We start from the raw sequence: 56,725 nt of genomic DNA, 5'->3' as shown, positions 1-56,725 counted from the left end.
GAAGTTGAAGAGGTCACGGTCGATCAGCATCACCGGCTTGACCACGTGGCCGATCGGGCAGACGCCGCCGATGGCATAGCCGGTGGTGTCGCGCACGAACCTGGCATCAGCCTTGCCCAGCGGGCCGGTCAATGCGGTGACCTTGGCTTCGTCCACGCGGTTGGCACCGCTGGCGATGACCAGCACCGGCGCATCGTCGGCCACGCGGCGGAAGATGATGGACTTGGCGATCTCGGCCACGCTGCAACCCACGGCGGCAGCGGCTTCGGCGGAGGTGCGGCCGGTCGAGGGCAGCATCACGACCGGTTTGTCATGACCCATCGCGGCCAGCAGGTCGGCAACGCGTTGGGCGGAAGAGGGCAGGGCGGCAGCGGTATCGTTCATGGTGATCAGAAATTAGGCACAAGGCCGGCAACAGGACAGGCCGGAAATGATAACAGCACCCTCGCCCCTTCTGCCGCCTCTGCCGTGTCAGCGCGCATTCAGCGGTCCAGCAGAAAGGTGCCGTCGCTGATGGCGGCGCCCGCCTTCACCAGTTGCGCTACGCACCAGTCGGCCAGTGCCGTGTCGTCCATCTGCAGGAAGCGCGCATTGGTGATGCGCAACAGGGGAATCTCCCGCATCATCGCCGGCAAGTCCGCCAGCGCAATGCGGCCGCGCTCCAGCAGCAGAAACTTCACCAATACCTTGATGCCATTGTGCGCATTGCGCAGCGGGTCGGCCTGCAGATAATCCAGCCGCGAGAAGGCCCTCTCCAGCGCATCATCGACTTCGGTGAAGGGCGCGCCGTGGCCGGGAATGACGGTGCGCACCTCAAGACTGCGGATCAGCTCCAGCGTGGCACGCGCTTCGTCGAAACCGGATTGGCCGTCCAGCTCCGGGAAGATGATCCCGAAGCCATTGCGCCACAAGGCATCGGCCGAGATCAGCACGCCTTCCTGTGCGCAATACAGCAGCAGCGCATGCGGATCATGGCCGGGGGCGGCCAGCGCGGTCCAGTCGAGATCACCCAGGCGCAGCACATCGCCGCTGCGGATCAACTGGTCATGCGCAAAGCGCGGGCAGCGCTGGCCGGTGGCGCGGTAGCTCAGGGCTGCTTCGTCCCAGCGGCGCACCTTGTCATCCTCGGCGGCGGGGATGGCGATGCGGCAGCCGTACGCGGCCTGCAGTGCGGCATTGCCGCCGCAGTGGTCCGAATGCAGATGGGTATTGAGCAGCACATCGAGACGCTCACGTCCGCGCTGGTGCAGCACGTGGCGCACCAGCGTCTGCGTCTGTTCGGCATGCGCAACGTAGCCGCTGTCGATCAGGGCGACTTCATCGCGGCCGAACAGCAGCACGTTGTTGGACGATAGCCACCCTCGCTCCAGCACATGCAGCGAGGGTGGCAGGCGCAGTGCGGAAGTGTTCACGGCGCGCTGGTCATGCGGCCTTGAAGTCCAGCAGCTGCGCGCCTTCGGCCACCTGGTCGCCGACGGCATAGCGCAGCGCTTCGACGGTGCCGGCCGCAGGGGCGGCGATGGTGTGTTCCATCTTCATGGCTTCCATGATGAGCAGCGGCGTGCCTTGCGTGACGGTGGCGCCCTGGTCCACCAGCAGTGCCACGATCTTGCCGGGCATGGGCGCGGTCAGACGTCCGCCCTCGGCCTCGGCATGACCGGCGTGGGCCATCGGGTCGAGATAGCGCAGGGTGTGCTGGCTGCGGCCATCGAAGAGGTGCAGCCATTGGCCGTCACGCGCGATGTCGGCGCGCAGGGTGCGGCCATCCAGATTGATGAGCAGGCGCTCTGCGCTGCCCTCGTGCAATGCGAGCGTGTGCGTGCGGCCCTCGATCTGCAATTGCCAGTGCCGGCCATCTCCGCCGTATTCGACCAGCACGCTGCTGTGGCCCGAGTCATCCTCGAAAGACAGCATGCGCCGCAGCGGCATATTGAGGCGCCAGCCATGAGTCCGCGCCCAGGGATCGCCGTTGGACTGGCTGCGCTGCTCCTGTTGCAGCAGGGCGGCGACGGCAAGCGCCAGCGTATCCGGCGCGGGCCTGAGGGGCGCAGGGAAGAGCGCCTCGCGGTGACGTTCGATCAGGCCGGTATCGAGATCGGCCGTGGCAAAGGCTTCGCCTGCGATCAGCCGCTGCAGGAAGCCGATGTTGGTCGCCAGCCCCACCACCTGATACTGCGCCAGCGCCCGCGCCATGTTGCGCAGTGCCGCGTCGCGGTCGGCGCCCCAGACGATGAGCTTGGCGATCATCGGATCATAGAAGGGCGAGATGGCATCGCCCTCGCGCACGCCCGCGTCGATGCGCACGGCGGCCGGTTGAGTGGCACCGGATGCGGCCAGCGTGAATTCCACCGCAGGGGCGCTGCGCATGCGGGTGAGCGTGCCGATGGAGGGGAGGAAGCCTTTCTCGGGATTCTCTGCATAGATGCGTGCCTCGATGGCATGGCCGTGGATGCGCAACTGCTCTTGCCGCAGCGGCAGCGCTTCGCCCGCTGCCACGCGCAATTGCCACTCCACCAGATCGAGTCCGGTAATCATTTCCGTGACGGGGTGCTCGACCTGCAGGCGCGTGTTCATCTCCATGAAATAGAAGCTGCCATCCTGATTGGCGATGAACTCCACCGTGCCCGCGCCCACATAGCCGACCGCGCGCGCGGCGGCGACGGCGGCCTGGCCCATGGCGGCGCGGCGGTCCTCGCCCATGCCGGGCGCGGGGGCTTCTTCCAGCACCTTCTGATGGCGGCGCTGTACCGAGCAGTCACGTTCAAAGAGATAGACGCAATGGCCGTGGCCATCGGCGAAGACCTGGATTTCGATATGGCGCGGACGGGTGAGGTATTTCTCCACCAGCACACGGTCATCGCCGAAACTGGAGATGGCCTCGCGCTTGCAGGAGGCCAGTGCCGCTTCAAAATCTTCACTGCGCCCGACCACGCGCATGCCCTTGCCACCGCCACCGGCACTGGCCTTGAGCAGGACCGGATAGCCGATGCGGTCGGCCTCTGCGCGCAGGAAATCGCTCTCCTGACGCTCACCGTGATAGCCCGGTACCAGCGGAACGGCAGCTTTTTCCATGAGCGCCTTGGCGGCGGATTTCGAGCCCATCGCATCGATGGCCGAGGCCGGCGGGCCGATGAAGACCAGACCCGCATCGGCGCAGGCCCGGGCGAATCCGGCGTTCTCCGACAGGAAGCCATAGCCGGGATGGATCGCCTGCGCGCCGGTGGCGAGTGCGGCGGCGATGATCTTGTCGGCGCAGAGATAGCTTTCCTTGGCGGGCGCCGGGCCGATATGCACGCTCTCGTCGCAGGCGGCCACATGTTTGGCGTGCGCGTCGGCATCGGAATACACGGCCACGGTGGCCATACCCAGGCGGCGTGCGGTGGCGGCCACGCGGCAGGCGATTTCGCCGCGATTGGCGATCAGGATCTTGGTGAACATGGTCTCTCCTCGGTGGCGCGCTTCAGATGCGGAAGACGCCGAAGCGGGTCTCTTCGATGGGGGCGTTCAGGGCGGCGGACAATCCCAGCGCCAGCACCTGACGCGTATCGGCAGGATCGATCACGCCGTCATCCCACAGGCGCGCCGAGGCGTAATACGGATGGCCCTGTGTTTCATATTGGGCGCGGATGGGCTCCTTGAAGGCGGCCTCCTCTTCTGCACTCCAGCTGCCGCCGCGTGTTTCGATGCCATCGCGCCTGACGGTGGCCAGCACGCTCGCGGCCTGTTCGCCGCCCATCACCGAGATGCGCGCATTGGGCCACATCCACAGGAAGCGCGGCGAGAAGGCGCGGCCGCACATGCCATAGTTGCCCGCACCGAAACTGCCACCGATGATGACGGTGAGCTTGGGCACTCTGGCGGTGGAGACGGCCGTGACCATTTTTGCACCATGACGCGCAATGCCTTCGTTCTCGGCCTTCTTGCCGACCATGAAGCCGGTGATGTTCTGCAGGAAGATCAGCGGGATCTTGCGCTGGCAGCACAGTTCGATGAAGTGCGTGCCCTTCTCGGCCGCTTCCGAAAACAGGATGCCGTTGTTGGCGATGATGCCCACGGGCATGCCGTGCAGGTGCGCGAAACCGCACACCAGCGTGGTGCCGTAGCGCGCCTTGAATTCATCGAACGCGCTGGCATCGACGATGCGGGCGATGACCTCGCGCACATCGAAGGGCTTGCGCGTATCGGTGGGGATGACGCCATACAGTTCCTGCGCCGGATAGTTCGGTTCCACGCTCTCGCGCAGGGCCAGCTGCTGCGGCTTGCGGCGGTTGAGGTGGCTGACGATGTTGCGGGCGATGGCCAGCGCATGGGTGTCGTCCCGCGCCAGATGATCGGCCACGCCGGAGAGCCGCGTATGGACGTCGCCGCCGCCCAGCTCTTCGGCCGTCACCACTTCACCGGTGGCCGCTTTGACCAGCGGCGGTCCGGCCAGGAAGATGGTGGCCTGTTCCTTGACGATGATGGATTCATCGCTCATGGCCGGCACATACGCACCGCCTGCGGTGCAGGAGCCCATCACCACGGCGATCTGCGGGATGCCCCTGGCCGACAGGTTGGCCTGGTTGTAGAAGATGCGGCCGAAGTGGTCGCGGTCGGGGAAGACCTCATCCTGGTTGGGCAGGTTGGCGCCGCCGCTGTCGACCAGGTAGATGCAGGGCAGGTGATTGCATTCGGCGATCTCCTGTGCGCGCAGGTGCTTCTTGACCGTCATCGGGTAATAGGTGCCGCCCTTGACGGTGGCGTCGTTGCAGACGATCACGCATTCCTGCCCGGCCACGCGGCCGATGCCGGTGATGATGCCGGCCGAGGGCGCGGCGTCCTTGAGATTGCCGTCGCGGTCCTTTTCGCGATACATGCCGTAGGCTGCCAGCTGCGAGAATTCGAGGAAGGGCGTGCCGGGGTCCAGCAGCATCTGCACGCGCTCGCGCGGCAGCAGCTTGCCGCGTGCCACGTGCTTCTCGCGTGCGGCCGCGCCGCCGCCTTCGGCGATGGCGGCCACCTTCTCGCGCAGGTCGTCGACGATGCGCTGCATGGCATCGCGGTTGTGCTGGAATTCCTCGCTGCGCGGGTTGAGCTTGCTTTCAATCTGCGGCATGGTCTGGTCTCTCTGTTCAGTTTCTTGTTGTGCTGTGAGGCGCGCCGGTGCTGGCTTGGCGGGGCATGGTGCAGAAAACGTCAGTCCTCCGGGAAGCGCCCATCCACGTAATACCAGCGGGCCTGTCCGCTTTCATCGGGCTGGCGCACGAAGTTGCTGATCTCATGCAGGCGGTGCGCTTTTCCGCCGACCTTGAAGCGCGCCACGAATTCGACGGTCGCTTCATCGCTGCCGCTGGCGTGCTGGTGTTTCCTGATGTCCAGGCCGATCCACTTGACGTCGGTTTCGCTGGTCAGTTCTTCTTCCGGCAAGGTGTCGGGGAACCAGGTCGCGCGCAGATAGGCTTCGTCGCGCAGGGCGAAGGCGGTATAGCGCGAGCGCATCAGCAGTTCGGCCGTGGCCGGTATCTCGCCGCCGCTGAGGAAGCGGCCGCAGCATTTCTCGAAGCTGGGCTGGCCGCAGGGGCAGGGGCCGGACTTGTCTTTCTTGTTGCTCATCAGATCTTTCCGTTCTTGAGGAAGGCTTCCAGCTGGGTGAAGCGGTCGAAGCCCCAGAATGGTTCGCCATCGACGATCATGAAGGGCGAGCCGAACACACCGGCCTTGCCGGCCGCCTCGGTGGTGGCGCGCAGCTGGTCCTTCAGTTCGGGCGTGCCCAGCGCCGCTTCCAGTGCGGCGCGGTCGATGCCGTTGTCGGCGGCGATGCGCAACACGTGTTCGGGCACGCTGATGTCGATGTCTTCGGTGAAGTAGGCGCTGTACAAGGTCTTGATCAGGTCCACTGCCTTTGCCGGCTGGGTCTGCTGCACCCACAGCGTGGCGCGTGCCGCGACCTGCGTGCCGATGGGGAAGTTGCTGGGTGCCTTGTAGAAGATGTTATGAAAGCGCGCGGTGCGCTCCATATCGTGACGCGAATACTCGCCCTTGACCGGGATGTTGACCAGCGAATTGGTGCCCAGTGCCTTGAAGATCGGGCCCAGCAGGATAGGGTGCCAGTTGACGCTGCGGCCGTATTTCGCGGCCAGCTTGTCGATTTCGACGGCGGCGAAATAACCATAGGGCGAGCTGAAGTCGAAGTAGAAATCGATGGGGTTGCTCATGATGTCCTGTGTGATTGAAAAAGGGACGTGTGTTCAGAGGGTATCGGCAAACAGTTCGCGGCCGATCAGCATGCGGCGGATTTCGCTGGTGCCGGCGCCGATCTCGTAGAGCTTGGCGTCGCGCCACAGTCGGCCCACGGGATATTCGTTGATGTAGCCATTGCCGCCCAGCGACTGGATCGCTTCGCCGGCCATCCAGGTGGCCTTCTCGGCCGAGTAGAGAATGGCACCGGCGGCATCCTTGCGCAGGGCGCGCACCTTGTCGGCGCTGTCGGCCCGGTCACAGGCCTGGCCGACCGCATAGACGTAGGCCTTGCAGGCCATCATGGTGGAATACATGTCGGCCAGCTTGCCCTGCATGAGCTGGAATTCGCCGATGGCCTGGCCGAACTGCTTGCGGTCATGCACGTAGGGCACGACCACATCCATGCAGGCCTGCATGATGCCCAGCGGACCGCCGGAGAGCACGCTGCGCTCGAAGTCCAGACCCGACATCAGCACGTTGACGCCACGGCCGATGCCGCCCAATACGTTTTCTTCCGGCACCTCACAATCCTGGAACACCAGCTCGCCGGTGTGGGAGCCGCGCATGCCGAGCTTGTCCAGTTTCTGCGCGACGGAAAATCCTTTATATCCTTTCTCTACCAGGAATGCCGTCATGCCGCGCGCACCGGCTTCCAGATCGGTCTTGGCATAGACCACCAGCACGTCGGCGTCGGGGCCGTTGGTGATCCACATCTTGCTGCCGTTGAGCACATAGCGGTCGCCCTTCTTGTCGGCGCGCAGTTTCATGCTCACCACATCCGACCCGGCATTGGGTTCGGACATGGCCAGCGCGCCGATGAAGTCGCCCGCGATCAGCCTGGGCAGGTATTTGCGCTTCTGCTCTTCGTTGCCGTTGCGCTTGATCTGGTTCACGCACAGGTTGGAATGCGCACCGTAGGACAGGCCCACCGAGGCCGAGGCGCGCGAGATTTCTTCCATCGCGATGATGTGGGCCAGATAGCCCAGTCCGGCGCCGCCGTATTCCTCGCCCACGGTGATGCCCAGCACGCCCAGGTCGCCCAGTTTTTTCCACAGGTCCATGGGGAACTGGTCGCTGCGGTCGATCTCGGCTGCGCGCGGGGCGATCTCCGTTTGGGCGAAGGCGGCGACCGCTTCGCGCAGGGCGGCGATGTCGTCGCCGTGGTCGAAAGTGAGGCCGGGCAGGTGGGTCATGGGTGTCTCCTCGTTGAGTAATTGCGGAATTCTTGTTATGGGGTGGAGCGATTGCTGTTGCTTGACGTTAACGTCAATGGAGCGGGTATGCGCGGCGGCAGATGCCGTTTGCGTCAGGCCGCCACGGCCTTGCGTTTGTTCTTCGGTTTGGCATCGGCCAGCAGTTGCCGGCATTGCTCTTCGTGGGCGGCGATTTCGGAGAGGGTCAGTTCCAGGTCTTCGCGCTGCTGTTCCAGTTTTTCGCGATGCTGTTGCAACAGGCCCAGGAAGCGCTGCAGTTGCGGCTGCGTATCCTTGGGCGACTCGTACATGTCGATCAGGTCCTTGATCTCGGCCAGCGTGAAACCCAGGCGCTTGCCGCGCAGCGTGAGCTTCAGGCGCGTGCGTTCGCGCGCCGGATAGACGCGCTGTCGTCCGCCCACGCCTTCGCGCTTGGGATTGAGGATGCCGTGGTCTTCGTAGAACCGGATCGCGCGCGGCGTGATCGCGAATTCTTCCGCCAGTTCGGTGATGGTGTAGGTGGGCATGGGACGGATGGATTGGGTTGGTCTGGCACTTTACGTTAACGTAAAGTATATTGTGCCCTGTCGTCCAGCAAAAAATGCAGGGCTGGCACGGCACCTTACGACTCCCCTCCCGATGATCGCCAGGCTTACTGATGAATGCACTTGAATCCCAGCTCGACTACGCCTTCGGCGACACCCTGCCCGACACCGGCCACACCATGCAAGTGGCACCGGGCGTGCGCTGGCTGCGCATGGGGCTGCCCTTTGCCCTGAATCACATCAATCTCTGGCTGCTGGAAGACGAGGTGGAAACATCGCAAGGCCGCCAGCGCGGCTGGACCGTGGTCGATTGCGGCATCGCCACCGACGATACGCGCACGGCCTGGGAGCGCATCTTCACCGAAGAACTCGATGGCCTGCCCATCGTGCGCGTGCTGGTCACGCATTGCCATCCGGATCACGTCGGTCTTGCCGACTGGCTGTGCCAGCGCTGGCAGGCGCCGCTGTGGATGAGTACCGGTGATTACGCCTTTGCGCGCGTGATGTCGGCGGCCTTGCCGGGGGCCGAGGGCACGGCGGCTACGCCCCATTTCCAGCGCCACGGGCTGGCCGATCCCGGGACGATCGCCACGCTGCAGGGGCGCAATACGTATTACCAGGACCTGGTGCCGGCGGTGCCGCGCGCGTATCACCGCATGCAGGACGGTCACGCGGTGCGCATCGGCGGGCGGGACTGGGAGATCATCACCGGGTTCGGGCATTCGCCGGAGCACGTCTCGCTGTATTGCGCGGCGCTGAACGTGCTCATTTCGGGGGATATGGTGTTGCCGCGCATCTCCACCAATGTGTCGGTGTTTGCCATCGAGCCGGAGAGCAATCCGGTGCAGCAGTATCTGGATTCGCTGGCGAAATATGCGCACCTGCCGGACGATGTGCTGGTGCTGCCTTCGCATGGCAAGCCCTTCCGTGGCTTGCATACGCGCATCCGGCAGCTGAACGATCATCACCGCGAGCGTCTGGCCGAAGTGCTGGAGGCCTGCGCCACGCCGCAGACGGGCGTGGATATCCTGCCGGTGATGTTCAAGCGGCCGCTGGATACGCACCAGTTGTCCTTCGCGCTGGGGGAGGCGGTGGCGCACCTGCACAAGCTCTGGTATGACGGCGCGGTGAAGCGCTTGCTGGGAGAGGACGGGGTGTATCGCTTTGTGGCGATGTAAGCCTTCCTGCATCAATTCATCGCATTGATGCAGATGACGCATCAATGAAAAACGCCGGCGGGGATGACCCGGCCGGCGTTATTTTTTATCTCACGTTCTGGAAGGCGCTTCAGCCCGCCTTCTTCTTCATCTCGCGTTCTTCCTTCTGCAGCTTGGTCTTGATGCGGTTACGCTTCAACGGCGAGAGGTATTCGACGAAGACCTTGCCCTTCAGGTGATCCATCTCATGCTGGATGCACACGGCCAGCAGCTCATCGGCTTCGACCTCGAAGGCCTTGCCGTCGGCATCGAAGGCGCGCACCTTCACGCGGGCCGGGCGTTCCACGCCGTCGTAGATGCCGGGCACCGACAGGCAGCCTTCGTCGTAGACGCGCTTTTCTTCGCTGGCCCAGGTGATCTCGGGGTTGATGAAGACCTGCAGGTTCTTGCTGTCCTCGGAAACGTCGATCACCACCACCTGTTCATGCACGTCCACCTGGGTGGCGGCCAGGCCCACGCCGGGGGCGGCGTACATAGTCTCGGCCATGTCGGCCACCAGCTTCTTGATGCGCTCGTCGAAGACGGTCACGGGGGCGGCGATCTTGTGCAGGCGCGGATCGGGATAACGGAGGATGTTCAGCAGGGCCATACGTGTGTTCTCGGTAAGCTTGGGGTTCGGTCTCGGTGGACCTGGTTCGGGCCGGATCTCGTCATTTTGCGAGCGTGCGGGAAATTCATTTCGGGATTTGTCATGTAAATGCGGCCGAAGCGCGACGCTTCAAGCACGGCCACCGCACAATGCCGGTCCTGGCAGGCCTGTGCGGCGTGGCGCGGCGGCCAGGAGATTCCCGTTTTTCGGAAAAGTGTATCACAGCCCGCCACAGCCCCGCCCGGAGAGCCGCGCCGCACGGCCTTGAGCGGGCGGCAGATGCATAAAACTTCATTTCCCCTCATGCAAGATCATTTCCATCAAGACTGCGCCGATCTGGCGCACTGGCTGCGCCTGGCGATGACCGATGGCATCGGTCCGGTGCTGGCGCGCAGGCTCTTGTCGGTGTTCGGCCTGCCGGGCAATCTCTGGCAGGCCGATGCCCAGGCGCTGCGCGAGGTGGTGCCGGCGCCGGTGGCGGGCAGCTTGTTGCGCGCACCCACGGCGCAGCAATGCGAGCGCATCGCGGCCACGCTGGCGTGGGCGCTGGAGCCGGGGCACCGTGTCGTCACGCTGGCCGATGCGGCCTATCCGCCCGGCCTGCTGCAGATTGCCGATCCGCCCTTGCTGCTGTACCTGCGCGGCAATCCGGAACTGCTCGCGGGCAACGCCCTGGCCGTGGTCGGCAGCCGCAATGCCACTACCCAGGGCGTGATGCACGCGGCGCGCTTTTCGGAAGAGTTGAGCCGCGCCGGCATCACCATCGTCTCCGGACTGGCACTGGGCATCGATGCGGCGGCCCACGCGGGCGGGCTCAGCGGGGCCGGCTCGACGGTGGCGGTCATCGGTACCGGCATCGATCTGGATTATCCCCGGCGCAACCGCGCACTGGCACAACGCATCGCCGAGGAGGGCTGCATCGTCAGCGAATATGCGCTGGGCACGCCGCCGCTGGCGGCCAACTTTCCGCGCCGCAACCGGATCATCTCGGGCCTGTCGCGCGCGGTACTGGTGGTGGAGGCGGCTGCGCAATCGGGTTCGCTGATCACCGCGAGGATGGCGGCCGAGCAGGGCCGCGATGTGTTTGCCATTCCCGGCTCGATTCATGCGCCGCTCTCCAAGGGCTGCCATCAGCTGATCCGCCAGGGCGCCAAGCTGGTGGAGACCACCCAGGACATCCTCGACGAGATGCCGCCCTGGCCCGCATTGTCGGGGCATCAAGCTGTCAGGCAGGCAACTGCCCCGGCGTGCGTGCACGCCCAGCAACAGCGCGAAGATGACGATCCGGCAATGCGCCTGGTACTGCAGAGCCTGGGCCACGATCCGCTCGACGCCGACAGCCTCGCACAGCGCAGCGGGCTGGACGTGGCGGCGCTGGCAGGAATATTGCTCACGCTGGAACTGCAGGGTGCGGTCGAGGTGTTGCCCGGTGCACGTTATCGTCGTCTGGGGTGAAGAAATTAATCCCCCGCAGCGCCGCAAATCCTGCCATACTGGACTTGGCTGACTTGTACATTCATAACCTTCGCGATAGAGTACGAACATGTTTGATGTCCTCGTTTACCTGTACGAAACCTACTATCGCCCCGATGCCTGCCCCGAACCCGAGGCGCTCGTCAAGAAGCTGTCCGCGATTGGTTTCGAAGAAGATGAAATCTCCCAGGCACTCGGATGGCTGACCGATCTTGAAGTCGCCAATCATGAGTTCGCCGACAACTATCCCCGACAGACGGCTTTTTCCTTCGGTACGCGTATCTATGCGCACCAGGAAAGCGATGTCCTGGGCGTGGAAGCCATCGGTTTCATCCAGTTCCTCGAATCGGCCAAGATGCTGGACCCGATCCAGCGCGAGATCGTCATCGAGCGCGCCCTGGCCGCCGGTGAAGCGCCGGTCGGCCTGGAAAAGCTCAAGGTCATCGTGCTGATGGTGCTGTGGAGCCAAGGCAAGGAGCCGGATGGTCTGATGTTCGAGGAACTGTTCCTCGACGAAGACGACACCGAACCGCGCCTGCTGCATTAAAAACCGCATGTCCGCAGTGTCCGTCAGGGCTGGGAGGGAGCCTTGCTGACAACGCGCTGACGCCGCATCTTCGTGCCTTTGCTTCATATAAACGAACAACGGCATGAATGAGCACGAAAGCGGATGAATCACCGAAACGGCAAGCCCTTGTGCTTGCCGTTTCATTTGCATCACGCTTATCATTCCCCCGCATTGGCCCGATATTGGCTACTATATAAAAATTCCGTTGTCCACAGGCAATGAAACGCCGGCCACTTGCCCAGCTCGTTGCCGCCATCGTTTCCCGCCTGGGATGGCATGGCGTTGTTTCCGGATGGTCCGGCCCCACGTGAGGCGGGTGCCGCTTTCGCAACACGCCAGCAACTGACCTCTCAACACCGAGACCCATACTTATGAGCAAGACCCTCATCATTGCCGAGAAGCCCTCTGTCGCGAACGACATCGCGAAGACGCTCGGCGGCTTCACCAAGCACGATGAGTATTTCGAATCCGACGAGTACATCTTGTCCTCGGCCGTCGGTCACCTGCTGGAAATCGCAGTCCCCGAGGAATACGACGTCAAGCGCGGCAAGTGGAGTTTTACGCATCTGCCCATGATCCCGCCGCACTTTGCGCTGAACCCCATCGCCAAGACCGAATCGCGCCTGAAGGTGCTCTCCAAGCTCATCAAGCGCAAGGATGTGACCACCCTCATCAACGCATGTGACGCGGGCCGCGAAGGTGAACTGATCTTCCGCCTCATCGCGCAATACACCAAGGCCAAGCAGCCGGTGAAGCGCCTGTGGCTGCAATCGATGACCCCCGGTGCCATCCGCGAGGGCTTTGCCCATCTGCGCGATGATGAAGAAATGCTCCCGCTGGCCAATGCCGCGCGCTGCCGCAGCGAAGCCGACTGGCTAATCGGTATCAACGGCACCCGCGCCATGACCGCCTTCAATTCCAAGGAAGGCGGCTTCTATCTCACCACCGTGGGCCGCGTGCAGACGCCTACGCTGTCCATCGTGGTGGAGCGTGAAGAGAAGATCAAGAAGTTCGTCCCGCGCGACTACTGGGAAGTGCACGCCGAATTCGTCTGCGCCGCCGGCATCTACAAGGGCCGCTGGCTGGACAAGGGCCACAAGAAGGACGAGGCCGATCCCGAGAAGCGCCCCGAGCGCCTGTGGAGCAAAGCCGCAGCGGATTCCATCGTGGCCGCCTGCCGCGACAAGCCGGGCAACGTCACCGAGGAATCCAAGCCGACCACGCAGATGTCGCCGGGCCTGTTCGATTTGACCAGCCTGCAGCGCGAGGCCAACTCGCGCTTCGGCTTCTCGGCCAAGAACACCCTGGGCCTGGCCCAGGCGCTGTATGAGAAGCACAAGGTGCTGACCTATCCGCGTACCGATTCGCGCCACCTGCCCGAGGACTACATCAACACGGTCAAGGACACCCTGGAGGCGCTGGCCGAGAACAACAACTACCACCAGTTCTCCAAGCAGATCTTGAAGCAAGGCTGGGTCAAGCCCAACAAGCGCATCTTCGACAACACCAAGATCAGCGACCACTTCGCCATCATCCCGACCACCCAGGTGCCCAAGAACCTGTCGGAGCCGGAACAGAAGCTCTACGACCTGGTGACGCGCCGCTTCATGGCGGTGTTCTTCCCGCCGGCCGAGTTCCAGGTGACGACCCGTTTCACGGAAGTGTCGGGCCACCAGTTCAAGAGCGAAGGCAAAGTGATGATCAACCCCGGCTGGCTGGCCATCTACGGCAAGCAGGTCGAGGAAGACGACAAGGACAAGGAAGGCGGCGGCAACCTGGTGGCCGTGGCCCCGGGCGAGAAGGTCAAGACCGACAAGGTGAGCGCCAACGGCCTGGTCACCAAGCCGCCTGCCCGCTACACCGAAGCCACGCTGCTGTCGGCCATGGAAGGCGCCGGCAAGCTGGTGGATTCGGATGAACTGCGCGAAGCCATGGCCGGCAAGGGCCTGGGCACGCCCGCCACGCGCGCGGCCATCATCGAAGGTCTGCTGAACGAAAAGTACCTGATCCGCGAAGGGCGTGAAATGATGCCCACCGCCAAGGCCTTCCAGCTGATGACGCTGCTGCATGGCCTGGGCGTGGATGAGCTGACCGAACCCGAGCTGACCGGCGAGTGGGAACACAAGCTGGCCCAGATGGAGCGCGGCAAGATCAGCCGTGATGAGTTCATGCGCGAGATCGCGCAGATGACCCAGATCATCGTCAAGCGCGCCAAGGAATACGACAACGACACCATCCCCGGTGACTACGCGACGCTGAAGACGCCTTGCCCCAACTGCGGTGGCGTGGTGAAGGAAAATTACCGCCGCTTCGCCTGCACCAAGTGCGAATTCTCGATGAGCAAGGTGCCGGGTGGTCGCCAGTTCGAGATCGCCGAAGTGGAAGAACTGTTGCAGAACCGCACCATCGGCCCGCTGCAGGGCTTCCGCTCCAAGATGGGCCGTCCTTTTGCGGCCATCCTGAAGATTTCGCGCGACGAAGAGATCAAGAACTTCAAGCTGGAATTCGACTTCGGCCAGGATCAGTCCGAAGGCGAAGGCGGCGAGCCGGTCGACTTCAGCGAGCAGACCCCGCTGGGCGCCTGCCCCAAGTGCGGCAGCGGCGTCTACGAGATGGGCCTGGCCTATGTGTGCGAGAAGACCGTGGCCAAGCCCAAGGCCTGCGACTTCCGCAGCAGCCGCATCATCCTGCAGCAGGAGATCCTGCCGGAGCAGATGGCCAAGCTCCTGAACGACGGCAAGACCGACCTGCTGCCGGGCTTCATCTCGCAGCGCACGCGCCGGCCTTTCAAGGCCTTCCTGGTGCGTGGCAAGGATGGCAAGATCAGCTTCGAGTTCGAGGAACGCAAGGCCAAGGCCCCCGCCAAGGGCAAGGCGGCGGCCGCGGACGCCGATGACGGTGCCGACGAGGCAGTCGCCAAGAAGGCCGCCAAGAAGGCGGCGACCAAGACCACCGCCACCAAGACCAAGGCGGCAGCAGCGGCCAAGAAGCCGGCCCTGCGCAAGGCGACTCCGAAGAAGGCCGCCGCTCCCGACGCCTGATTTTCTGGCGGCCGGAAACGACAAAGCCCTCGCACTTCACGGTGCGAGGGCTTTAGTTTTTTTACGAACGATTTTCACCTCTCCCCGTTCGGACCGAGTAGGCCCGTCAGGGCCGTATCGAAGGCGCTCCGTCGATCAGAATCCGGCGCGTCTTCTATACGCGGTTGCGCCGCTACCCAGTCCGAACGGCAGGTGAAAGATTCTTCACCACGTTCAGTCGCTGTACACCACCGTCAACGGCGCGTGATCCGAGAAGCGCTGCTCCTTGTAGATCGCCGCGCTCACCGCCCTGGCCGCGATGCCCGGCGTGGAGACGTGATAATCGATACGCCACCCCACGTTGTTGGCCCAGGCCTGGCCGCGATTGCTCCACCAGGTGTAGGCTTCGCCGGTGGTCTCCGGATGCAGACGGCGATACACATCCACCAGGCCCAACTGGTCGAAAATGCGCGTCATCCAGGCGCGTTCTTCCGGCAAAAAGCCTGAATTCTTCTGGTTGCTCTTCCAGTTCTTCAGGTCGATTTCCTTGTGGGCGATGTTCCAGTCGCCGCAGATGACCACTTCACGGCCGCTCTTTTCCAACTCCATCAGGTGCGGCAGGAAGGCTTCCATGAAGCGGAACTTGGCTTCCTGGCGCTCCTCGCTGGAGGAACCCGAAGGCGCATAGAGCGAGATCACGGTCAGGTCGCCATAGTCGCATTCGACATAGCGGCCTTCGTCATCGAATTCGGTATTGCCGAAGCCGATGCGCACCGAGTCCGGCTGGCGGCGGCTGTAGACGCCCACGCCCGAGTAGCCCTTCTTTTGCGCGTAGTGGAAATGGCCGACGTAGCCCGCCGGGGCCAGGAAGTCTTCGGTCATGTCGGCCGCCTGGGCCTTCAGTTCCTGCACACACACGAAGTCCGGCGCTTCCTTTTGCATCCATTCGAAAAAGCCCTTCTTGGCGGCCGAGCGGATTCCGTTGAGGTTGGCGGAGACGATTTTTGGCATGGATGTCCTGTTTGCTTGCTGCGCAAGAGTGTTCATTGAGCCCGGTAGCATAACCGATAGGATGAATCATTTAAAATGGCGGCCTGATGAAGGCTTTGCCACCCCCTGCCTTGCCTTCGGGCAAGCGGGCGCGGTCCGCACCTTCCGTTTTGACTCTTCCCGGGAAATGCATTGTGAGCAACTTGAGACAGGAATTCATCGAATTCGCGGTATCGGCCGGCGTGCTGCGCTTTGGCGAATTCGTCACCAAGGCAGGCCGTACCTCGCCTTACTTCTTCAACGCCGGCCTCTTCAGCGAGGGCGCGACCCTGGCGCAGGTGGCCCGCTTCTACGCCCAGACCCTTCAGGATTGCGGCGTGGAATATGACATGCTGTTCGGCCCCGCCTACAAGGGCATCACCCTGGCCTCGGCCACCGCCGTGGCGCTGGCCGGCATGGGCCGCAACGTCCCCTTCGCCTTCAACCGCAAGGAAGCCAAGGACCACGGCGAAGGCGGCACCATCGTCGGCGCCAAGCTGCAGGGCAAGGTCGTGATCATCGATGACGTCATCTCGGCCGGCACCTCGGTGCGCGAATCGGTGGACATGATCCGCGCCGCCGGTGCCACCCCCTGCGCCGTGCTGATCGCGCTGGACCGCATGGAGCGCTCGGGCAAGGATGGTGCGCTCTCCGAACTGTCGGCGGTGCAGGAAGTGGCGCGCGAATACGGCATGCCGGTCATTTCCATCGGTAACCTCAATGACCTCTTCGAGTACATTTCCAACGGCGGCGATGCCCGCCTGAGCCAGTACAAGGATGCCGTGGCAGCCTATCGGACCCGTTACGGCGTCTAAGTGCCCTGGAAATGCCGCTAAAAGGCATTAAATGAAGAAAAAGGCTGGATCCGCGAGGTTCCGGCCTTTTTTGCGCATGCGTTGGAAGGTTTATGCCAGATTCTGGACCACTCCCGCCGCGCGCTGACGCTGCAGCCGGTCGTCCAGCTCGCCGACCTGGGCCGCCACGGCATTTTCGGTCTGTTCCACGCGCAGGTGGATGTCACGCTGCAAGGCATCCAGGCGCTGCGCCAGCAGGGTCTGCTGTTCGGTCTGGCGGCGCTGCAGCTGTTCCAGCTCGGCCTTCAGATAGCCGCGCAGATCGTTGAAGCGCGAATGCTCGGCCTGGTCCGCCAGGGCGCGCTGGGCTTCGAGCTGCTTGGTCAGGCGCCGGCTTTCCAGCATCACGGTGGTCTGCAGGGCCAGGATGTAGAGCAGGAAGAAGGCCGTCAGCACGATCACCACGCCCAGCATCACCGCGCCCAGCGGCGCCTGGAACTCGGTGTAGATCAGCGACAGCGTGGTCGTGGCCGTAAAGGCCGTCCAGTTGACGGCGGCGAAGAGGGCGACCAGCGCCAGCAGCACGATCAGGAAAATGGTCCGGAATTTCATGTCAGCCTCCTTTGTTGTGAAGGTGTCGGCAGAGGCACGCGAGTGCTTGTCATGTCGGCAATATGAAACTCTTGGACTACGGCACGCATGGGGATGTTCCTTGCAGTTGCCTTCCTGCAATCGGAAATGAAAAAGCCGGCATCAAGCCGGCTCTTGGGACAGCGTAGCGGAGACGACTCAGGCGGCCGCCAGTGCCTTTTCCAGCAACTGATGCAATTCGGCAAACTGCGGTTCGCCCACGTAGCGCTTGATGATGTTGCCATCCTTGCCGATGACGAAGGTGGTCGGGGTCAGCTTGACGTCGCCGAAGGCCTTGGCCAGCTTGTCTTGCGGGTCCAGGGCGACCTTGAAGGGCAGCTTGCGGGTTTCGGTGTAGTTCAGCACGTAGTTGGGCGGGTCATAGCTCATGGCCACGGCCACGAAGTCCAGGCCACGGTCCTTGAACTTGTTGTAGGTCTCGATCATCTTCGGCATCTCGCCCACGCAGGTGGTGCAGCTGGTGGCCCAGAAATTGACCATGACCACCTTGCCGCGCAAGTCCTTCAGCGCGACCTGCTGGCCATCGAGCTTGGTGAAGGTGACGTCGGGCGCGGCGTTGCCGGCACTGACTTTGAAATAGGCGAAGGCGGCGATGGCCGCCACCAGGGCGACTGCGGCCAGCTTGATCATGAGACCGCTCCTGGGAGCGTTTGCCTGTGCTTGCATGGGAAACTCCGGATGGGCAATGCCGAAAGAGGCAAAAGAGGCGCGCAAGGTTTCTTATGCGGCCCCGTTGAACTGAAGCATTATAGACCGCCGCGCCAGAGCGTGCGGGCGGGGCCCCACGTGAAAACCGCCGGACGGACCGGCGGTTTGACCTGCATCAGGGGCGACCCTGCACTCAGCTGGTGGACTTGTTCTCGTCGGCCGGCTTGCGTTGGTAATCCTTCAACTGGTCCTCGGTGATGTACTCGAACAGGGTGATGACCTTGTTCACGCCCGAGACGCCGCTGGCGATCTGCGCCGCACGCTGCCCTTCACGCTGGGTCACGCGGCCCATCATGTAGACGATGCCGCGTTCGGTGGTGATCTTGAAGGCGCTGGAGTACAGCGTCTTGTCGTCCACCAGGCTGGCCAGCACCTTGCTGGTGATGAGCGCATCGCTGGAACGCGAACCGAAGCTGGACGCAGGGCCCACTTCCAGTTCGTTGTACACCGTCTCGACGTTCTGGATGGCCTTGGTTTCACGCTCGGCGGCGGCCTTGGAGGCTTCGTCGGGCACTTCGCCGGACAGCAGCACCTTGCGGTTGAAGGCCGTCACGTTGACGTGGGAGCCGGCGGCCACCACGTCGGGGATGCGGGCTTCGCCCTTGACCACGATCGATTTGTCTTCCGTCTGCGCGCCCAGGGTACGGCGGTCGGTGGCGGCAAAGGTGGTCGCCAGCGCACCGCCGGCAAACACCGCAAAACAGCCCTGCAGGCTCACGGCCACCATGCCGCCGAGGGCCACTGCGGCCAGCGGGCGGCGCAGGCGGGTCAACAACGATCGTGCATCACTCATTCGCATCATCTCCAAAAAGCGCGACGTCGATACCGTCGCAAATGCAGTGCAGCGACACCAGATGCACTTCCTGGATGCGCGCGGTACGGTCATGCGGCACACAGATATGCACATCGGCATCGGTCAGGATCTTGCCGATCTTGCCACCACCCTTGCCGGTCAGCGCCACCACGCGCATGTCGCGTTCGTGGGCCACTTCGATGGCGGCCAGGATGTTGCCCGAATTGCCCGAGGTCGAGAAGGCCAGCAGGATATCGCCGGCCTGGCCGAAGGCCTGGACTTGCTTCGAGAAGATTTCCTGGTAGCTGTAATCGTTGCCGACCGCCGTGAGGATGGACGTATCGGTGGTCAGGGCCAGGGCCGGCAGCGGCAGGCGCTCGCGTTCGAAGCGGCCCACCAGTTCGGCGGCGAAGTGCTGACTGTCAGCGGCCGAACCGCCATTGCCACAGGCAAGAATCTTGTTGCCATTCGACAGTGCAGTGAACATAAGTTCAATCGCCTGTTCGATCGGTTGTGCCAACACGTTGGCGGCCTTCATCTTCAGGTCGGCGCTTTCCTGGAAATGGGCGAGGATGCGGGGATTTGTCATAGTGCCTGCGATTATAGAGGACTTGAATGCGGCCAAGTCCGGGCAATTCGTAAAGAGAAGTTTCCGGAGTCCGGTCGCACATGATACGCCAGCCCAGGCGGGATGCACCAATGCTGCCCGTTCAGGCGCTGATGGCGTTGCGCAGCCACTGCAACCGGCTGCCCTCGAAGGCGATCACGTCGAAGCGGCAGGGAGGCAGTCCGGCTTGTCCTTGCAGCCAGACCTGGGCCGCCAGCAGCAGGCGCCGCTGCTTGGCCGGCGTGACGCTGGCCGCCGCCCCGCCGAAGGCGGCACTGGCGCGGGCGCGTACTTCCACGAAGACCACCGTGGCGCCTTCACGCAGGATCAGGTCGATCTCGCCGCCCTTGCAACGGAAATTGCGCTCCACCAGCGACAAGCCCTGGCGCTGCAGATAGGCCAGGGCCTGGTCCTCGGCGGCATCGCCGCTGCGCTGGCGGGCGGTCCTGTGCAGCAGATCGCGCAGCGTCACGGCCGCCTCAGTACTGGTCGGCCAGCGGTACCGGCCAGCCGTCCTGGTAGACGGCCTGGGTTTCCTGGCGCTGGAAGAAGGTGGTGCCGCCGCTGGCCATGTTCACGCTCAGGCGTCCGGTGACGCCATCGATGTCGAAGGCCGATTGCCGCTGGGCCAGGCCATAGGCGACCCGATAGGCATCGATGCCCAGGGCGTACAGGCGCGCCAGGTCGGGATTGGGACGCTCGCCGTCATTGACGGCCGGACGCGGATAGCGGGCCACGGCCACGTTGTCCGGCTGCAGTTGCCAGGGGACATCGATCAGGCGCACTCCATCCAGTTCGGGCAGCTTGTCGTTGGGGTTGTCGCGCTTGAGGGTGTAGGGATTGATCTGCGAGGTGCCGTACAGCGGCAGGTCGTTGCCCACGGCGTTGCGCAGCTGCACGGTCTGCGCCGCATCCAGGGCCACGAAGATCAGGGCCGGCTTTTCCTGCTCCACACGTCTGGCCAGTTGCGCCAGGCCGGGGGCGGAGAGGGCGTTGGAGGGCGTGCTCAGCTCCAGCGTGTCGACCTGCATGCCCAGCTGGCGCGCGCGCAGCTGGAAGGAACGGGCGGCGCGCTTTTGCCAGGCGGTGCCGGTGGACACGGCGAAGATCTTGCCGGGCGCCTTTTCCTTCTCGACCCAGTTGGCGACCTGGCGCGCTTCTTCATCAATGGACAGGCCCACCGCCAGCATCTGCGGCGGCAGCTGCAATTCGGCTTCGCCATTCATATCGGGCTGGGCCAGCGCCACCGTGGGTTTGGTCACGCGGCCGCTCTGGGCGAGTGCAGTCACGGCGCTGCGTGAAAGCGGGCCGACCAGGATGTCGTATTTGGTGGCGGCGTCGTCATAGGCGCGCTGCATGTCGGGCGCGGAGTCGCCGGTCTCGACGATGGACAGCTGGATGTTTTCCTTCTGGCGCGAATAGGCCGTCAGGAAGCCGGTGCGTACCGCATCGGCGGCGGCCCCGAAGGCGCCGCTGCGGGAAGGCAGCAGCAGGGCCATGCGTACGGGTGTCGGGGTGGGGGCGGGAGCCGATAGTGCGGGCGTGGTTGGTACGGGGGGCAGGGCGGATGTACCTTCGGCCGCTTTTTCCATCTCCGGCGAAGTGCCCGGCGGCAGCGTCAGCGGGGCGGCAGGGGTGGCAGCCTGGGCCAGCAGAGGTACACTGTCGCCTGCTGCGGCGCTGGCCGTCATCATCCATGGTGCCAGCATGCCTGCCAGCAGTGCCGCGTGCGCGGTCCATTTCTTCCAACCTGTGAACATCCCGCCCCCTCAATGAATCAGAATTCCAGCGTAGCCGCTTCCATCCTGCAGGATGCCGCCCAGCAAAGCTATCCGGTGTCGGCATTATATGTGCTGGCCACGCCCATCGGAAACGTCTGCGACATCACCCTGCGCGGCCTGCATGTGCTGGCCATCGCCGATGCGGTGGCCTGCGAGGATACCCGCAATACCAGCCAGTTGCTGCAGCGCTATGGCCTGTCCAAACAGCTGCTGGCGACCCACGAACACAACGAGCGCGAAGCCGCCGCCAAAATCGTCGAGCGGCTGCAGGCAGGCCAGCGCGTGGCCCTGGTCTCGGACGCCGGCACACCGGCCGTCTCCGACCCCGGCGCCCGTGTAGTGGACGCCGTGCGCGCCGCAGGGTTCCAGGTCATTGCGCTGCCCGGTGCGTCGGCGGCGGTGACGGCCTTGTCGGCCTCGGGCCTGAGCGATGCGCGGTTCTATTTCGTCGGCTTCCTGCCGGCCAAGACCCGGCAGCGCGAAACGGCCCTGCAGGAACTGGTCGCCGTGCAGGCGGCCCTGGTGTTCTATGAAGCCCCGCATCGCATCGTCGAGACGGTGCAGTCGATGCTGCAGGTGTTCGGGCCGACGCGCCAGATCGTATTGGCGCGTGAGCTGACCAAGCTCTTCGAGCACATCCATCGCTGCCCGCTGGGTGAGGCGCTGGCCTGGCTGGAACAGGATCCCAACCGCCAGCGCGGTGAATTCGTGGTCTTGCTGGAAGGAGCGCAGCCGGTTGAAGGCGAGGATGCCGAGGGCGAGCGCGTGCTGCGCATCCTGCTGGAAGAGTTACCGGTCAAGCAGGCCGCCGCGCTGGCCGCGCAGATCACCGGCCAGAAAAAGAATGCCTTGTACGAGCGCGCCCTGCAGATCCGGCAGGGCGGTCAAGAGGATGGCGCGGCCTGAGACGCCTCAACTCACCCGGTAGAGCCCGCCGGGGGCCCTAAATGAAGGTTTGCGCGGAGCCGCCCGTGTATCGGCCGCCGCAGGGCCATCTGCACAAGGCAGGTGAACATTTTTCCCAAAACTGAGGAAATTCAGCGCTCCACGATGAAGGGCGTGCCGGCGCTGCGCTGGCGCACCAGCATGGCGGCATTCTGCGCGGCCGGGCGGGTCGGGTAGGGGCCGGCGTAGAGGCGATAGAGGCCGTTGACCTGCACCGCCTGCATGTTGTCGACGATGCCCGTGAGGCTGGGCAGCAGCTTGTCGCGCGCCACCAGGGCATTGGCTTCCTGCGAATAGGCGCCGAACTGCAGGTAGTAGCCGGCCGTCAGCGGCACGGCCTGGGGCATGGCCGGCGAGGGTGCCGAACCGCTGGCCACGGCATTGATGATGCCACCGCCACCGGCCAGCCCGGCGCCGCCTGCGGCACTGGTGGTGCTGGCGTTGATGGGCTGCACCGCAGCGACGGTAGGCTGCGGCGGCAGGCTTTGTGCGGTCACGGTATTGATTTCCACTGCGCCGGTGGCCACCCCTTGGCTACCGGCGCCTGTATCGGCGGCGCGGTTGATGGGATCGGCGGCCGCCACCGTGGTGGTGCCGCCATTGCGGCGGGCATCGGCCATGCGCTGGGCCTCTTCCGGCAGGATGCGCTCGACTTCCAGTTCGCTGCTGCCGTTACCCAGATAGCCGAGCTTGAGCGCGGCCGTATAAGAAAGATCGATGATGCGGTTGGAGTGGAACGGACCCCGGTCATTGATGCGCACGATGACCTGCTTGCCGGTCTTCAGGTTGGTCACCCGGGCATAGGACGGGATGGGCAGCGTGGGGTGCGCGGCCGTCATCTTGTACATGTCGTAGAGCTCGCCCGAGGAGGTCTTCTGGCCGTGGAATTTCTTGCCATACCAGCTGCCGATGCCGCGCTGGATGAAGGGCTGGTTGTTATCCGTGATGGGCACGTAGGTCTTGCCGAACACCGCATAGGGGCGGCTGGCGGCCTTGGAGACCGGTTCCACCTGCGGTTCGGCATCGGCCACGTCCAGCAGGCCATCGGGGATATGGTCGCCCGGGCCGTCATCCTTGTAGTAGCCGCCCCGTCCGGAGCCTGCCGGCGGCAGCGCCGGGACGTTGGAGGGCCGTCCGCTGGACTTGGTGGCGGTGCCCGTCGCCTCTGCGGTCTGGCGCGGCGCCTGCTGCGTGGTGCCGCAGGCGGCCAGCAGCAAGGGCAGCAGCAGCGTGCCCCAGCGCAGGGCCGCGCCCAGAGGGGCGAGCCGGTCGTGATGTTCTAGAGTGGATGTGCCCATAGCCTGTCCTTGATCAACAGTCGATGCGCGGGGCCTGGTGAGGCCGGCCCCGGCCGGAATGTTCGCAACGATACCAGAGTGCAATGCACCGAGGCTGACAACTCGTCAGTGCCGCAAGTTCACGGGCCCTTGACCGGAGTGTCCGCCGGGCAACAACGAAAGTGCGCCTGCCGGTCAGCTTTGCACCAGCTTGCGGTGCCGCTGGATGCTCATCAGGATGCCCGCCCCCAGGCCCAGCGTCACCAGGGCGGTGCCGCCATAGCTCATGAAGGGCAGCGGCACGCCGACCACCGGAAGGATACCGCTGACCATGCCCATGTTCACGAAGGCATAGGTGAAGAAGATCATGGTGATGGCCCCGCCCAGAAGGCGCGTGAAGAGCGTCGGCGCATTGGCCGTGATCATCAGGCCGCGTCCGATCAGCAGCAGGTACAGCACCAGCAGCACGATGTTGCCGATGAGCCCGAACTCTTCCGAGTAGACCGAGAAGATGAAGTCGGTGGTGCGTTCCGGGATGAATTCCAGGTGCGTCTGCGTACCCATCAGCCAGCCCTTGCCGGTCACCCCGCCCGAGCCGATGGCGATGGTCGACTGGATGATGTGAAAGCCCTTGCCGAGTGGATCGGAGGTCGGGTCGATCAGCATCATGACGCGCTGACGCTGGTAATCGTGCATGAAGGACCACACCACCGGCAGGCTGGCTGCGCCGGCGATGACCAGGCCCACCAGGATCTTCCAGGGCAATCCGGCAAAGAAGATCACGTAGAAGCCCGCCGCCAGCACCAGCAGGCCCGTGCCCAGGTCAGGCTGGCGGATGATCAGGAAGCCCGGAATCAGCAGCAGCACCGCCGCCACCAGGAAGGCATCCCAGCGCAGCATGCCTTCGCGCTTCTGGAAGTACCAGGCCAGCATCAGCGGCATGGCGATCTTCATGATTTCGGAAGGCTGCACCACCATGCCGATGTTGAGCCAGCGGCGCGAACCCTTCTTGATGATGCCGAACAGGGCCACCGCAATCAACAGCGTCACCCCCACCGTGTAGACCGGCACGGCCATGCGCAGCAGCAGCTGCGGCGAGACGTTGGCGGCGATCCACATGATGATGAAGGCCACCAGGATGTTGCGCAGCTGGTCTTCCACCCGGCCCGGGAAATTCATCCCGGCCGAATAGAGCGTGACGATGCCCACGCAGACGATCAGGAACACGATCAGCGACAGGGCGCCGTCGAATACCGTCAGGTGCGGCTTGATGATGTGCCACAGGGGCGGACGTTGCAGGCTCATGCCGGCTCCTCGTGCGTACTGCTTGTTGCGGTGTCAGGCCTTGCGCCGGGCCGTGGCCTTGCGCAAGCGTTCATATCAGCGGCCGGAAGTGCCAGGGTGCCAGCGGGGCACAGGCGTCATTCCTGCACATCCGGCTGGACCGTCGGCGTGGTGGCGCTTTCCTCGGTGGTCGGGCCTTCGACGGGCGTATCGGCGCTCACCGGCTCATTGGGCGCCACCGACTTGATCGGCTCGTTGGGGCGCTTGCCCAGCATGAAGTAGTCCATCGCCTTGCGCACCAGCGGCGCGGCCACGCCGGCACCCCAGCCACCGTTCTCGACCACCGCGGCAATGGCGATGCGCGGCGCATCGGCCGGGGCAAAGCCGATATAGAGACCATTGTCGTGGAAGATGCGCGAGAGCTTCTTCGAATCATACTTCTGGTTCTTGGCGATGTTGATCACCTGCGCCGTACCGGTCTTGCCGCCCGATTCGTAGGGTGCCCCCCGGAAGGCGGCGGCACCCGTGCCTTCCTTGACCACGCCGACCATGGCGCGCTTGATGAAGTCGATGTTTTCCTGATTCAGGGGAATGCGATAGCTTTCCTTGGGCACGGTCTCGGTGCGCTCGTGGCTGACGCCATCCTCGATGATCTTGACCAGGTGCGGCTTCATCACCACGCCGTTGTTGGCCAGGATGGCCGTGGCCTGCGCCAGTTGCAGCGGGGTGAAGCTGTTGTAGCCCTGGCCGATGCCCAGCGACACGGTATCACCGGCGATCCAGCGCTTCTGTTCGGGTTTGCGGAAGGCGGTGCGCTTCCAGTCGGTGGAGGGCAGGATGCCGCGCTTTTCGTGTTCCAGGTCGATGCCGGTGATCTGGCCGAAGCCGAAGGGCTTCATGAAGTCATGGATGGCATTGACCCCCATGTCGTTGGCCAGCATGTAGTAGTAGGTGTCGCACGACACCACGATGGAGCGGTACATGTCGACGACACCGTGGCCGCCTTCCTTGTCATCGCGGAAACGGTGGTTGCCCAGCACGAAGAAGCCGGGATCGCGGATGGCATCCTGCGGACGGCGTTTGCCCAGCTCCAGCGCGGCCAGCGCCATGAAGGGTTTGTAGGTCGAACCGGGCGAATACAGGCCCGACAGCGGCCGGTTCAGCAGCGGCCGGTCGGGCGATTTGTTCAACTCATCCCAGCTCTGCTGGTCGATGCCTTCGACGAACAGGTTGGGGTCGTAGGAGGGCTGCGAGACGTAGGCCAGGATGTCGCCGGTGGCCGGGTTGATCGCCACCAGCGCACCCTTCTGGTCGCCGAAGGCTTCTTCCACCACCTTCTGCAGCTCGATGTCGATGGACAGGATCAGGTTCTTGCCCGGCGTGGCCGGGGTGCGCGAGAGTGAGCGCACCGCCCGTCCGCTGGCCGAGATTTCCACTTCCTCGTAGCCGGTGGTGCCGTGCAGCTGGGTCTCGTAGCTCTTTTCCAGGCCTTCCTTGCCGATGTAGTCGGTGCCGTTGTAGTTGGCTTCGTCATCGGAGTCGGCGATGCGCTCGGCATCGCGCTGGCTGATGCGGCCGATGTAGCCGATCACGTGCGCGGCGGTCTTGCCGTACGGATACTGGCGGAACAGGCGCGCCTGCACCTCCACGCCGGGGAAGCGATAGCGCTGCGCGGTGAACTTGGCCACTTCCTCATCGGTTAAGCGGGTGCGGATGGGCACGCTTTCGAAGTTCTTGGATTCTTCCTGCAGGCGGCGGAAGCGGCGGCGGTCACGCGGCTGGATTTCCACGATGGTGCCCAGCTCGTCGATCAAGTCATCGATGTTGGTCTTGATCTTGGAGGGCGTGATTTCCAGCGTATAGGCCGAATAGTTGCGGGCCAGCACCACGCCGTTGCGGTCCAGGATCAGGCCCCGGTTGGGCACGATGGGCACCACCGAGATGCGGTTTTCCTCGGCCTGGGCGGCATAGGCATCGTGGCGCACCACCTGCAGCCACAAGAAGCGCGCCAGCAGCAGGCTGAAGCACACCAGCACCACGGCGCTGGCTGCCAGGAGGCGCATCCGGAACAGCCTCAGCTCATGCGCGGTATTCTTGAATTCGGTCATGCTGCTTGCACCTGGCCCCTCAGATGGGACGGTTCTCGTCGCGGTCCACGGCGCGGCGCTGCGGCGCCAGCAGCAGCAGGCTCACCACCGGCCACAGCAGCGCCGAGATCACGCTCTCGCTGAAATAGAACCAGTCCGGCGACTTGCCCGTGACCATCAGCTGGATCACCAGTTGCACTGCCTGGGCCAGCAGCATCAGCGGCAGCACGTGCAGAGCCTGGGTGCGCAGCGGGAACCACAGCACGCGGCGGTGGATCATGATGGCGAAGTAGGACAGCAGGGTATAGGCCAGCGCGTTCTCGCCCAGGAGCGTGGCTTCGTTCACATCCATCAGCAAGCCCATCAGGAAGGCCACGCTGATGCCCACCTTGCGCGGCTGGTGGATGTTCCAGAACACCAGCGCCAGCGCTACGAAGTCGGGCACGCCGACCATCTGCCCCCAGGGCATCAGGTTCAGCACGAAGGCCACGATGAGGCTGAAGGCAATGAACAGCGGACTGGCCGGCAGGAGGATGGTTTGGTTGTTCATCGTGCGGATTCCTTGGCGGCCGGCTTGGCAGTGCTGGCTGCAGCAGCCGGAGCGGCCGGGGTGGAAGCGGCCGCAGGCTTGGCCGGCGGCGTCACGTTGGCGGCGCCCTTGCGGTCTTCTGCGGGCTTGTCCTTGGGCGTGGCGTTGGCTTCTTCGGCGCTGTTGTCGCGGGTGCTGTCGCGCAGGCGGCGCTTGAAGAGCTTGGCCGATTTTTCATCGATCACGTCCGGTTCGGGACGCGGCGGCAGGTTCTGTTCCACCAGCAGGATCAGCAGCTGGCGATGGCGGTCGATGCCGGCCAGCGGACGGCAGACGATGCGGGCGAAGGAGTCCGCCGAACGCGTTTCCACCAGCGCCACGGTGGCCACCGACAGGCCCGGCGGATAGACGCCATCGATGCCCGAGGTCACCAGCACGTCACCCTTCTGGATGTCGGCGTTGGCGGGCATGAAGCGCAGGTCCAGCGCACCGGTCTGGCCACGGCCGTAGGCCACGCTGCGCAAGCCGTTGCGCAGCACCTGCACGGGGATGGCCTGGTCCTTGTCGGTCAGCAGCGTGACTTCCGAGGTAAACGGGAACACCCGTGTCACCTGGCCGACGATGCCCACCTCGTCGATCACCGGCTGGCCTGCCATGACGCCCTGCTGCGAGCCGCGATTGAGGATGATCTTGCGGGTGAAGGGATCGCGCGCATCGTAGAGGATCTCGCCGACGATGGACTTGACCGGCACCTTCTGCTGCATGTCCAGCAGCTTGCGCAGCTGCACGTTCTCGGCCGCCAGCAGGCGTTCCTGCTGCATCAGCTGGGCGTTGACGATCTGTTGCTGGCGCAGCTCGCGGTTTTCCCTCTGCAGCGACGCCAGCGAAGAGAAATACTCGGACGAATTGGTGAACGCGTCGCGCGGGATCATGGCCACCGTCTGGAACGGATAGAGGGCCGTGCCCAGCGCCTGGCGCAGCGTGCCCAGCACGTGCATGCGGGCGTCGACCACCAGCATCACGACCGAGATCAATGCGAAGACGGTCACGCGCACCCGGGCGGAGGCGCCCTGCTTGAAGAGTGGTGGGATTTCCATGGCGTCAGGCCGCCGGCAGGGCCGCGAGGTGCGGCCATCTGCAGGCGGAGAACTCACTTCCTGCGTCAACAACGATAACAAAAAGGGGAGCCGAGGCGCTCATGCGAGGCCGCACAGGCCGACCCTGCGCCTTGTGCGCAAGCGGCGTGCGCATCCTGTGGCTGGTCGGCGTGAACGGCGTCATATCGAACGTATCGGTTCCCCACTCATCCGGCGGACCATCGCCGCCGGTTCATGCTGTGCTGCCTGCGCCTGCTATCCGGCAGGCGCATCGTGCTGTCGGGAGCTTGCTGGCCGGCTTATTCGGCCGAGAAGATCGAACCCAGCTTGTCCATGCGGTCCAGCGCCATGCCCGAGCCGCGCACCACGCAGGTCAGCGGATCTTCGGCCACGATCACCGGCAGGCCGGTTTCTTCCATCAGCAGGCGGTCCAGGTCGCGCAGCAGGGCGCCGCCACCGGTCAACATCATGCCCTTTTCGGCGATGTCTGCACCCAGTTCCGGCGGGGTCTGTTCCAGCGCGTTCTTGACGGCCGAGACGATGTTGTTCAGCGGATCGGTCAGGGCTTCCAGGATTTCATTGCTGGAGATGGTGAAGGAGCGCGGGATGCCTTCGGACAGGTTGCGGCCCTTGACTTCCATTTCCTTGACTTCCGAGCCGGGGAAGGCCGAGCCGATTTCCTTCTTGATCGCTTCGGCAGTCTGTTCGCCGATCAGCATGCCGTAGTTGCGGCGGATGTAGTTGACGATGGCTTCGTCGAACTTGTCGCCGCCCACGCGCACCGAACCCTTGTAGACCATGCCGCCCAGCGAGATGATGCCCACTTCGGTGGTGCCGCCGCCGATGTCGACCACCATCGAGCCGGTGGCGTCCGAGACCGGCAGGCCCGAACCGATGGCCGCAGCCATCGGTTCCTCGATCAGGTAGACCTGGGAGGCACCGGCGCCCAGGGCCGATTCGCGGATGGCGCGACGTTCCACCTGGGTCGAGCCGCAGGGAACGCAGATGATGATGCGCGGGGAGGGGCGGAACAGCTTGGAGTCATGCACCATGCGGATGAATTGCTTCAGCATCTGCTCGGTGACGGTGAAGTCGGCAATCACGCCGTCCTTCATCGGGCGGATCGCCTCGATGTTGCCGGGCACCTTGCCCAGCATCTGCTTTGCTTCCTTGCCGACTGCCTGGATGGTCTTCTTGCCGTTGGGACCGCCTTGCTGGCGGATCGCCACCACCGACGGCTCGTCCAGCACGATGCCATGGCCGCGCGCGTAGATCAGCGTGTTCGCGGTGCCCAGGTCGATCGCCAGATCGTTCGAAAAGTAACTGCGGAGAAATCCAAACATGAGTTGTCCTGATGCGCCCGCCACGGGGCGCCTAGCTTTTTGATAGGGGGAGGGTGTCCGTTCATGCTGCGGCGACGCGAAAATCAGGCGCCTGCAAGGCATTAATCCGACATTCTACCTTATAATTCCCGAGAAACCAGCAAGCCGGTTTGCCAAAAACATCAGCATCCCGGGCGCTTGCGGCGGCCATCTGGCGCGGGTTTGCCGTTTTTTACGCCTGATCCGCCATGACCCGCACGAGCCGCCGCGCAAGCGAGCTTGCCGACGGCGCCAAGTCTGCAGAAGACGTCTTCTGGCCGCAGCGGCTACGGGTCCTCCAATTTCAACATCACGCGGCGCGCCCTGCGCGTCCTTTCGATCATGTCTCTTGCCCTTTCTGACGTCAAACGCATTGCCAACCTGTCCCGACTGGAGCTGACCGACGCCCAGGCCGGCGCCACGCTGGACAAGCTCAATGGCATTTTTGCCCTGGTGGAGCAGATGAAAGCCATCGACACCTACGGCGTGGAACCGCTGTCGCACCCGATTGCCGCCATCGAGCCGGCGCTGGCGCTGCGCCTGCGCGAAGACGTCGTGACCGAGACCAATCGCCGCGACGACTACCAGCGACCGGCCCCGGCCACCCAGGATGGCCTGTATCTGGTCCCCAAGGTGATCGAGTAAACCCGGCGTCCCGTCCAGAACCCGTCCGCATCCGGCCCAGCCGGCCCGCCAGACCGCAGCGTAACCAATTCCATGCACAAGCTCACCCTCAAAGAACTGTCCGCGCAACTGCAAGCGCGCAAGATTTCCGCCACTGAACTGGCGACCCTGTTCCTGGACCGCATCGAGGCCAGCGATCTCAATGCCTTCCTGCACGTGGACCGCGCACTGACCCTGGCGCAGGCCCAGGCCGCCGATGCGCGCCTGGCCGGCAATGATGCGCCTGCTCTGACCGGTGTGCCCATTGCGCACAAGGACATCTTCGTCACCCGCAACTGGCGCACCACGGCCGGTTCGCGCATGCTGCAAAATTATGTGAGCCCCTTCGACGCGACCGTGGTGGAACAGTTCAACGCCGCCGGCATGGTCACCCTGGGCAAGCTCAACTGCGACGAATTCGCCATGGGCTCCAGCAACGAGAATTCCTTCTATGGTCCGGTCAAGAACCCCTGGGACAAGACCGCCATCCCCGGCGGCTCCTCGGGCGGCTCGGCCGCTGCCGTGGCCGCGCGTCTGGTGCCGGCGGCCACCGCCACCGACACCGGCGGCTCGATCCGCCAGCCGGCCTCGCTGTGCGGCGTGACCGGCATCAAGCCGACCTATGGCAGCGTGTCGCGCTACGGCATGATCGCCTTCGCCTCTTCGCTGGACCAGGGCGGCCCGATTGCCAGGACGGCCGAAGATTGCGGCCTGCTGTTGAACACCATGATCGGCTTCGACGAGCGCGATTCCACCAGCCTGCAACGCCCCAAGGAAGATTTCACCCGCTCGCTGAACCAGAGCCTGCAAGGCCTGCGCATCGGCGTGCCCAAGGAATTCTTCGGCGCCGGCCTGGCCGCCGACGTGGAAGCGGCCGTGCGTGGCGCCCTGGCCGAGTTCGAGAAGCTCGGTGCGACCCTGGTCGACATTTCGCTGCCCAAGACCGAGCTGTCCATTCCCGTGTATTACGTGATCGCCCCGGCCGAGGCCTCCTCTAACCTGTCGCGCTTCGACGGCGTGCGCTACGGCCATCGCGCCGCCGACTACAAGGACCTGGCCGAGATGTACAAGAAGTCGCGTGCCGAAGGCTTTGGCGAGGAAGTCAAGCGCCGCATCCTGGTCGGCTCCTACGTGCTCTCGCACGGCTATTACGACGCCTACTACCTGCAGGCCCAGAAGATCCGCCGCCTGATCGCCGAAGACTTCCAGCGCGCCCTGGCCGGCCCCGACCGCCAGTGCGACGTCATCATGGGCCCGGTCTCGCCCACCGTCGCCTGGGACTTGGGCGACAAGGCCGATGACCCGGTGGCCAACTACCTGGCCGACATCTTCACGCTTTCCACCAGCCTGGCCGGTTTGCCCGGCATGTCCATCCCCTGTGGATTCGGACAGGGCGAGAAGAACGGCAAGCGCCCGGTCGGCCTGCAGATCATCGGCAATTATTTCGACGAGGCGCGCCTGCTGAACGTGGCGCACCAGTTCCAGCAGGCCACCGACTGGCACCTGCGCGAACCGGCCTGATCGCTGGCCCTCGTCACCAACAACAGCATTCGCAAGGACAACATCATGCAGTGGGAAGTCGTCATCGGCCTCGAAACGCACACGCAGCTTTCGACCCAATCCAAGATCTTCAGCGGCAGCTCGACCCGCTTCGGCGCCGAACCCAACACCCAGGCCAGCCCCGTGGACCTGGCCTTGCCGGGCGTGCTGCCGGTCCTGAACAAGGGCGCGGTGGAACGCGCGATCCAGTTTGGTCTCGCCATCGGTGCCACCATCGCCCCGCGCTCGGTGTTCGCGCGCAAGAATTACTTCTATCCCGACCTGCCCAAGGGCTACCAGATCAGCCAGTTCGAGATCCCGGTGGTGCAAGGCGGCACCATGTCCTTCGCCGTCGAGAAGGACGGCAAGACCGAGATCAAGACCATCAACCTGACCCGCGCCCACCTCGAAGAAGACGCCGGCAAGTCCCTGCACGAGGACTACCAGGGCATGACCGGCATCGACCTGAACCGCGCCGGCACGCCCTTGCTGGAAATCGTCACCGAACCCGAGATGCGCAGCGCCGCCGAAGCCGTTGGCTATGCCAAGGCCCTGCATTCGCTGGTGATGTGGCTGGGCATTTGCGACGGCAACATGCAGGAAGGCTCGTTCCGCTGCGACGCCAACGTCTCCGTGCGTCCGGTCGGCCAGGAAAAATTCGGCACCCGTTGCGAGATCAAGAACCTGAACTCCTTCCGCTTCCTGGAAGAGGCCATCAACTACGAAGTGCGCCGCCAGATCGAACTGATCGAAGACGGCGGCACCGTGGTGCAGGAAACCCGCCTCTACGATCCGGACAAGAAGGAAACCCGCTCCATGCGCAGCAAGGAAGACGCGCAGGACTACCGTTACTTCCCCGACCCCGACCTGCCGCCGCTGGCCATCTCGCAGGAGTGGATCGAGCGCGTCAAGGCCACCATGCCCGAGCTGCCCGCCGCCATGCGCGCGCGTTTCGTGGCCGAGTATGCGCTGCCGGAATACGATGCGATGGTGCTGACCCAATCCAAGGGCATGGCCTCCTACTTCGAAGCCGTGGTTGCTGCCGCCGGCAAGGAACAAGCCAAGCCGGCCGCCAACTGGTTGATGGGTGACGTGGCCTCCACGCTCAACCGCGAAGACACCGACATCGCCGATGCCCCCGTGAAGGCTGCACAACTGGCGCTGCTGTTGAAGCGCATCGCCGATGGCACCATCTCCAACAAGATCGCCAAGGAAGTCTTCGCCGGCATGTGGGAAGCCAGGTCCGACAAGGAGACCCTGGCCGACGACATCATCGAAGCCAAGGGATTGAAGCAGATCTCCGACAGCGGCGCGCTGGAAGCCATCGTGGACCAGGTGCTGGCGGCCAATGAAAAGTCGGTGGCCGAATTCCGCGCCGGCAAGGAACAGGCCATCAACGCCCTGATCGGCCAGGCCATGAAGGCCACGCGCGGCAAGGCCAATCCGGCGCAATTGACCGAACTGCTGCGCAAGAAGCTGGTGGGCTGAGTCACACCCGTTGCCTGGTAGCGCAACAAGTTGGTGGATGAACCCCACGCCTGGCAACGGGCGTGGGGTTTCTTATTGGGGGCTTGGAAAGAGGGACGGTTTTAATATTTGAAATAGAGACCGTTGTCTTCCTCATCTTCGTCATCCTCATCCTGTGCGGTTAGACGCTTGGTGGATTCCGACAAATTGACCTCGGCGGGTCGCGGAAAATCTAGAGCACGAAATATTTTTTCCGCGAGCTTTGCAAAGGGGAGCCATTTCCAAAGTATGGCGAAGCAAATACCAGTGGTGAGTGCGATGGCAAGCAAGAATCCCCACCTCGCTTCTATTGAAGAAATGAATTCTATCCGGTAGCTCAGCGACTGATTTCCGCCCAAAAGGATGATGAGGGAAATGGCTGTGAGAAAGAGAGCGTTGGTAACCAAGGTCTTTCTTACGGCGCTACGTAAGAAAGCACGCGTGCCTTTGATGCAATGGGGATAAAGGGCAATAGTGCGTTCCCCCGGTTTATACAAAGCGAACAGCTCGTAGCAGTTTCCTTGTCGCCTGACGGCGGCTTCTACATAGTCGCCGTCCTTGAAAGGACTTCCCCATAACCATCCACGGAGAGTACGCCCGTCAAGCTCAAGTTGAATATAGTCTCCGATGCCCTCCATGGAAGAGGCATAGTTCGACAGAGTCGCCGCCTGCCCGGAGTCACCGATCAAGGCCGACAGAATCGCTCCGAGGCGCATGTTGCTTTGATCGCGTGCGGTGAAGAAGAAATTGGCTGTCTCGCGTGACTTCCTGAAATTCTTTATATGGCCTGATAATTTCTGAAGATCATTGCTGTTGGGGATGTCTATAAAGTCGGTCATCTTTAACTTTGTGCTCGGCTAGGCGGCGCTCCTAATATTTGAAATAGAGGCCGTGGTCTTCCTCATCTTCGTCATCCTCATCCTGTGCGGTTAGACGCTTGGTGGATTCCGACAAATTGATGTTGGAGGGTGACGGGAAGTCCAGCGCACGAAAGATCTTTTCTGCCAGTTTGGCGAAGGGAAGCCATTTCCAAGTCATCGCGAGGCAACACCCAGTGGAGATTAAGACTCCTGCGAGTAAACCCAGCATGCCCTCCTTTGAGGAAAAAAATTCCATCCCGTATGTTAGTGGTTGGTTGAAGCCGAACAGTATCAAGAGAGAAACCGTCGTAAGAAGGATCAGATTGACGAAAAGGGTCCGCTGCAGTGCGATGCGCAAGAAGGCGCGGGTCCCTCTGATGCAATGGGGATAGAGGGCAATAGTTCGTTCTTCTGGTTTGTATAAGGCGAACAACTCGTAACGGCTGCCTTGCTTTTTGACGGCCGCTTCCACATAGTCGCCCTCCTTGAAGGGACTGCCCCAGAGCCATCCGGCCAGAGAACGTCCGTCCAGTTCAGATTGAACGTAATCGCCCATGTCCTCCATGGACGAGGCATAATTCGATAGAGTCGCCGCTTGCCCGGAGTCACCGATCAAGCCCCACAGAATTGCTCCGAGGCGCATGTTGCTCTGATCGCGTGCAGTGAAGAAGAAATTGGCTGTCTCGCGTGACTTCCTGAAATTCTTTATATGGCCTGATAATTTCTGGAGATCGTTGCTGTTGGGGATGTCTATAAAGTCGGTCATCTTTAACTTTGTGCTTGGGTAGGAGGCTCTTCTAATATTTGAAATAGAGGCCGTTGTCTTCCTCATCTTCGTCATCCTCATCCGGTGCGGTCAGCCGTGTGGTTGACTCCCACAAATTGATGTCGGACGGTGATGGAAACTCCAGCGCACGAAAGATCTTTTCTGCCAGCTTGGCAAACGGAAGCCATTTTCGAAGCATGGTAAAGCAGATTCCCGAGGTGATTACCATGCCAAGGAAGAGACCCCCCAGGGCTTCCCTTGAGGAAATAAATTTGATTCCTTGCTCCAGTGACTGTTTCCCGCCAAACAGAAATAAAAGAGAAAGCGCAATGATGAAAAAAGCGTTGGCAAACAAGGTCCGTCTCAAGGCAGCGCGCAGGTATGCGCGGGTTCCCTTGATGCAATGGGGGTAAAGCGCGATAGTTCGTTCCACTGGTTTGTACAGAGCGAACAATTCGTAACTGCCACCTTGCTTCTTGATCACAGCTTCTACATAGTCGCCGTCTTTGAATGGGCTGCCCCACAACCACCCATAGGCACGACGTCCTTCCAACTCAAATTGAACATAATCGCCGATACCCTCCATGGACGAGGCATAGTTCGACAGAGTCGCCGCCTGCCCGGAGTCACCGATCAAGGCCGACAGAATGGCTCCGAGGCGCATGTTGCTCTGATCGCGTGCCGTGAAGAAGAAATTGGCTGTCTCGCGTGACTTCCTGAAATTTCGGATGTGGCCTGTCACTTTCTGAAGATCGCTACTGTTGGGGATGTCTATAAAGTCGGTCATCTCTGTCTTTCAAAAATACATTCGCAACTCTTCCAATGTTGGATCTTCAAGTGCTCCCCAAGCTCTTTGGGAGTCTTCTTCCTTTGCAGGAGGTGCTAGCGCCAGCTCCACCAGGGCCTTGTTGAGAGCCAGCATTTGTTCCCTATGGGACGCGTACCCAACGGGGGTGTCGCGTTTCTCTCCAAATGGGCAGAGGGAGCACCATATTTGCAGCTCGTCCTCTTCGAAAATCCATATCAGAACCTGCAAACCGAATAAGGCGATAGAAAGAGAGCCTCCCATTGTCATCAGTAAACCTCTTGCAACAATGAACGGGATCTCTTTCTGACCTACTTTCTTTGCGGTGAGGATAAGAACCGACGTGGAAGTTAAATGGCGGATATAGGGTGTTGAGTAGGTTAAGGCAGTAGCTAGCGATATGATCGCGTTAGCTGCTCCCCCCGCAAATTTCAGTCCATATAGCGTAGCTAGACTTGAACGCTCTCTATGTGAGGCTTTGCTGTATTCCTCATAGTCCAAATAAGCCCCAATCGCCGATCCCCCCGCACTCAACAACCCCCCCGCCAACTTCAACCGCTGATAGCTCCAGAGCGAAGCGCCCTTGTCAAAATCACCTGCCGCGTCCTGCGCAATCCCTTTCACCAGCGTCGCTGTGATATCGAACAGGCCCGCCGTAATCGTCATGCCTGAAGCGGCCAGCGCCAGCCAGCTTTTCTTATCGTTCTTCTTCAGGACTTCGCCCATCATCTTGGCAAAGTTGCCGCCCTCGATGAACATGACCAGCAGGTTCAACCGGATGTCCTTGACGGCATTGGTGTGCGTGCCGCTGTTCTTGAATCCTTCCCAGGCCGCGCGCAACTTCTCCGCCTGCACCGTTCTCATCTCCGGCTTGTCTTCCATCAGGAAGGTCCGGGCCGTGCGCAGCCGTTCCATGGTCTGCTGTCGCGCAATGCCTTCTTCCTTCGATTGCACCCGTATCAGTTGCAGCGAGTCCGCCGGGTCCACCAGTGCCCGGATGCTCAAGAGGTGCTGGATCATTTTCTCGCCCCCATAATCGAGCGCGCTGTCGATCCTGAATCGCCGAATGATGGCGTCACCCGTCGTCATGATCTGACGATCGATGCCCCGCGTGGGATACGCCTTGAGTGCGACATCGAAGGCCATCGACCCTTTGGCGGAGGCCGCCTTGTCGTTAGCGACGTAGAGGCTGTTGGCCTTCTTGTAGACGTCGGCCACCGACTTCAGGCTCTTTTGAAAGACGGTGTCCCAGCCAAGGCTGGACGCCAGCACCCGCTTGTCGTTGTGGGCGATGGCCTCTTTCAGGTAGGCATCGAGTTCGCGCATCGCATCGACCTGATTGAGCGCCATCGCCCGCCATAGCAGATTGCTTTCGGTGGCTCGCATGTCGTCCACCCAGGCGGCGATCTTGCGCTGGCCAACCAGGCTGTGGTTCATGCCAAAGAGCGCACGGCCGACCTGATCGTCAAACACCATGCCGTCATGGACGTTCTTTCCATGAAACTCGCTGAAGGCGTCCAGCAGACTCTTCGATTCCAGCCAGCGCACCAGGTCTTCCGTCCGCTCCTCGGCGATGCGAGCGACCTCTTCCTGGAAAGCCTGGTAGTTCTTCTTGAATTTTTCCAGCAGTGGCTTGTCCAGCCGGCTTTCATATTTTTTCCATGCACCGGCACGCGCGTAGGCAACATTCTCGCGGCCCGCTCTTCCCCGTGCACGCACCAGTTCGTCAGCCTTCACGCGCACCTTTGCCAGTTCTTCGCTACGCTGCGGTTCAGGTAGTCGGTTGACGCGGTGGAGCAGATGGCCAGGATCGATGACCCGAGGGGAAATGTCCGTCATGCGCAAGTCATCGATGAGGTCGCAAATCTCCTCAAGCTTCTGCCGCTCCTGCATCGGACGAGTCGCGGCACGGGCCCGTATTGGCTCAGTATCAGGTTGCCTGATGGACTGGGCCTGTAGCACCTCTTCCTGGATTCGTGCCGCGCGTTCCCCCAGTACTTCCCGCAAGCCGTCAATGGTCATCATCGCCGAGACCTGCTGCTCCAGTTCGTCAACGTATTTCTCCGACCAACCGACCACGTCATTGCGATAGCCATTGAGCTCATGCACGATGCCTACCGCATCCCACAGCCCCATGATCATGGGCGGATGATCTTTTCCTTTTGCCTGCTTGCCGATCTGCTGCATCAGGCTGGCGACGGTCTCACTCTGGTCCGCACGGGCAAAGGAGACATGGACGGTGCTTTCCCGCGTGAGTACCTCCTTGAAATAGCTGCCATCCTTGGCCGGCTTGCTGATGTTTCTCATGCCGCTTCTGTTGAGCGTGCCAGCGTCATACCGCGGGCGATATTCCAATATCTGCTCGATGTTGCGTTTGCTCGCGGCAAGCCCGTGGCGATAGCCGCCGGCGGCAATCCAGGTCGCTGGCTCCAAGCACTGCATCCGGCGATCACGGAGTTTGACGTCACGTTCAAAGTCGGCCAGTGTCTCCGCGCTCCATATATGCTCGGAAAACGCCAGCCAGACTCGCTTGCAGTGTTGCGGCTCTTCGATCGTGATGACCGATGCCGGGAGATTGTGCCCATTGCGCGCACACTGGGGTTCCTCGCCGACCAGCCTGATGGCGCCCGCAGATGGCATCTTCCATAGCGTGCCGGCCTCGGAGACCGCATAGACTTCCCATTTGATGTGGCTGCCGCTGGGATGCTTCTCGTGGAAGAGATAGAGGAAACCCTGTCTCAAGGTGCGCAGCGCATAGTTGTGATTGCGCAAAGGAACCGTCAAGACCTTGTTGCCCAACGGAGCGGGGACAAATGCATCAACCTCCTTGGGTACCACGCAATAGCGTACCGGCAGGATGGCCAGACCGCTTTTGTTGCAGTTCGGGCAGGATGGATTCTGAGGATTGGTACAAGCCATGATCAAAGTGCCTTTCGAAAAATCCCTGCCAGCAAGTCAGGCCGGTCGTGGATGACGTCTTCCAGAGCCCGTCCATAGGGCAGGCCCTCCGCCGTCTTCAGCCATACCGGGGCCAGCAAGGGGGCAAGATGGAAGTCCATGCCGATCTCCAGCGCGTGTCTGGCAAACAGCGTGCGGCAACGGGCGTCGCGCAAACCGTAACGGCTGGCATGTTGCAGACTGTGGAAGGTGCGCTGAGGCCAGCCGGCTTGCATGGCGAGCCGGTCAGCCCACAGGCTGTCTTGCGAGCACAGCTGCAGCCATGCGGCATGGACGTTGGCAAAGTCACTGACACCAGCCCACTGGTCGGCACTCAGTTGCAGGCGCATCATGGATGGCGCGCTGTCGATGGCAGACAGGTCTTCTGGAGAACGGTCCTGAACCAGCAAGCTGTGTTGCCGGCCGATGGCCCAGATGGCCTGGGCCGGGCCAAGCAAGGTGTGGCGTTGCTGCGCATCGAGGATGGGCCAAAGCCATTCGCGCACTCCGGGGTCATGAAACCGCAGCAAGGTGTCCAGTCCGTTCCATCTGTGGAGATAGCAGCTTGCAGCCCAGTGTCGGGTCAGATCCTCGGCACTGACTGAGCAGGTGATCCATCCACATACCGAATGCCCGCGCATTCTTTGTAGCTGCTCCAATGTCCAGTCGGCCCAAGCCCATTGCACGCTGCGTTCCAGCAGATCGGAGTCGTGACGGCGCGCCAGATCCAGCATCACCAGATAGGGGCCCAGCAGCGGGTCGAAGTTGGCATGCGCCACAGGAAGGCGCACGCGCCTGTCTTGCTCCACTTCACCGGCGTCAAAGGGATCCTGAAGCACAGGATTAATCCACAGCAGGCATCGACTGTCCGAATGAGCGCTGAAATGGCGGTGTAGAACCTGGATCAGCACATCAGCGCTGCCAGCCACTGCTGGCGCTTGGCGGCTCACGTGGTCCATGCGCTTGATGTCGCTGGTGCCGGCGCAGCGAGTCGCCTGCTTGATCGTGGGAGTTGCGATTGGGACTTCACGGTTTTCCTCGTCGTCAGGTCTTCAGGAAGAAGCTGCGATCTGGACTGTTGGTGAAGTTGAAGTGAAAACAGGTGCAGAAGCGTGTCTGCATCAGGCCGCAGCAAGGCCGCACATCATGCGGGGCCAATATCTGCGGAAGGCGTAAAGGGAAGAAAAAGAAGCGGAAGCTAGAAAATGATCGACGTTTATCTCGTCAACGTTTCGATCATGGCGATTCTGCGGCAGTCAACACCAATGGCCGCCCGCGCGCCCAGCGATTGCTCGACAGCGAAAACGTCAGCGAACTGACCTGGTGGTACCAGCCTGCCGGGATGTAGAGCATCTCGCCCGGCTGCACTTCGCAGCACACCAGCGCCGCCTGACGCGCCAGCGGGAAGCGCTCCAGGTCCGGATGATCGGGGTCGAAGGGCGAACCGAACAGGATGGCGTTGGCCTCTTTCGGATACAGATACTGGTCATGATGCGGCGGCGCCAGCCAGACGCGTTTCTTTCCCCATACCTGGGCGAACACATTGTCGTCATAGTCGCAATGCAGCGGCGTGATGCAGCCGGCCGGTCCGATCCAGAAGCGCGGCGGCCCCATCTTCTCGAAGAAGTTGGGCCACTGGCACAGCGCATTCAAGGCCCGCAATTCCAGGTTGCCCAGATAGGGCGGAAGCCCGCTCTCATCGGCCATCGCCTGCGCCAGGTAATCGACCAGCGTCATGTCCTGCATGGCCCGGTCCGGCGCGAAGGCGGTGTTGATGTAGTCCCCCACCCGCGCGCGCACCGGCAACTGGCCGAAGTGCTTGCGCAGGTCTTCCATGGACATCGCCGACAGCGGCCAGCGGCTGGCCATGCCGGTCATGATGAAGGGCAAGCCGGCGCGCGCCCGTGCGCGGAAGGCGGCCGTCTTCTGCGCTCCGATGCGCTCGATCTCCTGCACTGCGGGCAGCACGGCGCTGGCTTCGCGGATGGCCTGGCGCATCTCGGCCACCGACGCCACGCCGCGTACCTGGGCATCGCGCTTGTCACGCGCCGCTTTGCGTGCGGCCACTTCCGCAGCGCTCAGCCCGGTGAAGTCGGGACGGGGCGGCAAGCGGCCTGCCCCGGAATGGGCGGTTTCAGGGCCATGTGAAGGAAAAGGCAGGGGCTGTTTCATCCCGGCTATTGTAGCGGCAGGGCCTAGCGCGCTCAGCGCATATGGATATGAATTCTTCTTCCTTGTTGGAGCGTGGCCGGGGGAGTGTAATAAGCCCTTTGGCAGGCAGCCGGGCGTGGCCCGGCCTGACCTCGGATACACAGGAGCCCCCATGTCGGTCGCCACACTGGAACGCGCGCAGCAGACCCGTCAACAATTCGAGATCCTTCCCTTCGACGCCCCGCTGGGTGCGGAAATCATCGGGCTGGACCTGAACCTGCCCGTCTCTGCCGACGAGCTGGCCCGCATCCGTGGCGCGCTGGTCGAGCATGGCGTGGTGGTATTCCGTGACCAGCGCATCACGCCGCAGCAGCACATCGATTTCAGCCGCCGCTTCGGTCCCTTGCAGGTGCACGTGCTCAACCGCTTCCACCTGGCCGGGCATCCGGAGATCCTGATCGTGTCCAACGTGGTCGAGAACGGCAAGCCCATCGGCCTGGTCGATGCCGGCGCGGACTGGCATTCGGACCTGTCCTACATGCCCAAGCCCAGCCTGGGTGCGCTGCTGCATTCAAAGGAACTGCCGGCCGAGCGCGGCGATACGCTCTATGCCAATACCGCCGCCGCCTGGGACAGCCTTCCCGCAGCGCTCAAGACCCAGCTCGAAGGCAAGCGCGCCGTGCATTCCTACGTCTATCGCTACGAGCGCCTGCGCAAGCTCTCGCCCTGGCGCCAGCCGCTGACGCAGCAGCAGATCGACGAGGTGCCGCCGGTGGAGCATCCGGTGGTCATCACCCATCCGGAAAGCGGCCGCAAGATCCTCTTCGTGAGCGAAGGGTTTACGTCGCACATCATCGGTATCCCGCGTGACGAAAGCGATGCGCTCTTGAAAGAACTGCACGCCCACATCACCCGCCCGGAGAATGTCTACACCCACCGCTGGCAGTCCAACGACCTGGTGTTCTGGGACAACCGCAGCACCCAGCATTACGCCGCGATCACCCCGCAACACCTGCGCCGCACGCTCTATCGCACTACGGTTGAAGGCGACGTGCCGCGCTGACCCCGGCGGGTGGTAACGCTACCGTGGCGGTATCAAGGCGAAACACGCTGACCGCCTCGGTCAATGAGGCTGCCTGATCCTGCATGGAACGGGCCGCCGCCGCGGCTTCTTCCACCAGTGCGGCATTCTGCTGGGTGGCTTCATCGATGTGGGTGATGGCCAGGTTGACCTGTTCGATGCCATCGCTCTGTTCCTGGCTGGCCAGCGTGATTTCGCGCACGATCTCGGTCACGCGGGCCACGCTGTGCACCACTTCCTGCATGGTGTTGCCGGCCTGGGTCACCAGGCGGCTGCCGTCGTCCACCTTTTCCACCGAATCCTCGATCAGCTGCTTGATCTCCTTGGCGGCCGATGCCGAACGCTGCGCCAGCGAACGCACTTCCGAGGCCACCACCGCAAAGCCGCGTCCCTGCTCGCCGGCACGTGCGGCTTCCACCGCCGCGTTGAGCGCCAGGATATTGGTCTGGAAGGCGATGCCATCGATCACGCTGGTGATGTCGGCAATCTTCTGCGACGAGGCATGGATCAGCCCCATCGTCGCCACCACCTGCTCTACCACCGCGCCGCCCTGGCTGGCCACTTGCGAGGCCGAGGCCGCCAGTTCGTTGGCCTGGCGCGCATTGTCGGCGTTCTGCTTGACGGTGGAGGTCAGCTGTTCCATCGCCGAGGCGGTCTCTTCCAGAGCGCCGGCCTGCTGCTCGGTGCGCGCCGACAGGTCCAGGTTGCCGGTGGCAATTTCGCGCGAGGCGACGTTGATGGTATCGGTGCCGGAACGCACCCGTCCCACGATGTCCAGCAGGCTGCCATTCATGGAGTTCAGCGCCGCCAGCAGCTGGCCGGTCTCATCGCGCCTGTCGGCCTGGATGCGTGAAGTGAGGTCGCCAGCGGCCACGGTCTCGGCAATGGCCACTGCCTGGTTCAGGGGACGCGTGATGCTGCGCGTGAGCAGCCAGGCCAGCGCCGCTCCCAGCACGATCTCGATGGCGCCCAGCAACAGCAGCATGGTGCGGCCTGAACGGTAATTGCGGTTGATCTCGGCGGCGGCCTCGTCGATTTGCTTCTTCTGGTAATCGGCGTAGCGCAACACGCTGTTGGCGTAGTCATCCATCATCTTGACCAGCACGGTATCGGTCATCTCGCGGGCGCGGGCATCGTCGCCGGCCGTCTTGATGTCGAAGATTTTCTGACGCATATCGCGATAGGCGGCGCGCAGCTTGCCGACTTCCTCGAAGAGGCGCTTTTCCTCCGAGTCGTTGATGGCCGCTTCGACATCCTTCTGCAACTGGCTGACCTTGGCCGACTGGGCATCGATCTGCTTCTGGAAGTAGGCCTGGAAGGCATCGTCATCGTTTTTCATGACGGCAAAGGTACGCACGCCGTTTTCCTTGATGGCCGCATGCCACTGCACGGCATCGCGTTCCTTCTTCAGCGCGATCTGGGTCATTTCGTGGGTGGCATCCCCAATGCTGCCCAGGCGCCACACGCCCAGGCCCACCATCACGGCCATCAACATCAGCAAGGCAATGAAGCCGATGGCCAGGCGCACGCCGATCTTGAGGTTTTTCATTCGGTTTCCCCTTGTGTGAAGTGCCCGGCAGCTGCTTTGTTGTTGTGATCGTGGCCGGGCTTGCTGCAATGATGAATGGCTCATCATTGCTGACTTGCAGGCTAACACAGGCCTGCGCCCGTGCAGCACCACTAGGGAATGTCCTGATACGCGCTGTTGTATTACGGCAAAGCGCCTGCCGGGCCGCGCTGGGCGGGACTTACCAGCCCATGGCCGCATCCAGGGGATAGATCGGCCGGCGCACCTTCTTGATGGGGAACAGCCGGAAACTGGCACTGGTCGGCCCGCCGCTGTCGGAGTCGCATTCCACCAGCGCCCGGCTGATGGGCACAAATACCGGACGGCAATACATGCGCGATTTCAGGATCAGGAATGCCTGCTGCGCCGGGTCCAGGCCCAGGCTGGTAAAGACGCCCAGGTCATAAGGCTCGACCCGCTCCTCGGTGATGACGATGCGCGCTGCGCCGATGTCGAAGAGCACACTGCGTCCCATCTGCAAGCGCGATCCGGTGTAGATCGGCCCGGTCACCGTAAAGCGGCCATCGGTGATGGCCACGACCTTGCCGGTATAGACCGGCGGCGTCTTGCGGATGCCCTGCGCGGCCAGCTCGACCTTGTTGCCCACGGCCAGGGTGACGGTGGCACCCACACCGGCTTCGACCAGCTGCGCGACCGCCTCGGGATCGCTCACCGGTCCCACGGCGATGCCTTCAAGACCCGCCTGCAGCGCCGCTTCCAGCACGTCCATGGTATTGCAGGTGCCGCCCGACATGACGTTATCGCTATGATCCAGCAGCAGTACCGGCCCCTGGCCCTGCCCCTGGCTCAATTTCCTGGCCTGCGCCAGCGACTCGGCCAGGGGCAGGCTGTCATAGACGAAATCGGCGCGCTCGGCCCAGATCTGCCGGGCGATGCGCTCGGCCACCGCCTCGGCCAGCGGTGCATCGTTCTCGGTCACGACCACCACCGACATCCCCGCATCGCGGAAATCCGACAGGGGAAAGCCCGCCAGCACCGACACCGCCAGCACGCCCGCTTCCTGCTCGGCCGCCTTGGCCGCTTCCACCGCGCGCTGCATGGCCGAGGCCGAGGTATTGCTGGTCAGCGTGGCCGACAGCACGGGCACCTGGCGCCACGCCATGCGCGGCTGCGACTTGCCCTGCAACCGCGCCAGCAGCAGACGGCCGGCATGCTCGCCGGTTTCATACATGTCGATGTGCGGATAGGTCTTGAAGCTGACGATCACATCGGCATGCGCGACCATCTTCTGCGTGACGTTGCCATGCAGGTCCAGCGCCACCGCCATGGGCGTATCGGGCGCGATGCGGCGGATGCGTTCGAGCAGCGTGCCTTCGCCATCCTCGGCGTTCTCGGCCACCATGGCGCCGTGCAGGTCGAGGAGGATGGCATCGCAGCCGCCCTCGACGGCGCGCACGATGGCATCGCACATCACCGTATAGGCATCGGCCGCCACCGCCGCGCTGGGATTGGCCCAGGCGGCCAGCGGGGTGACGATTTCGGCACCGATCTGTTCGGCCAGTGCAAGGAAAGCGCCCATGGCCGTGCGCGCACCCTTCTGGTCAAGGTAGGCGGCGTGGTCCCATTGGGGGGTGAACGCTGCAAGCGGTGTGGGAATCGGCGAGAAGGTATTGGTCTCGTGATTCATGCGTGCAATGACGATTTTCGGCTTCATGTTCAGTTTTTTGCATCAATCTGTTTTCATGCACCGCTCACGCGGCGACCACGCCCGCACTGGCCAGCATGGCCTGCAACAGCACGTTGCAGCCGGCTTCCAGGTGTTCGGGACGGGCGTCTTCGATCTCGTTGTGGGAGACCCCATCCTTGCAGGGCACGAAGATCATCCCGGCCGGTGCCAGTCGCGCGGCATAGATGGCGTCATGTCCGGCGCCGGAGACCACATCCATGGTCTTGTAGCCCAGCGCGGCAGAGGCGGCGCGCACATTGCCCACGCACTCCGGGTGGAAGGGGCAGGGCGGGAAGTACGACACCCGCTCCAGTTCGATGGACAGCCCGGTCTTCTTGCGCATCGCTTCCAGATAGGCCAGCAGGTCTTCATGCATGCGCGTGAGCGACTCCTCGCTGACGTTGCGCAGGTCGATGGAAAACTTCACCTGCCCCGGAATCACGTTGCGGCTGTTGGGCATCACCTGCACCTGGCCCACCGTGCCGCGTCCATAAGGCGGATAGCGATGGGCGATGGCCACCACCTCCTGCATGATGTAGGTCGAGACCTGCAGCGCATCCTTGCGGATTTCCATCGGGGTCGGCCCGGCATGCGATTCAAAACCGGTGACCGTACAGTCGTACCACGACAATCCCAGCACTGCCGGCACCACACCGATGACGGTATCGGCATTTTCCAGCACCGGTCCCTGTTCGATGTGCGCCTCGTAATACGCACCGATGGGATGATCGCCACAGACCTGCTCGCCGATATAGCCGATGCGTTCCAGTTCGTCGCGCACCTTCTTGCCGTCGATATCGGTGGCGTTGTAGGCATGCTCCAGCGTGAAGGCCCCGCAGAAGACACCCGAGCCCATCATCACCGGCACGAAGCGCGAGCCTTCTTCGTTGGTCCATACCGCCACCTCGATGGGGGCCTCGGTCTGGATGTTGTGCTGGTTCAGGGTGCGGATCACCTCGATGCCGGAGAGCACGCCATAGTTGCCGTCGAACTTGCCGCCGGTGGGTTGCGTGTCGATGTGCGAACCGGTCATCACCGGGGGCAGGGCATTGTTGCGGCCGGGGCGGCGCATGAAGATGTTGCCGATCTGGTCCACCGCCACGCTCATGCCTTCGGCACGCGCCCAGGATGTGACCAGATCACGGCCCTGTTTGTCGAGGTCGGTCAGGGCCAGGCGGCAGACGCCGCCCTTGGCGGTGCCGCCGATGCGGGCCAGTTCCATCAGTGAGTCCCACAGGCGCGTGCCGTCGATGCGCAGGGTGGAGGTGTCGGTTTTCATGTTCATCTTGATTCCTTGTTTGATTTGTTGTCGGTGCGCCTTCGATACGGCCTTCGGCCTACTCAGGACGAACGGGAGGTGGGTCATCCACTCACCGTTACGGGAGGTGAGGCATCCACTCGCCGTTATGGGAGGTGGGTCATCCACTCGCCGTTACGGGAGGTGGGTCATCCACTCCCCGTTACGAGAGGTGCGTCATCCACTCCCCGTTATGGGAGGTGAGTCATCCACTCCCCGTTCGTCCTGAGTAGCCGCGCAGCGGCGTATCGAAGGCGCGCCGTCCTCAGGCCGCCAGATTGACGCCCAGATAGCGATCCTTCACGCCCTCATCGGCCAGAAAGTCGGCATTGCTGCCGCTATACACGATGCGCCCCTGTTCGACGATATAGTGCCGGTCCGCCAGCTGCGTACACACTTCCAGATTCTGCTCCACCAGAATGATGGACATCCCGGTGCGCTTGATCTGCCTGATCTGCGCCACGATCTCGTCCACGATCACCGGCGCCAGTCCTTCCACCGGTTCATCCAGCATCAGCACACGCGGATGCGTCATCAGCGCGCGCGCAATGGCCAGCATCTGCTGCTCGCCGCCCGAGAGCTGGCCGCCGCCATTTTTGCGACGCTCCTTCAGGCGCGGGAAGATGGCATAGATCTCTGCCAGCCCCCAGGCGGACTCCTTGCGTGCGGCCATGGTCAGGTTCTCTTCCACCGTCAGCAGCTTGAAGATGCCGCGATGCTCGGGCACCAGGCACACGCCGCGTGCCGCGATCTTGTAGGAGGGCAGGCCGCTGATGACCTGGCCCTCGAAGAGCACGCGCCCCTGCGCCGGTGGCACCACGCCGACGATGCTCTTCAGGGTCGTGGTCTTGCCCGCGCCATTGCGGCCCAACAGCGTCACCACCTCGCCCGCATCGACCTGCAGCGACACGCCCTGCAGGATGTGGCTCTTGTCGTAGTAGCCGTGAACGTCTTCCACTTGCAGGATCATGCTTTGCCTCCCGTGATCATGCTGCCGAGATAGGCCCGGCGTACGCGCTCATCGCTGCGGATCTCGGCCGGCTTGCCCTGCGCCAGGATCTGGCCCAGCTGCATCACCGTGATGCGGTCCGAGATATCCATCACGATATCCATGTTGTGTTCGATCAGCACCACCGTGTAGTCGCGCCGCAGTCCGTGGATGAGCTGCTTCATCCCGGCGATGTCGTCGATGCCCATGCCCGAGGTCGGCTCATCCAGAAAAATCACCTTGGGTCGCCCGGCCATGGCCATGCCCACTTCCAGCCGGCGTTGCTGGCCATGTGAAAGTTCTGCACAGGCCCGTGCCGCCACCGCCTGCAGGGACAGGCGTTCCACCAGCGCATCGGCCAGCGCGCATGCGGCGGTGAATTGTTCGGCACGTTTCCAGGGATTCAATGCGGCCAGCGGTGCGCGGCCCTGCGCAGCCAGCCGCAGGTTCTCGCGCACGCTCAGGTTGGGGAACAGGCTGGTCACCTGGAAGGAGCGCGCCAATCCCTTCTGCACGCGGCGATTGCCCGGCAGATGCGCCACTTCCTCGCCTTCGACCAGGATGCTGCCCTCGGTGATGGGCGTGGTGCCGGTCAGCGTATGGAACAGCGTGGTCTTGCCCGCACCATTGGGACCGATCACCGAATGGACGGTGCCGGCCTCGATATCGAGCGTGATGTCGTTGACGGCGGTGAACTTGCCATAGCGCTTGGTCACGTTCACCGCCTGCAGGATGGGGCGGTTCATGAGTGCTTCTCCTTGGTCACGGTGGCGCCTTGTGCAGCGTCTTCCTTGTGGCCGCGCACGGCATCGATGATCTTCATCGCGAGGCCGAACAGGCCCTTCTGCATGTAGAGGCTCACTGCAATCAACAGCAGCCCCAGCAGCATCAGCCAGCGCGGCCACAGCGTGGAGAGCCAGTTACCCACCAGCACGTAGAAGCTCGCCCCCAGCACCGAGGCAAACAGGTTGCCGGTGCCGCCGATGACGGTCATCACGAGAATCGCTTCGCTGGTGTGGTATTCGATGTTGGAGAGTGGGGCCACGCCGGTCATCATCGCGTGCAGTCCACCGGCCAGACCCGTCACCGCGCCCGAGATCACGAAGGCCGCCAACTTCAGCAGCCGCACGTCATAGCCCAGCGCCGAGGCACGCGCTTCATTCTCGCGCACCGCCAGCAGGGTCTTGCCCAGCACCGAATCGACCACCCGCTGCAGCAGCCAGAACACCAGCACGAACAGGATCGCCACCACCGTGTAGTACTGCCACGAAGAAGTGGTCGGCAGCAGTGTCAGCCCGAACAGCGACAGGGGCGGACGCGGGATGTCCAGCAGGCCGTTGTCGCCACCGGTCACGTCCTTCATCGTATAGGCCAGGAAGTAAAACATCTGGGCGAAGGCCAGCGTGAGCATCACGAAGTAGGTGCCGCGCTGGCGGATCGAGAACCAGCCCACCAGCAGCGCCACCAGCGCGCCACCGAGGGCCGCCAGGGCCAGTGCCGGCAGCAGGGCGAGCTTGAACTGCAGCAGCACCACGCCGGCGGTATAGCTGCCCACGCCAAAGAAGATGCCCTGGCCGAAGGACATCAGGCCGGTATAGCCCAGCAGCAGGTTGCAGCCCAGCGCGGCCAATGCGAACACCAGCACTTCGGTGGCCAGCGTGCCGGAGGGCAGCAGCAGCGGCAGCAACAGCACCACGGCCGCGGCCAGCAGGGTGTAACGGAAATGCGCAATCTGTTTCATGAAAGCCTCTGTGCAGAAAACGTCAACGTGCGTCAAACCACATCAGGCCGCGCCGGGCCGGCCCAGCAAGCCGTTCGGACGCAACAGCATCACGGCCGCCATCGCGACATAGATCATCAGGTGCGCGCCCTCGGACCAGACCGTGCTCATCACGCTCTGCACGATGCCCACCAGGATGCCGCCAATGAGCGCGCCCCAGAAGCTGCCCAGCCCGCCCACCACCACCACCACGAAGGCGATGCCCAAGGCTTCCACGCCCATGAAGGGATCGGCGCCGCGTATCGGTGCGGCCAGCGCACCGGCCAGACCAGCCGTGGCCGCGCCCAGGGCGAAGACCAGGCTGAAGATGCGCTGGATGTTCAGGCCCAAGAGGCTGACCATTTCGGTCGATTCCGACCCGGCCCGCACGATCGAGCCCAGGCGCGTGCCTTCCAGCACCCACCACAAGAGCAGCGCCATGACGGCCGTCAGCCCGATGACGAAGAGGCGGTACTTGGGATAGACGAAGCCACCCCACATCACCACACCCTGCAGCAGATCAGGCGGAGCGACGTTGTTGCCCAGCGGTCCCCATGCGGAGATCACGGCTTCCTGTATCACCAGCGCCATGCCGACCGTAAAAAGGATGTGGAAGTGATGCGGCAGCGCATAGACGTGGCGCAGCACGAAGCGCTCCACCACCCACGCGAACAGGCCCACGACGACGGGGGCGATGAAGAGCGACCACCAGAAATCCAGGCCGCGACTGGTGGCCTCGTAACAGAGATAAGCACCCAGCAGGAAGAAGGCGCCATGCGAGAAATTGACGAAGCGCAGCAGGCCGAAGACGATCGACAGGCCCACCGCCAGCAGGAAGTAGAGCATGCCGATGCCCACGCCATTGGCGATCTGCAGCAGATAGATGTTCATGGAACCTCGTGAGGGAACAAAGAAGTTCAGTAATGGTTCGACTACCGTTCGGACTGAGTAGCCGCGCCAGCGGCGTATCGAAGGCGTGACTCCCTTTGCATGTCGGACGGCGCGCCTTCGATACGACCCTGCGGGTCTACTCAGTCCGAACGGGTGGGGCGTGCCCGACGTCAGCACAGCCCCATCAGCGCCATGTCAGCGCTCCATCAGCGCCACATCAGCACCACATCACAGCTTGCACTGCGTCTTCTCCAGCGGCAGGAAGGACTTGCCGGAAGAAACGATGTCCGCATAGTCGTTCTTGTTGGCCATCTTCGCCTTGGCCTTGCCCTTGAGCAGGTAGTAGTTCTTGATGACCTGATGGTCGCCCTTGCGGATTTCCTCGGTGCCGGTCAAGCCCTCGTACTTCATGCCTTCCATGGCCGCGATCACCGCCTTGGGGTCGGTGCTGTTGGCCTTGATGATGGCGTCCAGGATGATCTTGGTACAGATGTAGGAGCCGGCCAGGCTGTAGTTGGGATCGATCTTGAGGCTGTCGTTGACCAGCTTGACGAATTCCTTGTTGAAGGGCGAATCGATGGCGTGCCAGTACTGCGCGCCGAAGTAGACGCCCTCGCAGATGTCCGCGCCCAGGGTTTCGAACTGCTCCAGCCCCGAGGCCCAGGCCATGAGGATGGTGCAGTTGTTCTTCATGCCGAAGCTGACCGCCTGGCGCAGCGTGTCCGAAGATTGCGATCCGAAGTTCAGCAGCAGCAGCACGTCCGGCTTGGCCGCCATGGCATTGGTGAGATAGCCGGAGAATTCCTTTTCGGTCAGCGAGTGGTAGCTGTTGCCCACATGCTCGATGCCCTTTTCCTTGAAGATGTTCTTGGCCGCCGACAGCAGGCCTTCGCCGAACACGTATTGCGGCGTGATGGTGTACCAGCGCCTGGCGTTGGGCAGCTTCTCCAGCAGCGGACGCACGGTCTGCTCGATGGCCCCGAAGGTCGGCACCGACCAGCGGAAGGTGGCGCGGTTGCAGTCGCTGCCGGTGATTTCATCGGCCCCTGCGGTGGTGATGAAGACCGCGCCGGCCTTGTCGGCTTCCTTGCCCATGGCCAGCGCTTCGCCCGACAGGATGCCACCGGCGAAGAAGCGCGTGCCCTTCTCGATGGTCTCCTGCATCTTGCGCACGGCGGTGGCGGGTTTGCCTTCCGTGTCGAGGGTGATGTAGCTGGTGCTCTTGCCCAGCACCTTGCCGTATTTCTGCAAGGCCAGCTTCATGCCCATGTCGGCGAACTTGCCATTGGCGGCAAAGGGCCCGGACATCGGCACCGGACAGCCGAAGGCAATGCTCTCGGCCTGGGCAAAGACATCGTGGTAGCTCAACGCGCCGGGTGCGGCCAGTGCGGACAGTTTCAGGAAATTGCGACGGCTGATCATGCTTGTTTCTCCCTCGAAGCTAACGATTGACAGATGACATCCATGGAATTGCGCAACACTGCATTACCGCTCATCAACGCAAGTTCCATGCCCATGTCTTCTGAAAAACTTAAGAAACCACGGCATGGGAATATTGCGCGGACGCAGGAAATCCTCCGCCAGTCACCGGCGGAAAAGAGACGATCAATAGGGATACGCTGCCTGTTGCGCGTGACGCAAGGCAGTGCCGTGAGGGCGATAAAACGCTGCAGCAGCGCACATTTGCGCCGCGTGGCGTGAGCCGGCATGGGGCTCCTCCTGCCGCTCCGAAGAGCGTGTCTCCAAATGTGGTTTGCCGTTCTCCCGTGCTGCCGGTGTGTCTCCACCGGTCGTCCACGACGGTCTGGTTTTCTAAGGTTTGCTACTTTTTGTGCAAGCCCGCAGTTCACTTCCTGCGGGCTGGGGACAGTTGATCCTTTCTGCACCGTGCCTGACGTTTTCTGCACCAACACTGTCGAAGCAAGGCGGGGCAGGGCTTTCATCATACGCACCCGCCAAAGAAAAACGGCATGAAATTTTCATGCCGTTGATCCTGTTTATTTCATCTGCGGGAACGCGAATTCCGCACCGGCACTGGCCGTATTGGGCCAGCGCTGCATGACTGCCTTGGCCCGGGTATAGAAGCGCACACCCTCCGGCCCGTACATGTGATGGTCGCCGAAGAGACTGCGCTTCCAGCCGCCGAAGCTGCTGAAGGCCATCGGCACCGGCAGCGGCACGTTGACCCCGACCATGCCCACTTCGATCTGGCGCACGAACTCGCGCGCCACGCCGCCGTCTCGGGTGTAGACCGCCACGCCATTGCCGTACTCGTGCGCATTGATCAGTTCGACCGCGCTGGCGATGTCCGGGCAGCGCAGCACGCACAGCACCGGGCCGAAAATCTCTTCCTTGTACACCGTCATCTCCGGCGTCACGTGGTCGAGCAGGGTACCGCCGACGAAGAAGCCCTTCTCGAAGCCCGGCACCTGATAGCCACGGCCATCCACCACCAGCGTTGCGCCTTCTTCCACGCCACGGCCGATCAGACTTTCGATGCGCTCCTTGGCCGCCGCCGTCACCACCGGGCCCATCTCGGCACCGGCGGCCATGCCTTCGTTGATCTTCAGGCTGCGCGCACGTTCGGCCAGGGCCGCCACCAGTTCATCACCGGCGCTGCCCACGGCCACCGCCACCGAGATCGCCATGCAGCGTTCGCCAGCCGAGCCGTAGGCCGCGCCCATCAGGGCGTCCACCGCCAGCTGCATGTCGGCATCGGGCATCACCACCATGTGGTTCTTGGCACCGCCCAAAGCCTGCACGCGCTTGCCCTTGGCCGAGCCACGGGCATAGATGTATTCCGCAATCGGGGTCGAGCCGACGAAGCTGATGGCCTTGACCTGCGGATGATCCAGCAGGGCATCGACGGTCACCTTGTCACCCTGCACGACGTTGAAGACGCCATCGGGCAGGCCGGCTTCCTTCAAGAGATCGGCGATCAGCAGCGAAGCCGAGGGATCGCGCTCGGAGGGCTTCAACACGAAGCAGTTGCCACAGGCAATGGCGATGGGGAACATCCACATCGGCACCATCGCCGGGAAGTTGAACGGCGTGATGCCGGCCACCACGCCCAGCGCCTGGCGCATCGACCAGGCGTCGATGCCACGGGCGATCTGGTCGGTGTATTCCCCCTTGAGCATCTGCGGGATGCCGGCGGCGAACTCGACGATCTCGATGCCGCGCGCCACTTCGCCCTGGGCATCGGAGAAGGTCTTGCCGTGTTCGCGCACGATGATGCGGGCGAAGTCATCGGCCCGTTGCTGCATCAGCTGCAGGAAGCGGAACATCACCCGTGCGCGCGTCAGCGGCGGGGTGTTGGACCAGCCCGTGAAGGCGGCCATGCCGGCCTTCACCGCCGCATCGACCTCATCGGCCGTGCCCAGCGCCACCTGCGCCACCGGCACGCCCCGGGCCGGGTTGAAGACATCGGCGTAGCGCCCGCTCTTGGTATCGACGCGTTGGCCGCCGATGTAGTGTGCAATCTTTTCCATGAATCTTTCTTGCGTATTTTTTGCGTGAAGGGGGATCAGGCCAGGTTCTTGAGAATGGCCGCCAGCTTGCCGAACAGTTCGTCGATCTGCTGCTTGTTGATGATCAGCGGCGGCGACAGGGCGATGATGTCGCCGGTCACGCGGATCAGGATGCCGTCATTGAAGGCGCGCACGAAGGCGTCATAGGCGCGGGCACCGACACGACCGGGGATGGAAGACAGTTCGATGCCGGCGATGAGGCCAATGGTGCGCACGTCGATCACGTGCGGCAGGCCGCGCAGCGCATGGGCCGCTTCCTGGAAATAATCCGCCACCGCCTGCGCATTCTCCAGCACGCCTTCGGTCTGGAACACTTCCAGCGAGGCCAGGCCGGCCGCGCAGGCCAGCGGGTGGCCGGAGTAGGTGTAGCCGTGGAACAGCTCTATACCGTCCGGGCCGTTCATGAAGGCGTCGTGGATTTCCTTCTTCACGAACACCGCGCCCATCGGCACCACGCCATTGGTGAGGCCCTTGGCGGTGGTGAAGATGTCCGGTTCCACATCGAAGTAGTCGGACGCAAAGGGCGTCCCCAGGCGGCCGAAGCCGGTGATGACTTCATCGAAGATCAACAGGATGCCGTGCCTGGTGCAGATCTCGCGCAGGCGCTTCAGGTAGCCCTTGGGCGGGATCAGCACGCCCGTGGAGCCGGCCACCGGTTCCACGATCACGGCGGCGATGTTGGAGGCGTCGTGCAGGGTGACCAGGCGTTCCAGCTCATCGGCCAGGTGCGCGCCGTATTCCGGCTGGCCCTTGGTGAAGGCGTTCTTTTCCAGGTTGTGGGTGTGCGGCAGGTGGTCCACGCCCGGCAGCAGCGCCGTGCTGAAGGTCTTGCGGTTGCCGCCGATGCCGCCTACCGACATGCCGCCGAAGCCCACGCCGTGATAGCCGCGCTCGCGGCCGATCAGGCGGGTGCGGGTGGCATTGCCTTTGGCACGGTGATAGGCCAGGGCGATCTTGAGGGCGGTATCCACCGATTCCGAGCCGGAGCCGGTATAGAACACGTGCGCGAAGCGGTCGCCGGTATAGGCCTTCAGGCGCTCGGCCAGTTCGAAGGCGCTGGGATGGCCCAGCTGGAAGGAGGGCGCGTAATCCAGCGTGGCCACCGACTTTTGCACGGCCGACACGATCTTGGGATGGGCGTGGCCCAGCGGCACGCACCAGAGACCTGCGGTGCCGTCGAGGATGGCATTGCCGGCGTCGTCGCGATAATGCATGCCTTCGGCAGACACCAGCATGCGCGGCGCGGCCTTGAAATTGCGGTTGGCAGTGAAGGGCATCCAGTAGGCCGACAGGCTGGACGGATGCGTTTGGTCTTGGCTGGACATGGCAGGCACCGTGAAAAAAATGGAGAAATTGGAGAATCAGTCGAGGGTGCTTGATTATTGCCAGACAGTGGCCGTATTGTTAGCTACACTTTTGATTTTCGCTGGAAACTGTATTGGTCAGGAAGGCAAACTGTATTGCTACTTCCGCCGTGAAGCGGGTGCTTCCGCCGACCGCCGGGGATCTCGTGACACCCTCTATCCATCGGGAATCCGCCATGATCCGGATGTCTGGCGGTACCAATACAGTGACCAATACAGTTTGGAATTTACCCCTACACTTTGGCTCGCGGCAGCAATGCAGTGCTCCGCCGGCCCGACACTTTGCCCGAAAGGATGACATGGCCAAGCCTGCGCGCGCGCCGCTGCAACTGGACCTGAGACGCAAGACCGGCCGTCGCCTGCTGGAGCAGGTGACGGCCGGCCTGGCCGGCCTGATCGAGACGGGGGAATTGCGCTCCGGCGAGCGTCTGCCTTCGGTGCGCCAGTTCGCCCAGCATCACGACATCGGCTCTTCCACCGTGGTGGAAGCCTACGAGCAGCTGGTCGCCCGCGGCATGCTGCAGGCCCGGCGCGGCGCCGGCTTCTTCGTGGCGGCGCGGGCCGGGCAGGCGGGCGCGCGTGCGGTCTTCGTGCCGCCCGAGCCGGTCATCGATTCGGCCTGGCTGCTCTCGGAAATGTTTGCCGATGAGCGCGTGCCCATCAAGGCCGGCTGCGGCTGGCTGCCCGGCAAGTGGCTCAACGACGAGGGCCTGCACCAGGCCGAGCGCCGCATCATCCGTTCCCCCGGCGCGCAGCAGGTCGGCTATGGTCATCCATACGGCTATGCGCCGTTGCGCCAGCTCATCACGCAATTCCTCGGGCATTGGGCGCTGGAGCTGGGCATCGAACAGGTGCTGACCACCCACGGCGCCACGCAGGCGCTGGATCTGGTGATCCGTACCATGACCAAGCCGGGCGACACGGTGTTGATCGACGATCCCGGTTACTGCAATCTCATCGCCATGCTGCGCCTGGCCGGCCTGAACGTGATCGGCGTGGCGCGCACGCCGGGCGGGGTCGATACCGACATGCTCGATACGCTGGCGCGCACGCATCATCCCAAGATGTTCTTCACCACCAGCGTGTTGCAGAATCCGACCGGCACCTCCTATACCCCGGCCTGCGCGATGCGCGTGCTGCAGGCCGCTGAACGCTATGGTTTCTGGGTGGTGGAAGACGACATCTTCCGCGAACTCGGCCAGGCCACCGATCCCATGCTGGCCGCGCTGGATGGCTTGCAGCGGGTGATCTACGTGGGCAGCTATTCCAAGACCATCGCGCCCTCGCTGCGGGTGGGCTACATCGCCTGCCAGCGCGAACTGGCGCGGCAGATCGTGCATACCAAGATGGTGCTGACGCTCACCAATTCGGAGATCAATGAACGGCTGGTCCACAACGTCCTGACCGAAGGCCATCACCGCCGCCACGTGCAGACGCTCAATGCCACGCTGCTCAATGCCCAGTCCACCCTGAATGCCAAGCTCACCGAAGTCGGCCTGACGCCCTTTACGGCGGCGCGCGGCGGCATGTTCAGCTGGGCCACCATCGAGGGCTGCGAACTGTCGGC

The 56,725-nt window shown here is 63.1% G+C and carries 50 protein-coding genes and 1 pseudogene (2 of these 51 cut by a window edge); 12 read left to right on the top strand and 39 right to left on the bottom strand.

The window, feature by feature from the left end:
- The 8 genes from AACH55_RS24330 to AACH55_RS24295 form a co-directional block, all read right to left on the bottom strand.
- A protein-coding gene (locus AACH55_RS24330; protein ID WP_338717255.1) for a YbaK/EbsC family protein crosses the window boundary here: on the bottom strand, positions 1 to 384 show its 5' portion. Its footprint begins 126 nt before the window's first position; 384 of the gene's 510 nt are visible here — the first part of the coding sequence; it begins with the start codon at positions 382 to 384; the stop codon falls past the left edge of the window.
- A 98-nt stretch (positions 385 to 482) separates the two neighbouring features.
- Positions 483 to 1,412: an MBL fold metallo-hydrolase gene (locus AACH55_RS24325; RefSeq protein WP_338717254.1), complete on the bottom strand. Its 930-nt coding sequence runs from the start codon at positions 1,410 to 1,412 to the stop codon at positions 483 to 485.
- A gap of 10 nt (positions 1,413 to 1,422) precedes the next feature.
- The gene (locus AACH55_RS24320; protein WP_338717253.1) at positions 1,423 to 3,438 is read right to left on the bottom strand and encodes an acetyl/propionyl/methylcrotonyl-CoA carboxylase subunit alpha; all 2,016 of its coding nucleotides are present in this window, start codon (positions 3,436 to 3,438) and stop codon (positions 1,423 to 1,425) included.
- Between the two features lie 22 nt (positions 3,439 to 3,460).
- A complete protein-coding gene (locus AACH55_RS24315) occupies positions 3,461 to 5,095 on the bottom strand; it encodes a carboxyl transferase domain-containing protein (RefSeq protein ID WP_338717252.1) in 1,635 nt (544 codons plus the stop codon).
- A gap of 80 nt (positions 5,096 to 5,175) precedes the next feature.
- Positions 5,176 to 5,592 (bottom strand): YchJ family metal-binding protein, encoded by a 417-nt coding sequence (locus AACH55_RS24310; RefSeq protein WP_338717251.1) that lies wholly within the window; start codon positions 5,590 to 5,592, stop codon positions 5,176 to 5,178.
- Positions 5,592 to 6,194 (bottom strand): 2-hydroxychromene-2-carboxylate isomerase, encoded by a 603-nt coding sequence (locus AACH55_RS24305; RefSeq protein ID WP_338717249.1) that lies wholly within the window; start codon positions 6,192 to 6,194, stop codon positions 5,592 to 5,594. The genes AACH55_RS24310 and AACH55_RS24305 overlap by 1 nt, the downstream gene beginning before the upstream one ends.
- A 33-nt stretch (positions 6,195 to 6,227) precedes the next feature.
- Complete coding sequence (locus tag AACH55_RS24300) at positions 6,228 to 7,412, bottom strand: isovaleryl-CoA dehydrogenase (RefSeq protein WP_338717248.1); 1,185 nt, start codon at positions 7,410 to 7,412, stop codon at positions 6,228 to 6,230.
- Positions 7,413 to 7,525: 113 nt separating this feature from the next.
- Positions 7,526 to 7,939 (bottom strand): MerR family DNA-binding transcriptional regulator, encoded by a 414-nt coding sequence (locus AACH55_RS24295; protein WP_338717247.1) that lies wholly within the window; start codon positions 7,937 to 7,939, stop codon positions 7,526 to 7,528.
- A 131-nt stretch (positions 7,940 to 8,070) separates the two neighbouring features.
- On the opposite strand from AACH55_RS24295, the gene AACH55_RS24290 reads away from it, so the two are divergent.
- Positions 8,071 to 9,135 (top strand): MBL fold metallo-hydrolase, encoded by a 1,065-nt coding sequence (locus AACH55_RS24290; protein ID WP_338717246.1) that lies wholly within the window; start codon positions 8,071 to 8,073, stop codon positions 9,133 to 9,135.
- A gap of 109 nt (positions 9,136 to 9,244) precedes the next feature.
- Here the strand turns inward: AACH55_RS24290 and def are convergent, their stop codons facing one another.
- Positions 9,245 to 9,763 (bottom strand): peptide deformylase, encoded by a 519-nt coding sequence (gene def, locus AACH55_RS24285; protein ID WP_338717245.1) that lies wholly within the window; start codon positions 9,761 to 9,763, stop codon positions 9,245 to 9,247.
- Between the two features lie 303 nt (positions 9,764 to 10,066).
- Between def and dprA the strand changes: the two genes are divergently transcribed.
- The 3 genes from dprA (at position 10,067) to AACH55_RS24270 (ending at position 14,845) form a co-directional block, all read left to right on the top strand.
- Positions 10,067 to 11,218 carry a DNA-processing protein DprA gene (gene dprA / locus AACH55_RS24280; protein ID WP_338717244.1) on the top strand — a complete coding sequence of 384 codons (1,152 nt, stop codon included), beginning with the start codon at positions 10,067 to 10,069 and terminating at the stop codon, positions 11,216 to 11,218.
- 88 nt (positions 11,219 to 11,306) lie between these two features.
- Entirely contained in the window at positions 11,307 to 11,783 is a 477-nt protein-coding gene (locus tag AACH55_RS24275; RefSeq protein WP_338717242.1) for a DUF494 domain-containing protein, read from the top strand.
- A gap of 392 nt (positions 11,784 to 12,175) precedes the next feature.
- Entirely contained in the window at positions 12,176 to 14,845 is a 2,670-nt protein-coding gene (locus AACH55_RS24270) for a DNA topoisomerase III (protein WP_338717241.1), read from the top strand.
- Between the two features lie 213 nt (positions 14,846 to 15,058).
- On the opposite strand, the gene AACH55_RS24265 is transcribed toward AACH55_RS24270, so the two are convergent.
- Entirely contained in the window at positions 15,059 to 15,835 is a 777-nt protein-coding gene (locus tag AACH55_RS24265; RefSeq protein WP_338717240.1) for an exodeoxyribonuclease III, read from the bottom strand.
- Positions 15,836 to 16,008: 173 nt separating this feature from the next.
- Here AACH55_RS24265 and pyrE point away from each other — a divergent pair, with 173 nt between their 5' ends.
- Positions 16,009 to 16,668, top strand: a complete 660-nt coding sequence (gene pyrE, locus AACH55_RS24260) for an orotate phosphoribosyltransferase (RefSeq protein ID WP_338717239.1) — start codon at positions 16,009 to 16,011, stop codon at positions 16,666 to 16,668.
- Positions 16,669 to 16,758: 90 nt separating this feature from the next.
- Here pyrE and AACH55_RS24255 read toward each other — a convergent pair whose 3' ends face one another.
- From AACH55_RS24255 to AACH55_RS24230, 6 genes are all read right to left on the bottom strand, one after another.
- Complete coding sequence (locus AACH55_RS24255) at positions 16,759 to 17,259, bottom strand: LapA family protein (RefSeq protein ID WP_338717238.1); 501 nt, start codon at positions 17,257 to 17,259, stop codon at positions 16,759 to 16,761.
- A 177-nt stretch (positions 17,260 to 17,436) separates the two neighbouring features.
- The gene (locus AACH55_RS24250; protein ID WP_338717237.1) at positions 17,437 to 17,964 is read right to left on the bottom strand and encodes a TlpA disulfide reductase family protein; all 528 of its coding nucleotides are present in this window, start codon (positions 17,962 to 17,964) and stop codon (positions 17,437 to 17,439) included.
- A 175-nt stretch (positions 17,965 to 18,139) separates the two neighbouring features.
- A complete protein-coding gene (locus AACH55_RS24245; protein WP_338717236.1) occupies positions 18,140 to 18,799 on the bottom strand; it encodes a BON domain-containing protein in 660 nt (219 codons plus the stop codon).
- Positions 18,792 to 19,388, bottom strand: a complete 597-nt coding sequence (locus AACH55_RS24240) for a phosphoheptose isomerase (RefSeq protein WP_338717235.1) — start codon at positions 19,386 to 19,388, stop codon at positions 18,792 to 18,794. Before AACH55_RS24240 ends, AACH55_RS24245 begins: the two co-directional genes overlap by 8 nt.
- Positions 19,389 to 19,509: 121 nt before the next feature.
- A complete protein-coding gene (locus AACH55_RS24235; RefSeq protein WP_338717234.1) occupies positions 19,510 to 19,878 on the bottom strand; it encodes a YraN family protein in 369 nt (122 codons plus the stop codon).
- 7 nt (positions 19,879 to 19,885) lie between these two features.
- Complete coding sequence (locus AACH55_RS24230) at positions 19,886 to 21,166, bottom strand: penicillin-binding protein activator (RefSeq protein WP_338717233.1); 1,281 nt, start codon at positions 21,164 to 21,166, stop codon at positions 19,886 to 19,888.
- 12 nt (positions 21,167 to 21,178) lie between these two features.
- Here AACH55_RS24230 and rsmI point away from each other — a divergent pair, with 12 nt between their 5' ends.
- Positions 21,179 to 22,093, top strand: a complete 915-nt coding sequence (rsmI, locus tag AACH55_RS24225; protein WP_338717232.1) for a 16S rRNA (cytidine(1402)-2'-O)-methyltransferase — start codon at positions 21,179 to 21,181, stop codon at positions 22,091 to 22,093.
- Between the two features lie 131 nt (positions 22,094 to 22,224).
- On the opposite strand, the gene AACH55_RS24220 is transcribed toward rsmI, so the two are convergent.
- The 6 genes from AACH55_RS24220 to AACH55_RS24195 form a co-directional block, all read right to left on the bottom strand.
- Positions 22,225 to 23,430, bottom strand: coding sequence for a septal ring lytic transglycosylase RlpA family protein (locus AACH55_RS24220; protein WP_338717231.1), 1,206 nt, complete (start codon positions 23,428 to 23,430; stop codon positions 22,225 to 22,227).
- Positions 23,431 to 23,604: 174 nt separating this feature from the next.
- The gene (gene rodA, locus AACH55_RS24215) at positions 23,605 to 24,714 is read right to left on the bottom strand and encodes a rod shape-determining protein RodA (protein WP_338717230.1); all 1,110 of its coding nucleotides are present in this window, start codon (positions 24,712 to 24,714) and stop codon (positions 23,605 to 23,607) included.
- A 116-nt stretch (positions 24,715 to 24,830) separates the two neighbouring features.
- Positions 24,831 to 26,801, bottom strand: coding sequence for a penicillin-binding protein 2 (gene mrdA, locus AACH55_RS24210; protein WP_338717229.1), 1,971 nt, complete (start codon positions 26,799 to 26,801; stop codon positions 24,831 to 24,833).
- A gap of 19 nt (positions 26,802 to 26,820) precedes the next feature.
- On the bottom strand, positions 26,821 to 27,330 hold the full coding sequence (gene mreD / locus AACH55_RS24205; protein ID WP_338717228.1) for a rod shape-determining protein MreD: 510 nt from the start codon (positions 27,328 to 27,330) through the stop codon (positions 26,821 to 26,823).
- A complete protein-coding gene (mreC, locus tag AACH55_RS24200) occupies positions 27,327 to 28,406 on the bottom strand; it encodes a rod shape-determining protein MreC (RefSeq protein WP_338717227.1) in 1,080 nt (359 codons plus the stop codon). Before mreC ends, mreD begins: the two co-directional genes overlap by 4 nt.
- A 299-nt stretch (positions 28,407 to 28,705) precedes the next feature.
- The gene (locus AACH55_RS24195) at positions 28,706 to 29,749 is read right to left on the bottom strand and encodes a rod shape-determining protein (protein WP_006465688.1); all 1,044 of its coding nucleotides are present in this window, start codon (positions 29,747 to 29,749) and stop codon (positions 28,706 to 28,708) included.
- A 360-nt stretch (positions 29,750 to 30,109) separates the two neighbouring features.
- Between AACH55_RS24195 and gatC the strand changes: the two genes are divergently transcribed.
- From gatC to gatB, 3 genes are all read left to right on the top strand, one after another.
- Positions 30,110 to 30,412 (top strand): Asp-tRNA(Asn)/Glu-tRNA(Gln) amidotransferase subunit GatC, encoded by a 303-nt coding sequence (gene gatC, locus AACH55_RS24190; RefSeq protein ID WP_338717224.1) that lies wholly within the window; start codon positions 30,110 to 30,112, stop codon positions 30,410 to 30,412.
- Positions 30,413 to 30,484: 72 nt separating this feature from the next.
- The gene (gene gatA, locus AACH55_RS24185) at positions 30,485 to 31,951 is read left to right on the top strand and encodes an Asp-tRNA(Asn)/Glu-tRNA(Gln) amidotransferase subunit GatA (RefSeq protein ID WP_338717223.1); all 1,467 of its coding nucleotides are present in this window, start codon (positions 30,485 to 30,487) and stop codon (positions 31,949 to 31,951) included.
- Between the two features lie 45 nt (positions 31,952 to 31,996).
- Positions 31,997 to 33,457 (top strand): Asp-tRNA(Asn)/Glu-tRNA(Gln) amidotransferase subunit GatB, encoded by a 1,461-nt coding sequence (gene gatB / locus AACH55_RS24180; protein WP_338717222.1) that lies wholly within the window; start codon positions 31,997 to 31,999, stop codon positions 33,455 to 33,457.
- Positions 33,458 to 33,558: 101 nt separating this feature from the next.
- On the opposite strand, the gene AACH55_RS24175 is transcribed toward gatB, so the two are convergent.
- The 6 genes from AACH55_RS24175 to AACH55_RS24150 all read right to left on the bottom strand — a co-directional run bounded on the left by AACH55_RS24175 (position 33,559) and on the right by AACH55_RS24150 (position 41,015).
- Positions 33,559 to 34,314, bottom strand: coding sequence for a putative type VI secretion system effector (locus tag AACH55_RS24175; protein ID WP_338717221.1), 756 nt, complete (start codon positions 34,312 to 34,314; stop codon positions 33,559 to 33,561).
- 31 nt (positions 34,315 to 34,345) lie between these two features.
- Positions 34,346 to 35,101 (bottom strand): putative type VI secretion system effector, encoded by a 756-nt coding sequence (locus AACH55_RS24170; RefSeq protein ID WP_338717220.1) that lies wholly within the window; start codon positions 35,099 to 35,101, stop codon positions 34,346 to 34,348.
- Positions 35,102 to 35,132: 31 nt separating this feature from the next.
- A complete protein-coding gene (locus AACH55_RS24165; RefSeq protein ID WP_338717219.1) occupies positions 35,133 to 35,888 on the bottom strand; it encodes a putative type VI secretion system effector in 756 nt (251 codons plus the stop codon).
- Between the two features lie 9 nt (positions 35,889 to 35,897).
- A complete protein-coding gene (locus AACH55_RS24160) occupies positions 35,898 to 38,825 on the bottom strand; it encodes a T6SS effector BTH_I2691 family protein (protein ID WP_338717218.1) in 2,928 nt (975 codons plus the stop codon).
- 2 nt (positions 38,826 to 38,827) lie between these two features.
- Positions 38,828 to 39,802 (bottom strand): DUF4123 domain-containing protein, encoded by a 975-nt coding sequence (locus AACH55_RS24155; RefSeq protein ID WP_338717217.1) that lies wholly within the window; start codon positions 39,800 to 39,802, stop codon positions 38,828 to 38,830.
- A gap of 277 nt (positions 39,803 to 40,079) precedes the next feature.
- The gene (locus tag AACH55_RS24150; protein ID WP_338717216.1) at positions 40,080 to 41,015 is read right to left on the bottom strand and encodes a cupin-like domain-containing protein; all 936 of its coding nucleotides are present in this window, start codon (positions 41,013 to 41,015) and stop codon (positions 40,080 to 40,082) included.
- A gap of 151 nt (positions 41,016 to 41,166) precedes the next feature.
- On the opposite strand from AACH55_RS24150, the gene AACH55_RS24145 reads away from it, so the two are divergent.
- Positions 41,167 to 42,057, top strand: coding sequence for a TauD/TfdA family dioxygenase (locus AACH55_RS24145; RefSeq protein WP_338717215.1), 891 nt, complete (start codon positions 41,167 to 41,169; stop codon positions 42,055 to 42,057).
- Here the strand turns inward: AACH55_RS24145 and AACH55_RS24140 are convergent.
- The 11 genes and pseudogenes from AACH55_RS24140 to AACH55_RS24090 all read right to left on the bottom strand — a co-directional run bounded on the left by AACH55_RS24140 (position 42,021) and on the right by AACH55_RS24090 (position 55,119).
- Positions 42,021 to 43,624: pseudogene (locus AACH55_RS24140) on the bottom strand (methyl-accepting chemotaxis protein). The gene AACH55_RS24145 and the pseudogene AACH55_RS24140 sit on opposite strands and share 37 nt — an antisense overlap.
- Before the next feature lie 199 nt (positions 43,625 to 43,823).
- Positions 43,824 to 45,317, bottom strand: coding sequence for a M81 family metallopeptidase (locus AACH55_RS24135; protein ID WP_338717214.1), 1,494 nt, complete (start codon positions 45,315 to 45,317; stop codon positions 43,824 to 43,826).
- Positions 45,318 to 45,354: 37 nt separating this feature from the next.
- Positions 45,355 to 46,614, bottom strand: a complete 1,260-nt coding sequence (locus tag AACH55_RS24130) for a Zn-dependent hydrolase (RefSeq protein WP_338717213.1) — start codon at positions 46,612 to 46,614, stop codon at positions 45,355 to 45,357.
- A gap of 277 nt (positions 46,615 to 46,891) precedes the next feature.
- Complete coding sequence (locus AACH55_RS24125) at positions 46,892 to 47,596, bottom strand: ABC transporter ATP-binding protein (protein WP_338717212.1); 705 nt, start codon at positions 47,594 to 47,596, stop codon at positions 46,892 to 46,894.
- A complete protein-coding gene (locus AACH55_RS24120; RefSeq protein WP_338717211.1) occupies positions 47,593 to 48,360 on the bottom strand; it encodes an ABC transporter ATP-binding protein in 768 nt (255 codons plus the stop codon). The genes AACH55_RS24125 and AACH55_RS24120 overlap by 4 nt, the downstream gene beginning before the upstream one ends.
- Complete coding sequence (locus AACH55_RS24115) at positions 48,357 to 49,355, bottom strand: branched-chain amino acid ABC transporter permease (protein ID WP_338717210.1); 999 nt, start codon at positions 49,353 to 49,355, stop codon at positions 48,357 to 48,359. The genes AACH55_RS24120 and AACH55_RS24115 overlap by 4 nt, the downstream gene beginning before the upstream one ends.
- Positions 49,356 to 49,397: 42 nt before the next feature.
- The gene (locus AACH55_RS24110; protein WP_338717209.1) at positions 49,398 to 50,264 is read right to left on the bottom strand and encodes a branched-chain amino acid ABC transporter permease; all 867 of its coding nucleotides are present in this window, start codon (positions 50,262 to 50,264) and stop codon (positions 49,398 to 49,400) included.
- Positions 50,265 to 50,492: 228 nt separating this feature from the next.
- Positions 50,493 to 51,686, bottom strand: coding sequence for an ABC transporter substrate-binding protein (locus AACH55_RS24105; RefSeq protein ID WP_338717208.1), 1,194 nt, complete (start codon positions 51,684 to 51,686; stop codon positions 50,493 to 50,495).
- Positions 51,683 to 51,973 carry a hypothetical protein gene (locus tag AACH55_RS24100; RefSeq protein ID WP_338717207.1) on the bottom strand — a complete coding sequence of 97 codons (291 nt, stop codon included), beginning with the start codon at positions 51,971 to 51,973 and terminating at the stop codon, positions 51,683 to 51,685. Before AACH55_RS24100 ends, AACH55_RS24105 begins: the two co-directional genes overlap by 4 nt.
- Before the next feature lie 288 nt (positions 51,974 to 52,261).
- Positions 52,262 to 53,755, bottom strand: coding sequence for a CoA-acylating methylmalonate-semialdehyde dehydrogenase (locus tag AACH55_RS24095; RefSeq protein ID WP_338717206.1), 1,494 nt, complete (start codon positions 53,753 to 53,755; stop codon positions 52,262 to 52,264).
- Positions 53,756 to 53,790: 35 nt separating this feature from the next.
- Positions 53,791 to 55,119, bottom strand: a complete 1,329-nt coding sequence (locus AACH55_RS24090) for an aspartate aminotransferase family protein (RefSeq protein ID WP_338717204.1) — start codon at positions 55,117 to 55,119, stop codon at positions 53,791 to 53,793.
- On the opposite strand from AACH55_RS24090, the gene AACH55_RS24085 reads away from it, so the two are divergent.
- Positions 55,118 to 55,456, top strand: a complete 339-nt coding sequence (locus tag AACH55_RS24085) for a hypothetical protein (RefSeq protein ID WP_338717203.1) — start codon at positions 55,118 to 55,120, stop codon at positions 55,454 to 55,456. The two genes, AACH55_RS24090 and AACH55_RS24085, sit on opposite strands and share 2 nt — an antisense overlap.
- A 1-nt stretch (position 55,457) precedes the next feature.
- On the top strand, positions 55,458 to 56,725 hold the 5' portion of the coding sequence (locus AACH55_RS24080) for a PLP-dependent aminotransferase family protein (RefSeq protein WP_338717202.1). The gene runs 151 nt beyond the window's last position; the window shows 1,268 of its 1,419 coding nt (coding positions 1–1,268); the start codon lies at positions 55,458 to 55,460; its stop codon lies beyond the right edge, outside the window.

This window comes from Herbaspirillum sp. DW155, from assembly GCF_037076565.1.
Lineage (GTDB): Bacteria > Pseudomonadota > Gammaproteobacteria > Burkholderiales > Burkholderiaceae_D > Herbaspirillum.
This window is presented reverse-complemented; position numbering and strand designations above follow the sequence as displayed.

Excerpts from the sequence above, each read along its gene's own strand:
- AACH55_RS24275 (WP_338717242.1), top strand. The coding sequence starts at position 11,307 with ATGTTTGATGTCCTCGTTTACCTGTACGAAACCTACTATCGCCCCGAT.
- AACH55_RS24150 (WP_338717216.1), bottom strand. The coding sequence starts at position 41,015 with ATGAAACAGCCCCTGCCTTTTCCTTCACATGGCCCTGAAACCGCCCAT.
- AACH55_RS24175 (WP_338717221.1), bottom strand. The coding sequence starts at position 34,314 with ATGACCGACTTTATAGACATCCCCAACAGCAATGATCTTCAGAAATTA.
- dprA (WP_338717244.1), top strand. The coding sequence starts at position 10,067 with ATGCAAGATCATTTCCATCAAGACTGCGCCGATCTGGCGCACTGGCTG.
- AACH55_RS24115 (WP_338717210.1), bottom strand. The coding sequence starts at position 49,355 with ATGAAACAGATTGCGCATTTCCGTTACACCCTGCTGGCCGCGGCCGTG.
- AACH55_RS24155 (WP_338717217.1), bottom strand. The coding sequence starts at position 39,802 with ATGGACCACGTGAGCCGCCAAGCGCCAGCAGTGGCTGGCAGCGCTGAT.
- mreC (WP_338717227.1), bottom strand. The coding sequence starts at position 28,406 with ATGGAAATCCCACCACTCTTCAAGCAGGGCGCCTCCGCCCGGGTGCGC.
- AACH55_RS24265 (WP_338717240.1), bottom strand. The coding sequence starts at position 15,835 with ATGCCAAAAATCGTCTCCGCCAACCTCAACGGAATCCGCTCGGCCGCC.
- AACH55_RS24145 (WP_338717215.1), top strand. The coding sequence starts at position 41,167 with ATGTCGGTCGCCACACTGGAACGCGCGCAGCAGACCCGTCAACAATTC.
- rsmI (WP_338717232.1), top strand. The coding sequence starts at position 21,179 with ATGAATCAGAATTCCAGCGTAGCCGCTTCCATCCTGCAGGATGCCGCC.
- AACH55_RS24300 (WP_338717248.1), bottom strand. The coding sequence starts at position 7,412 with ATGACCCACCTGCCCGGCCTCACTTTCGACCACGGCGACGACATCGCC.
- rodA (WP_338717230.1), bottom strand. The coding sequence starts at position 24,714 with ATGAGCCTGCAACGTCCGCCCCTGTGGCACATCATCAAGCCGCACCTG.
- AACH55_RS24100 (WP_338717207.1), bottom strand. The coding sequence starts at position 51,973 with ATGCCGGCTCACGCCACGCGGCGCAAATGTGCGCTGCTGCAGCGTTTT.
- AACH55_RS24090 (WP_338717204.1), bottom strand. The coding sequence starts at position 55,119 with ATGTCCAGCCAAGACCAAACGCATCCGTCCAGCCTGTCGGCCTACTGG.
- AACH55_RS24310 (WP_338717251.1), bottom strand. The coding sequence starts at position 5,592 with ATGAGCAACAAGAAAGACAAGTCCGGCCCCTGCCCCTGCGGCCAGCCC.
- mreD (WP_338717228.1), bottom strand. The coding sequence starts at position 27,330 with ATGAACAACCAAACCATCCTCCTGCCGGCCAGTCCGCTGTTCATTGCC.
- AACH55_RS24130 (WP_338717213.1), bottom strand. The coding sequence starts at position 46,614 with ATGAACATGAAAACCGACACCTCCACCCTGCGCATCGACGGCACGCGC.
- AACH55_RS24085 (WP_338717203.1), top strand. The coding sequence starts at position 55,118 with ATGGCAGGCACCGTGAAAAAAATGGAGAAATTGGAGAATCAGTCGAGG.
- AACH55_RS24255 (WP_338717238.1), bottom strand. The coding sequence starts at position 17,259 with ATGAAATTCCGGACCATTTTCCTGATCGTGCTGCTGGCGCTGGTCGCC.
- AACH55_RS24270 (WP_338717241.1), top strand. The coding sequence starts at position 12,176 with ATGAGCAAGACCCTCATCATTGCCGAGAAGCCCTCTGTCGCGAACGAC.
- AACH55_RS24315 (WP_338717252.1), bottom strand. The coding sequence starts at position 5,095 with ATGCCGCAGATTGAAAGCAAGCTCAACCCGCGCAGCGAGGAATTCCAG.
- def (WP_338717245.1), bottom strand. The coding sequence starts at position 9,763 with ATGGCCCTGCTGAACATCCTCCGTTATCCCGATCCGCGCCTGCACAAG.
- AACH55_RS24095 (WP_338717206.1), bottom strand. The coding sequence starts at position 53,755 with ATGGAAAAGATTGCACACTACATCGGCGGCCAACGCGTCGATACCAAG.
- AACH55_RS24295 (WP_338717247.1), bottom strand. The coding sequence starts at position 7,939 with ATGCCCACCTACACCATCACCGAACTGGCGGAAGAATTCGCGATCACG.
- AACH55_RS24250 (WP_338717237.1), bottom strand. The coding sequence starts at position 17,964 with ATGCAAGCACAGGCAAACGCTCCCAGGAGCGGTCTCATGATCAAGCTG.
- AACH55_RS24170 (WP_338717220.1), bottom strand. The coding sequence starts at position 35,101 with ATGACCGACTTTATAGACATCCCCAACAGCAACGATCTCCAGAAATTA.
- gatB (WP_338717222.1), top strand. The coding sequence starts at position 31,997 with ATGCAGTGGGAAGTCGTCATCGGCCTCGAAACGCACACGCAGCTTTCG.
- gatC (WP_338717224.1), top strand. The coding sequence starts at position 30,110 with ATGTCTCTTGCCCTTTCTGACGTCAAACGCATTGCCAACCTGTCCCGA.
- AACH55_RS24160 (WP_338717218.1), bottom strand. The coding sequence starts at position 38,825 with ATGGCTTGTACCAATCCTCAGAATCCATCCTGCCCGAACTGCAACAAA.
- AACH55_RS24245 (WP_338717236.1), bottom strand. The coding sequence starts at position 18,799 with ATGAGTGATGCACGATCGTTGTTGACCCGCCTGCGCCGCCCGCTGGCC.
- AACH55_RS24135 (WP_338717214.1), bottom strand. The coding sequence starts at position 45,317 with ATGAAGCCGAAAATCGTCATTGCACGCATGAATCACGAGACCAATACC.
- gatA (WP_338717223.1), top strand. The coding sequence starts at position 30,485 with ATGCACAAGCTCACCCTCAAAGAACTGTCCGCGCAACTGCAAGCGCGC.
- AACH55_RS24165 (WP_338717219.1), bottom strand. The coding sequence starts at position 35,888 with ATGACCGACTTTATAGACATCCCCAACAGTAGCGATCTTCAGAAAGTG.
- AACH55_RS24110 (WP_338717209.1), bottom strand. The coding sequence starts at position 50,264 with ATGAACATCTATCTGCTGCAGATCGCCAATGGCGTGGGCATCGGCATG.
- AACH55_RS24195 (WP_006465688.1), bottom strand. The coding sequence starts at position 29,749 with ATGTTTGGATTTCTCCGCAGTTACTTTTCGAACGATCTGGCGATCGAC.
- mrdA (WP_338717229.1), bottom strand. The coding sequence starts at position 26,801 with ATGACCGAATTCAAGAATACCGCGCATGAGCTGAGGCTGTTCCGGATG.
- AACH55_RS24220 (WP_338717231.1), bottom strand. The coding sequence starts at position 23,430 with ATGGGCACATCCACTCTAGAACATCACGACCGGCTCGCCCCTCTGGGC.
- AACH55_RS24120 (WP_338717211.1), bottom strand. The coding sequence starts at position 48,360 with ATGAACCGCCCCATCCTGCAGGCGGTGAACGTGACCAAGCGCTATGGC.
- AACH55_RS24320 (WP_338717253.1), bottom strand. The coding sequence starts at position 3,438 with ATGTTCACCAAGATCCTGATCGCCAATCGCGGCGAAATCGCCTGCCGC.
- AACH55_RS24230 (WP_338717233.1), bottom strand. The coding sequence starts at position 21,166 with ATGTTCACAGGTTGGAAGAAATGGACCGCGCACGCGGCACTGCTGGCA.
- AACH55_RS24290 (WP_338717246.1), top strand. The coding sequence starts at position 8,071 with ATGAATGCACTTGAATCCCAGCTCGACTACGCCTTCGGCGACACCCTG.
- AACH55_RS24305 (WP_338717249.1), bottom strand. The coding sequence starts at position 6,194 with ATGAGCAACCCCATCGATTTCTACTTCGACTTCAGCTCGCCCTATGGT.
- AACH55_RS24125 (WP_338717212.1), bottom strand. The coding sequence starts at position 47,596 with ATGATCCTGCAAGTGGAAGACGTTCACGGCTACTACGACAAGAGCCAC.
- AACH55_RS24105 (WP_338717208.1), bottom strand. The coding sequence starts at position 51,686 with ATGATCAGCCGTCGCAATTTCCTGAAACTGTCCGCACTGGCCGCACCC.
- AACH55_RS24240 (WP_338717235.1), bottom strand. The coding sequence starts at position 19,388 with ATGACAAATCCCCGCATCCTCGCCCATTTCCAGGAAAGCGCCGACCTG.